The sequence below is a fragment of the Salinivibrio sp. SS2 genome (genome assembly GCF_001722075.1).
GTDB lineage: Bacteria > Pseudomonadota > Gammaproteobacteria > Enterobacterales > Vibrionaceae > Salinivibrio > Salinivibrio proteolyticus.
In genome coordinates, this window is record NZ_MEBP01000058.1 from 1 (window position 1) to 57,671 (window position 57,671).

Annotated in this window: 54 protein-coding genes (1 of these 54 running past the window's edge); 29 read left to right on the forward strand and 25 right to left on the reverse strand. The window is 49.2% G+C overall.

All coding sequences use genetic code 11. From position 1 onward, the window contains the following. Positions 1 to 70: 70 nt before the first annotated feature. The 10 genes from rimJ (at position 71) to betA (ending at position 6,887) form a co-directional block, all read left to right on the forward strand. Positions 71 to 616: a ribosomal protein S5-alanine N-acetyltransferase gene (gene rimJ / locus BGK46_RS03350; protein ID WP_254659650.1), complete on the forward strand. Its 546-nt coding sequence runs from the start codon at positions 71 to 73 to the stop codon at positions 614 to 616. 57 nt (positions 617 to 673) lie between these two features. After that, on the forward strand, positions 674 to 889 hold the full coding sequence (locus BGK46_RS03355; RefSeq protein ID WP_069362674.1) for a DUF4177 domain-containing protein: 216 nt from the start codon (positions 674 to 676) through the stop codon (positions 887 to 889). After that, positions 889 to 1,113 (forward strand): membrane protein insertion efficiency factor YidD, encoded by a 225-nt coding sequence (gene yidD, locus BGK46_RS03360; protein ID WP_069587062.1) that lies wholly within the window; start codon positions 889 to 891, stop codon positions 1,111 to 1,113. Before BGK46_RS03355 ends, yidD begins: the two co-directional genes overlap by 1 nt. Beyond that, positions 1,113 to 1,505, forward strand: a complete 393-nt coding sequence (locus tag BGK46_RS03365; RefSeq protein WP_069587063.1) for a hypothetical protein — start codon at positions 1,113 to 1,115, stop codon at positions 1,503 to 1,505. Before yidD ends, BGK46_RS03365 begins: the two co-directional genes overlap by 1 nt. A gap of 108 nt (positions 1,506 to 1,613) precedes the next feature. Continuing rightward, positions 1,614 to 2,141, forward strand: coding sequence for a nucleotidyltransferase family protein (locus BGK46_RS03370; protein WP_069587123.1), 528 nt, complete (start codon positions 1,614 to 1,616; stop codon positions 2,139 to 2,141). Between the two features lie 88 nt (positions 2,142 to 2,229). After that, complete coding sequence (locus tag BGK46_RS03375) at positions 2,230 to 2,649, forward strand: GNAT family N-acetyltransferase (protein ID WP_069587065.1); 420 nt, start codon at positions 2,230 to 2,232, stop codon at positions 2,647 to 2,649. Positions 2,650 to 2,840: 191 nt separating this feature from the next. After that, positions 2,841 to 3,686, forward strand: coding sequence for a delta-class carbonic anhydrase (locus tag BGK46_RS03380; protein ID WP_069587066.1), 846 nt, complete (start codon positions 2,841 to 2,843; stop codon positions 3,684 to 3,686). Positions 3,687 to 3,698: 12 nt separating this feature from the next. Continuing rightward, on the forward strand, positions 3,699 to 4,151 hold the full coding sequence (locus tag BGK46_RS03385; protein WP_084781230.1) for a GNAT family N-acetyltransferase: 453 nt from the start codon (positions 3,699 to 3,701) through the stop codon (positions 4,149 to 4,151). A 193-nt stretch (positions 4,152 to 4,344) separates the two neighbouring features. Next, a complete protein-coding gene (locus BGK46_RS03390) occupies positions 4,345 to 5,085 on the forward strand; it encodes a FadR/GntR family transcriptional regulator (RefSeq protein ID WP_096628760.1) in 741 nt (246 codons plus the stop codon). Positions 5,086 to 5,189: 104 nt separating this feature from the next. Next, positions 5,190 to 6,887, forward strand: coding sequence for a choline dehydrogenase (gene betA / locus BGK46_RS03395; protein ID WP_069587067.1), 1,698 nt, complete (start codon positions 5,190 to 5,192; stop codon positions 6,885 to 6,887). A 44-nt stretch (positions 6,888 to 6,931) separates the two neighbouring features. On the opposite strand, the gene nrtS is transcribed toward betA, so the two are convergent. From nrtS to BGK46_RS03415, 4 genes are read right to left on the reverse strand one after another with little or no spacing between them, the layout of a single operon-like run. Beyond that, positions 6,932 to 7,180 carry a nitrate/nitrite transporter NrtS gene (nrtS, locus tag BGK46_RS03400; protein ID WP_069587069.1) on the reverse strand — a complete coding sequence of 83 codons (249 nt, stop codon included), beginning with the start codon at positions 7,178 to 7,180 and terminating at the stop codon, positions 6,932 to 6,934. Beyond that, positions 7,180 to 8,109: an HD-GYP domain-containing protein gene (locus BGK46_RS03405; RefSeq protein ID WP_084781231.1), complete on the reverse strand. Its 930-nt coding sequence runs from the start codon at positions 8,107 to 8,109 to the stop codon at positions 7,180 to 7,182. The genes nrtS and BGK46_RS03405 overlap by 1 nt, the downstream gene beginning before the upstream one ends. Positions 8,110 to 8,151: 42 nt before the next feature. After that, on the reverse strand, positions 8,152 to 10,110 hold the full coding sequence (locus BGK46_RS03410; protein ID WP_069587070.1) for a PAS domain-containing sensor histidine kinase: 1,959 nt from the start codon (positions 10,108 to 10,110) through the stop codon (positions 8,152 to 8,154). Continuing rightward, the gene (locus BGK46_RS03415) at positions 10,107 to 12,083 is read right to left on the reverse strand and encodes a sensor histidine kinase (protein WP_069587072.1); all 1,977 of its coding nucleotides are present in this window, start codon (positions 12,081 to 12,083) and stop codon (positions 10,107 to 10,109) included. The genes BGK46_RS03410 and BGK46_RS03415 overlap by 4 nt, the downstream gene beginning before the upstream one ends. 126 nt (positions 12,084 to 12,209) lie before the next feature. Here BGK46_RS03415 and BGK46_RS03420 point away from each other — a divergent pair, with 126 nt between their 5' ends. After that, complete coding sequence (locus BGK46_RS03420; protein ID WP_084781233.1) at positions 12,210 to 13,190, forward strand: ABC transporter substrate-binding protein; 981 nt, start codon at positions 12,210 to 12,212, stop codon at positions 13,188 to 13,190. Positions 13,191 to 13,324: 134 nt separating this feature from the next. On the opposite strand, the gene BGK46_RS03425 is transcribed toward BGK46_RS03420, so the two are convergent. Then, positions 13,325 to 14,869 carry a DUF3369 domain-containing protein gene (locus BGK46_RS03425; RefSeq protein ID WP_069587073.1) on the reverse strand — a complete coding sequence of 515 codons (1,545 nt, stop codon included), beginning with the start codon at positions 14,867 to 14,869 and terminating at the stop codon, positions 13,325 to 13,327. A gap of 399 nt (positions 14,870 to 15,268) precedes the next feature. On the opposite strand from BGK46_RS03425, the gene BGK46_RS03430 reads away from it, so the two are divergent. From BGK46_RS03430 to BGK46_RS03445, 4 genes are all read left to right on the forward strand, one after another. Further along, on the forward strand, positions 15,269 to 17,152 hold the full coding sequence (locus BGK46_RS03430) for a methyl-accepting chemotaxis protein (protein WP_069587074.1): 1,884 nt from the start codon (positions 15,269 to 15,271) through the stop codon (positions 17,150 to 17,152). Positions 17,153 to 17,276: 124 nt separating this feature from the next. After that, a complete protein-coding gene (locus BGK46_RS03435) occupies positions 17,277 to 17,510 on the forward strand; it encodes a DUF3955 domain-containing protein (RefSeq protein WP_069587075.1) in 234 nt (77 codons plus the stop codon). Between the two features lie 23 nt (positions 17,511 to 17,533). Next, positions 17,534 to 17,824 carry a YrhK family protein gene (locus tag BGK46_RS03440; RefSeq protein WP_069587077.1) on the forward strand — a complete coding sequence of 97 codons (291 nt, stop codon included), beginning with the start codon at positions 17,534 to 17,536 and terminating at the stop codon, positions 17,822 to 17,824. Positions 17,825 to 18,129: 305 nt separating this feature from the next. After that, positions 18,130 to 19,299: a methyl-accepting chemotaxis protein gene (locus tag BGK46_RS03445; protein WP_069587078.1), complete on the forward strand. Its 1,170-nt coding sequence runs from the start codon at positions 18,130 to 18,132 to the stop codon at positions 19,297 to 19,299. A gap of 92 nt (positions 19,300 to 19,391) precedes the next feature. On the opposite strand, the gene BGK46_RS03450 is transcribed toward BGK46_RS03445, so the two are convergent. Further along, a complete protein-coding gene (locus BGK46_RS03450; protein ID WP_069587079.1) occupies positions 19,392 to 19,715 on the reverse strand; it encodes an AzlD domain-containing protein in 324 nt (107 codons plus the stop codon). Then, entirely contained in the window at positions 19,712 to 20,434 is a 723-nt protein-coding gene (locus tag BGK46_RS03455) for an AzlC family ABC transporter permease (RefSeq protein ID WP_069587080.1), read from the reverse strand. Before BGK46_RS03455 ends, BGK46_RS03450 begins: the two co-directional genes overlap by 4 nt. Positions 20,435 to 20,703: 269 nt before the next feature. Here BGK46_RS03455 and BGK46_RS17370 point away from each other — a divergent pair, with 269 nt between their 5' ends. Continuing rightward, positions 20,704 to 20,892 carry a hypothetical protein gene (locus BGK46_RS17370; RefSeq protein ID WP_139130724.1) on the forward strand — a complete coding sequence of 63 codons (189 nt, stop codon included), beginning with the start codon at positions 20,704 to 20,706 and terminating at the stop codon, positions 20,890 to 20,892. Here BGK46_RS17370 and BGK46_RS03460 read toward each other — a convergent pair. Beyond that, a complete protein-coding gene (locus BGK46_RS03460; RefSeq protein WP_069587082.1) occupies positions 20,889 to 21,902 on the reverse strand; it encodes a Preprotein translocase subunit SecY in 1,014 nt (337 codons plus the stop codon). The two genes, BGK46_RS17370 and BGK46_RS03460, sit on opposite strands and share 4 nt — an antisense overlap. 306 nt (positions 21,903 to 22,208) lie before the next feature. Here BGK46_RS03460 and BGK46_RS03465 point away from each other — a divergent pair, with 306 nt between their 5' ends. The 3 genes from BGK46_RS03465 to BGK46_RS03475 all read left to right on the forward strand — a co-directional run bounded on the left by BGK46_RS03465 (position 22,209) and on the right by BGK46_RS03475 (position 26,044). Continuing rightward, entirely contained in the window at positions 22,209 to 23,396 is a 1,188-nt protein-coding gene (locus tag BGK46_RS03465) for an MFS transporter (RefSeq protein WP_175418635.1), read from the forward strand. Between the two features lie 273 nt (positions 23,397 to 23,669). Next, entirely contained in the window at positions 23,670 to 25,184 is a 1,515-nt protein-coding gene (locus BGK46_RS03470) for a SulP family inorganic anion transporter (RefSeq protein WP_069587084.1), read from the forward strand. A gap of 11 nt (positions 25,185 to 25,195) precedes the next feature. Next, positions 25,196 to 26,044 (forward strand): universal stress protein, encoded by an 849-nt coding sequence (locus tag BGK46_RS03475; RefSeq protein ID WP_069587086.1) that lies wholly within the window; start codon positions 25,196 to 25,198, stop codon positions 26,042 to 26,044. Between the two features lie 86 nt (positions 26,045 to 26,130). On the opposite strand, the gene BGK46_RS03480 is transcribed toward BGK46_RS03475, so the two are convergent. The 5 genes from BGK46_RS03480 to BGK46_RS03500 all read right to left on the reverse strand — a co-directional run bounded on the left by BGK46_RS03480 (position 26,131) and on the right by BGK46_RS03500 (position 30,617). Next, the gene (locus BGK46_RS03480) at positions 26,131 to 26,679 is read right to left on the reverse strand and encodes a hypothetical protein (RefSeq protein WP_069587087.1); all 549 of its coding nucleotides are present in this window, start codon (positions 26,677 to 26,679) and stop codon (positions 26,131 to 26,133) included. A 134-nt stretch (positions 26,680 to 26,813) separates the two neighbouring features. After that, a complete protein-coding gene (locus BGK46_RS03485) occupies positions 26,814 to 27,314 on the reverse strand; it encodes a response regulator (RefSeq protein ID WP_069587088.1) in 501 nt (166 codons plus the stop codon). Next, positions 27,311 to 29,266: an ATP-binding protein gene (locus BGK46_RS03490; RefSeq protein WP_069587089.1), complete on the reverse strand. Its 1,956-nt coding sequence runs from the start codon at positions 29,264 to 29,266 to the stop codon at positions 27,311 to 27,313. Before BGK46_RS03490 ends, BGK46_RS03485 begins: the two co-directional genes overlap by 4 nt. Positions 29,267 to 29,414: 148 nt before the next feature. Beyond that, entirely contained in the window at positions 29,415 to 30,047 is a 633-nt protein-coding gene (locus tag BGK46_RS03495; RefSeq protein WP_084781241.1) for a DedA family protein, read from the reverse strand. A 114-nt stretch (positions 30,048 to 30,161) separates the two neighbouring features. Next, positions 30,162 to 30,617: a hypothetical protein gene (locus tag BGK46_RS03500; RefSeq protein ID WP_069587092.1), complete on the reverse strand. Its 456-nt coding sequence runs from the start codon at positions 30,615 to 30,617 to the stop codon at positions 30,162 to 30,164. A 394-nt stretch (positions 30,618 to 31,011) separates the two neighbouring features. On the opposite strand from BGK46_RS03500, the gene BGK46_RS03505 reads away from it, so the two are divergent. Together BGK46_RS03505 and BGK46_RS03510 are read left to right on the forward strand one after the other, a co-directional pair. Then, positions 31,012 to 32,301 (forward strand): DUF945 family protein, encoded by a 1,290-nt coding sequence (locus BGK46_RS03505; RefSeq protein WP_084781236.1) that lies wholly within the window; start codon positions 31,012 to 31,014, stop codon positions 32,299 to 32,301. 101 nt (positions 32,302 to 32,402) lie between these two features. Further along, on the forward strand, positions 32,403 to 33,143 hold the full coding sequence (locus tag BGK46_RS03510; protein ID WP_069587094.1) for a PilZ domain-containing protein: 741 nt from the start codon (positions 32,403 to 32,405) through the stop codon (positions 33,141 to 33,143). 79 nt (positions 33,144 to 33,222) lie between these two features. Here BGK46_RS03510 and BGK46_RS03515 read toward each other — a convergent pair whose 3' ends face one another. Next, positions 33,223 to 34,848 (reverse strand): VRR-NUC domain-containing protein, encoded by a 1,626-nt coding sequence (locus tag BGK46_RS03515; RefSeq protein WP_069587095.1) that lies wholly within the window; start codon positions 34,846 to 34,848, stop codon positions 33,223 to 33,225. A 50-nt stretch (positions 34,849 to 34,898) separates the two neighbouring features. On the opposite strand from BGK46_RS03515, the gene BGK46_RS03520 reads away from it, so the two are divergent. The 3 genes from BGK46_RS03520 to BGK46_RS17580 all read left to right on the forward strand — a co-directional run bounded on the left by BGK46_RS03520 (position 34,899) and on the right by BGK46_RS17580 (position 39,840). Further along, positions 34,899 to 36,380, forward strand: coding sequence for a bifunctional NUDIX hydrolase/phosphatase PAP2 family protein (locus BGK46_RS03520; protein WP_069587096.1), 1,482 nt, complete (start codon positions 34,899 to 34,901; stop codon positions 36,378 to 36,380). A 141-nt stretch (positions 36,381 to 36,521) separates the two neighbouring features. Continuing rightward, entirely contained in the window at positions 36,522 to 39,617 is a 3,096-nt protein-coding gene (gene ydiJ, locus BGK46_RS03525; RefSeq protein ID WP_069587098.1) for a D-2-hydroxyglutarate dehydrogenase YdiJ, read from the forward strand. 67 nt (positions 39,618 to 39,684) lie between these two features. Beyond that, positions 39,685 to 39,840: a hypothetical protein gene (locus tag BGK46_RS17580; protein ID WP_158011253.1), complete on the forward strand. Its 156-nt coding sequence runs from the start codon at positions 39,685 to 39,687 to the stop codon at positions 39,838 to 39,840. 77 nt (positions 39,841 to 39,917) lie between these two features. Here BGK46_RS17580 and BGK46_RS03530 read toward each other — a convergent pair whose 3' ends face one another. Both BGK46_RS03530 and BGK46_RS03535 read right to left on the reverse strand, forming a co-directional pair. Continuing rightward, positions 39,918 to 42,083 carry a YgiQ family radical SAM protein gene (locus BGK46_RS03530; RefSeq protein WP_084781239.1) on the reverse strand — a complete coding sequence of 722 codons (2,166 nt, stop codon included), beginning with the start codon at positions 42,081 to 42,083 and terminating at the stop codon, positions 39,918 to 39,920. Positions 42,084 to 42,214: 131 nt separating this feature from the next. Further along, positions 42,215 to 43,093: a LysR family transcriptional regulator gene (locus BGK46_RS03535; protein ID WP_069587099.1), complete on the reverse strand. Its 879-nt coding sequence runs from the start codon at positions 43,091 to 43,093 to the stop codon at positions 42,215 to 42,217. Positions 43,094 to 43,192: 99 nt separating this feature from the next. Between BGK46_RS03535 and BGK46_RS03540 the strand changes: the two genes are divergently transcribed. Beyond that, positions 43,193 to 44,413, forward strand: coding sequence for an MFS transporter (locus tag BGK46_RS03540; protein ID WP_069587100.1), 1,221 nt, complete (start codon positions 43,193 to 43,195; stop codon positions 44,411 to 44,413). Positions 44,414 to 44,418: 5 nt separating this feature from the next. Here BGK46_RS03540 and BGK46_RS03545 read toward each other — a convergent pair whose 3' ends face one another. Further along, positions 44,419 to 45,627: a GGDEF domain-containing protein gene (locus BGK46_RS03545; protein ID WP_254659652.1), complete on the reverse strand. Its 1,209-nt coding sequence runs from the start codon at positions 45,625 to 45,627 to the stop codon at positions 44,419 to 44,421. A 232-nt stretch (positions 45,628 to 45,859) separates the two neighbouring features. Between BGK46_RS03545 and BGK46_RS03550 the strand changes: the two genes are divergently transcribed. The 3 genes from BGK46_RS03550 to BGK46_RS03560 all read left to right on the forward strand — a co-directional run bounded on the left by BGK46_RS03550 (position 45,860) and on the right by BGK46_RS03560 (position 48,634). Further along, positions 45,860 to 46,531: a hypothetical protein gene (locus BGK46_RS03550; RefSeq protein WP_069587102.1), complete on the forward strand. Its 672-nt coding sequence runs from the start codon at positions 45,860 to 45,862 to the stop codon at positions 46,529 to 46,531. A gap of 85 nt (positions 46,532 to 46,616) precedes the next feature. Further along, the gene (locus BGK46_RS03555; RefSeq protein ID WP_069587103.1) at positions 46,617 to 46,811 is read left to right on the forward strand and encodes a DUF4250 domain-containing protein; all 195 of its coding nucleotides are present in this window, start codon (positions 46,617 to 46,619) and stop codon (positions 46,809 to 46,811) included. 266 nt (positions 46,812 to 47,077) lie between these two features. Continuing rightward, positions 47,078 to 48,634, forward strand: a complete 1,557-nt coding sequence (locus tag BGK46_RS03560) for a CHASE domain-containing protein (RefSeq protein ID WP_168174036.1) — start codon at positions 47,078 to 47,080, stop codon at positions 48,632 to 48,634. A gap of 30 nt (positions 48,635 to 48,664) precedes the next feature. Here BGK46_RS03560 and BGK46_RS03565 read toward each other — a convergent pair whose 3' ends face one another. From BGK46_RS03565 to BGK46_RS03585, 5 genes are all read right to left on the reverse strand, one after another. Beyond that, a complete protein-coding gene (locus tag BGK46_RS03565) occupies positions 48,665 to 49,105 on the reverse strand; it encodes an META domain-containing protein (protein WP_069587105.1) in 441 nt (146 codons plus the stop codon). A gap of 238 nt (positions 49,106 to 49,343) precedes the next feature. Then, on the reverse strand, positions 49,344 to 50,099 hold the full coding sequence (gene pstB, locus BGK46_RS17375) for a phosphate ABC transporter ATP-binding protein PstB (RefSeq protein WP_069587106.1): 756 nt from the start codon (positions 50,097 to 50,099) through the stop codon (positions 49,344 to 49,346). 18 nt (positions 50,100 to 50,117) lie between these two features. Further along, the gene (pstA, locus tag BGK46_RS17585; protein WP_069587108.1) at positions 50,118 to 50,963 is read right to left on the reverse strand and encodes a phosphate ABC transporter permease PstA; all 846 of its coding nucleotides are present in this window, start codon (positions 50,961 to 50,963) and stop codon (positions 50,118 to 50,120) included. Positions 50,964 to 50,966: 3 nt separating this feature from the next. Further along, positions 50,967 to 51,878 carry a phosphate ABC transporter permease subunit PstC gene (pstC, locus tag BGK46_RS17590; RefSeq protein WP_069587109.1) on the reverse strand — a complete coding sequence of 304 codons (912 nt, stop codon included), beginning with the start codon at positions 51,876 to 51,878 and terminating at the stop codon, positions 50,967 to 50,969. Between the two features lie 76 nt (positions 51,879 to 51,954). Next, on the reverse strand, positions 51,955 to 52,776 hold the full coding sequence (locus tag BGK46_RS03585; protein ID WP_069587111.1) for a phosphate ABC transporter substrate-binding protein: 822 nt from the start codon (positions 52,774 to 52,776) through the stop codon (positions 51,955 to 51,957). A gap of 360 nt (positions 52,777 to 53,136) precedes the next feature. On the opposite strand from BGK46_RS03585, the gene folE reads away from it, so the two are divergent. Next, the gene (gene folE / locus BGK46_RS03590) at positions 53,137 to 53,793 is read left to right on the forward strand and encodes a GTP cyclohydrolase I FolE (RefSeq protein ID WP_069587112.1); all 657 of its coding nucleotides are present in this window, start codon (positions 53,137 to 53,139) and stop codon (positions 53,791 to 53,793) included. 121 nt (positions 53,794 to 53,914) lie between these two features. Here the strand turns inward: folE and BGK46_RS03595 are convergent, their stop codons facing one another. The 3 genes from BGK46_RS03595 to asnS form a co-directional block, all read right to left on the reverse strand. Further along, a complete protein-coding gene (locus tag BGK46_RS03595) occupies positions 53,915 to 55,468 on the reverse strand; it encodes a methyl-accepting chemotaxis protein (protein ID WP_069587113.1) in 1,554 nt (517 codons plus the stop codon). A 164-nt stretch (positions 55,469 to 55,632) separates the two neighbouring features. After that, on the reverse strand, positions 55,633 to 56,826 hold the full coding sequence (locus BGK46_RS03600; RefSeq protein ID WP_069587115.1) for an amino acid aminotransferase: 1,194 nt from the start codon (positions 56,824 to 56,826) through the stop codon (positions 55,633 to 55,635). Positions 56,827 to 56,983: 157 nt separating this feature from the next. Beyond that, positions 56,984 to 57,671: the final stretch of an asparagine--tRNA ligase gene (gene asnS / locus BGK46_RS03605; RefSeq protein ID WP_069587116.1), read on the reverse strand. The gene runs 713 nt beyond the window's last position; only the last 688 of its 1,401 coding nucleotides appear in the window; its start codon lies beyond the right edge, outside the window; it ends in the stop codon at positions 56,984 to 56,986.

Below are 57,671 nucleotides of genomic sequence, written 5' to 3' on the forward strand. Positions count from 1 at the left end.
CGCCTCACCCTACTCGATGCGATAGATGTTAGTACTGTCTGTCGCGCGAATCGATGCAAGGAGGCTCCAAGTGCTAAGCACGCCAAGGACGAGACTGGTTTTACTTCCCCCAGAAAAAGCCGACATGATGGCGCAGTTTTATCAACGAAATCGTGCTCACCTTTCCCCATGGGAGCCCATACGTCCTGCCGCATTTTATCGCGAAGACTATTGGCATAGCGCGCTGCAAGAAGCGAAAGACTTGTTTCAACAGCAGCAAGCCTTCAAGTTTGTGATTTTGCATCATGAACGGGACGATGTGATAGGGGTGTGCAATTTTACTAATGTCATTCACGGCGCCTTTAAAGCGTGCATGTTAGGTTATGCCGCTGACAAGCATTATCAAGGGCAGGGCTACATGCACGAAGCCATCCAAGCAGGCATCCGTTTTGTATTTGATCAGGTTGGGTTGCACCGTGTGATGGCCAACTATATTCCGGACAACACGCGCAGTGAGCGGCTACTCACCAAGCTAGGGTTTGAGCGCGAGGGCTATGCTCGCCGTTACCTCAAAATCAATGGCCGCTGGCAAGATCATGTCCTCACCGCCAAACTCAATCCAGCCATGGAAGAGTGAGTCGTGGAATCACCAGTCGGACATTCCGTTTTATCCATTTAACTGTCAGGAGAAAAAATGAGTCAGTTTACCGAGTACAAAGTTGTTCATATTGTTGAAGGTGGTTGCGGCACCTTATTGCTGGGCTCAAGTGGCTTGCCGTTGCAACGCCTCGAAGCCGAACTCAATCAATACGCGCAAGATGGCTGGCAGGTTGTTTTTCAAGTCATTGAAAAGAAAAGATACATGCTGTTTTGGCAGCGTGAGGCAGTGATTGTCACCCTAGGTCGCTAATGCTCAAGTATTTGTCGCTTACGTTGATCCATCGTTACCAAGCTAAAGGTGGATCAAAGAAACTGTTCAATATTGAGTGTAATTTCGAGCCGAGCTGCTCGGAGTACACGCGCCAAGCGATCGAAAGATACGGTGCACTCCGAGGCTGGCAACTCGGATTGGCGCGCATTCGCCGCTGTAATAATCCCAATGCGATTGAAAAAATTCACGACGAGGTGCCTTAATGCGTTTTACCCAACCGATCGAAGCGCTGGAGGCGCAAGAAGAAGCACTGAGGAAGCAGGTGAATGGCTTGACCCAAAGCCAGAAAAAACGCTATTTTGCCGAGCAAGCCAGACAGCTCAAAGATCCCGATACCTATGCGGCGCTGAATTGGGCATTCCTTGGTGGCTTTCATCATCTTTACTTGCGAAGGTATGGGTTGTTTGTCGTAGAATGTGCATTATTGGTGATCGCCGTTATCGGCTTAGTGATGAGTCAGCCTTATTTTGCGTTGATTTTGGTTGGCTTAGTGCTATTTGAGTTACCACAGCTGTTTTTTGCCCAGAAAATTGCCAGGCAGTATAACTATCATGTATCACGCGAAATATTCGAACACGTCCGTCGTGGTGACTAATTCATGAAACGTCGTCGGATCCGTAAACGTCACCAGCACCATTTCTTTTTATGCCAGAAGACATATCGTCGCGCCTTAATTGATTTGATTGAGGCAGATCCTGTGAGGATGCGTGCGTTACGATGTGTTCAGTCCCTCAATTTACCCCAGTGCTATATCGCCGCCGGGTTTGTTCGCAACTTGGTCTGGGATGCATGCCATAAGTACCCGCCGAGTGCGCTCAATGATATTGATGTGATCTACTTTGATCCCTCAGACACCAGCATTGAGCGCGAGCAATACCTTGAAGCCTTGTTGCAAAAAACCATGCCTGAGATGACTTGGCAGGTGCGTAACCAAGCAAGAATGCATGAAAAGCATCAAGATCGGCCGTATGCGAGCACACTGGATGCGATGCGTTTTTGGCCCGAAAAGGAAACGGCCATTGCGGTTCGCCTCGATATGAATCAGCGCTGTGAAGTGATTGCCGCATTCGGTGTACAGTCTTTGTTTGAACTGAAACTCAGCCACAATCCCGCTCGCCCTTGGTCGATATTCCAGCAGCGAATTGATCACAAGCAATGGCTAACCCATTGGCCAAAGCTAACGGTAACAACCCAATGTTCGGTGGCAGCTAAGCCAATCAATGCGGAGTAAGAACCGATAAAGTGCGCATGGACACAGATTGTCCATGCCACCCAAGGCATACTCGTTTCTGTGTTAATCAGTATGGATACGTAAACACATGAAATATCGTATGGATGCTAACCCGAGTGATGATGATATTACTGCCATTCGCCAAGGGTTAAAGCAAAGTAATCACCCGTTTCTTGCCGGGATCCCAGAAGGGTCGTTAGCTGGTTATGCCTTTAATGATCATGATGAGCGAGTGGGTGGAATTATAGCCAACACCTGGGGACAATGGCTGTTGATTAAATACCTTTGGGTGGATGACGCCTTTCGTCAACGCCATGTTGGTAGTCATCTATTGAGCAATTTGGAAGAGTACGGCAAAGAGGTAGGTTGTAAGATGGCCTTTGTCGATACCTTTAGTTTTCAAGCTAAACCTTTCTATGAAAAACATGGCTATCAATGTCAGATGACGTTAGATGATTATCCCCTCAACCATTCTCTGCACTTTATGACTAAAAAGCTTGCGGACTGAGTCGAACATTGAGCGGGTTAAATTCTCATTCCGACAAGCAACTGACTGATTTGTCGTGATAAAACAGTGATAAAGATTCCAAAAAACGGGTCGCGTTGTGTGGTTTATCAACGCGCTACGGCTGAGATCAATATACTTGCGAGTAACAGGACTAGACTCGCAAGTTTTTGACTCACAGATAGAAAGGAATCATGAAGACATCACGTTCATTTTTAGCGGCCTCTCTCAGCGTACTGCTTTCCACTTCCGTTTTCGCGACCGTCAGTAATGATGAAACGTTACTGGCTAACCAGCATCAATCCCTTACTGAAGCGACGTTAGGTAAGGGCTTTGGTCCTCAGTCACCCCGCGATATTGATCAACTCTCAGGCACTAACCCACAACGGTTTCAGTATGCACCTGCCGCACCGCAGATGAATTTGTGCAATATTCATTTTCATAAAAACGCAGAGCATAAAGGCGGCGAATTCACGAGATATGCTGGGATCGGGGACGGGCAGGGTTACCAATCCGGTTACCTTTACACGGGACAATTAACCGACGCTGAGCGCATGGCATATCACCAGCCTGTGTGTGCCAGTGAGCATCAAAGTGTGCAGGTTGGCGACACTTTGGAACTTCACTATGTGTATAGCACGGCGTCCGTCGCGCCGGGTCCGACGCTGGGTGCGTGCTTAAGTGATGCGACGGTGAATCCACAGTTGCGGGTTGAGGCACAAGTGCTTGTGGCGGTGAATGATGACAGTGCCGCTGATTTCACGCGCCTAACGGCGGTTGGTCAGCGCAAAGGGCGCTATCAAGCGATTCACCTGCCCGAAGATAGTGGTCAGGCGGTAAGCTATCTCGGCTCAACGACCGGTCCGGCCTACAACGAGAAAGGATCGCCGTACCAAGTAACGTGGCGGGTCCGCCCGAAGGTCAAAAAGGTCAACATCGCAAGTATTCAGCGCTGGTGTCAGGCAAACGTATTTGAAGAGCATCATGCGCACGGTGTGCGTAATTTGGTGGTTCAGCCTGCGTTACTCTCCGAGCAATAAAAAGGGAACAGTATGTCAACGACGGCGTCCAATCGATTAACCATTCGTCGTATGCGGCCGGATGATACGGAGCCGGTTCTAGATATCTGGTTAAATGCCTCACTGCAGGCGCATGATTTCATTGATGAGGCGTTCTGGCATCAGCAACGTGACGCCATGCGTGCCTCTTACTTACCGATGGCTGAGGTGTGGGTAGGAACCCATCAAGAGGTTATCCTTGGCTTTTATGCATTGCATGGTAATACGCTGGCGGCGATTTTTGTCGATCCTGTCCATCAAGGCGCTAGTGTGGGCAGTCAATTGCTCGATCATGCCAAACTGCAAAAGCCCACTATCGACCTCACGGTTTATCAGAAAAATACCGCCAGTTACGCGTTTTATCTACGTCACGGTTTTGTGGTTGATAGAGAGCAAACGGATCCACACACCGGAGAGCGTGAGTGGCGAATGGTTTACCAAAGTTAGTTGTCGTCTGCAGACAGTGAAAAAATCCCGCTTCGGTAAAACCAAGCGGGATTTTTTATTTTTATCATATTTATCAATCCAATAAGTTGATTTTCTATTATGGGTAATGGTCGTACCAAAGCGAGGCTAGCGAGATGAGATTTGACTTTAATGGCAAAGAATTGTTAGTTTGGTCCTACCAAAAGAGAGGGTGATGATGAACATAACCACACAAAGCCTTTTTCATCCGGTGCAAATGGGCCGGGCCAGTGAAGATGTGGCATTACAAATTGAGTCAGCGATTCTGTCCGAGGCGCTAAAGCCGGGTGACAAACTACCCAGTGAGCGTGAGCTTCAGCAACAGTTCGGAACAGGGCGTGGTGTGGTGCGTGAGGCGATTCAGGCACTCAAGCAAAAAGGCTTGATTGAAATCCGCAAGGGTCAGAAAGGCGGTGCTGTCGTACGCCAAGTGGATGTTCATCATATCAGTGAATCACTGGCGCTGTTTCTCAAGCAAAGCCATATCAATGCAGAGAAAGTAGCGGAGTTTCGTGAAACGGTCGACCAAAGCTTGGTATTGCTTGCGATGAGTCGTGCGAGTAAGACGCAGAAAGTCACACTGCAAGAAACCGTCGAAGCTTTAGCGGCTGAAGCGGCGAGTGTGAGCCCAGATCTTGATCGATTAGGGGAGCTAGATCGGGCGCTAAACCTGCTGATTGCTGAAATGTCAGGCAACCCAATCTTTGAGTGGGTGATGCATGCGCTGCAACAAGGCTTTAGCTCGCACGATTATGCCCTTTATCAGGCGGCGGAGTATCGTCGCCAAACGGTGGAAAACTGGCAGCAGACCGTCCACCACATTGTTGCCGCAGAGCCTTTTAAGGCGCAGGCAACGATCAGCCACCACTATCGGTTGCTACAACAATGCATTGATGCACAAGCATCGAGCAAATAATAAAAAACACTTCAAAAAGGAAACCTCTAATTACATTCACCCATAACCGCGCCACCAAGATGGCGAACACGTCACTGTGCGCGGGAAGGAAAACTGGAGGTTTTATGGGACTGCAACAAAACTACGATTACATCATTATTGGCGCGGGTTCAGCAGGCTGTGTGTTGGCGAACCGTTTGAGTGCCAATCCAGATAACAAGGTGCTACTTCTTGAGGCGGGTCGTCCTGATTATCGACTTGATTTTCGCATTCATATGCCCGCCGCACTGACATACTTGCTGACTGATGGTACTTATAACTGGTTATATGAATCCGAGCCAGAGCCGAACATGCATAATCGCCGTATCGCGCAGCCTCGTGGCAAAGTGCTTGGCGGTTGCAGCAGCATTAATGGCATGATTTACATCCGTGGTAACGCCATGGACTATGAGAAGTGGGCCAACGAGCACGGATTGAAAAAGTGGGATTATGCCCATTGCCTGCCGTATTTCCGCAAGTGTGAAACACGTTTGCAGGGCCAAGATGATTACCATGGCAACAATGGTCCACTGGCTATCAGTACAGCAGACTGCGATAACCCTCTGTTTAGTGCCTTCTTTAATGCTACCCAGCAAGCGGGCTATCCATTAACCGACGATGTAAATGGTTATCAGCAAGAAGGCTTTGGCATTTTCGACCAAAATATCTATCGCGGTCGTCGCCACAGCGCTGCGCGAGCGTATCTACACCCGGTGATGAATCGTAAAAACCTTACTGTGATCACCGGTGCGACAACCGATAAAGTGTTGTTTGAAGACAAAACGGCTATCGGTGTGGAATACCGCAAGTGGGGACGGAAGAAAACCGCCTATGGTGCCGAGATTATTAGTTGTGGTGGTGCAATCAACTCACCGAAGCTGTTGCAGCTGTCGGGTATTGGCGATGAGACCATGTTGAAAAACTTAGGGATTAAGCCGGTTCACCATTTGCCGGGTGTGGGTGAAAACTTGCAAGACCACCTTGAGCTTTACGTGCAGTATGAATGTAAAGAGCCAGTCAGCATGTATCCCGCGCTTAAGTTCCATAATCAACCGAAAATCGGCTTTGATTGGCTGTTCCGTCGTAGAGGCGCTGCCGCGACCAACCACTTTGAAGCGGGTGGCTTTGTACGCGGTAATGATGAGGTGGCGTACCCGAACTTGCAGTTCCACTTTTTACCTCTGGCAATTCGCTATGATGGTTCGGCCCCCAACAAAGGACATGGTTTCCAGTTGCATGTGGGACCAATGAATACCGATGTGCGCGGTTACGTTAAAATTCGCAGCACTAACCCAGATGAGAAGCCAGAGATCTTCTTTAACTATCTCTCTACGCCACAAGAGCGTAAAGAGTGGGTGGAAGCGATTCGCGTATCGCGAGATATCATTGCGCAACCTGCGTTTGACCACCTTCGCGGTAAAGAGTTATCACCGGGCAGCGATGCGCAAACCGATGAAGAGATCCTCGACTTCGTGGCACGCGAAGGGGAAAGTGCTTACCACCCCAGCTGTACCTGCAAAATGGGCTTGGCGAGCGATGAAATGGCAGTCGTGGATGAATCTTTGAACGTGCATGGGGTGAAAAATCTACGTGTCGTCGATGCGTCTGTTTTCCCAGCGATTACCAATGGTAACTTGTACGCGCCGACGATCATGGTGGCTGAAAAGGCGGCAGATATGATTATGGGGCATACGCTCGCACCCGCGAAAGACGCTGAGTATTACCGTTATGTGCCAGAAACTGGATCTCAGTCGGTAGAAAAAGCGACGGCTGACGTGGCGTAATCGGCCGCTGTTTTCGGATGAAAGCCAGCAGAATGCTGGCTTTTTTATGAGGCGTTGTCCGTGTTATCTGAAGGGCTTGTTGACTGGTTGAGTTGGTACTTTGCCGCGCTATAGCTTGCCACGCTGTAGGGAACGAGATAGTTGAGTAGGGCATGGCCGATACTAAATGAGCCATCGGCCCACAGCGCATCGCCTTGATTGATAATGTTGAGTATTGTCCCCACCACTAAAGCTATTTTGATCGCGTTAATGACCAAGCTTCGCTCTACGAGTATGCGAATGAGCGGTCGCATCAGGTGTCCAGATCAAGATGACGTTCATTCGCCCGAGCAAGTAGCGCTTGGGTGGGGATTGTATCGATGGTTTCTTGGATCACCCGACGAATTAATGCCGTATCAGGCTTGCGACGCTGTTTAGCCGGTGAAAGTTGAATCCCGGTGGGTGCGAGGGTGTAAGTGCCGTCAGCCTTCACCAGCTTCGCTTGTTGCAAACAAACGGGGCAGTGGAGGAGGTGTCCTGATTTATCAGAGCGATACCGTGTAATGGTCGGGCCGCATGTGGGGCAATGATATAAGGGGATCCCTTCGTCAGTGTGCGCAATGATCGAATCCAGTTTACCGGCCTTGGCTAACGCGACGAAGCGCGCGCCCAGCTTTTCATCGAACTGAGTGCCGAGGTTCTCTTCAATAATGGCAATGGCTTTTTCTTTTGGCATGGCATTGCGGTAGGGGCGTTGACTGGTCATTGCATCAAACGCATCACAAATGGCAATCACCTTGGCATCCGCTGGGATAAGGTGGTCGTGAAGTTGATTGGGGTAACCTTTACCATCAACGCGCTCATGGTGAAGTCCAACGGCATTACTGACGATAGTAGCGAGAGGGTGGCCTTCAAGAATATACAAGCCTTCATTGGGGTGGTTCTGGATCACGGCAAACTCGTCATCGGTGAGTTGAGCTGTCTTGCGCAAGATCTCATCGGGCACACTGACTTTACCTAAGTCGTGTAGAAAGCCTCCGAGTGTAACCGCAGCGCGATCTTCCTCTGACCAGCCTTCCTCCTCCGCCAGTGTGTAAGCAAAACGCGATACTCGCCAAAGGTGCCCACCGGTATACGGGTCTTTTGATTCCACGCTCCACGCCAAAGTGAGCAGACTTTGAAATAAGCGCTGTGCGTGCTTATCGCTCGGTGCGGCGGCCAGCCACTGACGTAACCATTTCATCACGCGTACCTTTATTAAGCAGATGTAAAGATTAGACCTGATTTATCGTGAAACGCTTTCACTTTCCGATGGGGCGGATACTTGTAAGAACTTCGGTAACGTGAGCACCACCGTCACGCCTTGGTTGATATCTGAGTCAAAACTTAGTTTGCCTTGAAGCTTTTGTCTAACCAGATTAAACACTAAGTTGAGGCCAAGCCCCGAACCTCCTTTGCCACGTTTGCTGGTGTAAAAAGGTTCGAAAATTCGCTGATGTAGTTCAGGCGGTACACCTACACCATTATCGGTGTATACGACTTGCACTTCATCGCCTAAATCACTGACTTTAATTTTTATTTCTGGGTTTTCGATATTCTCAAATGCGTGCCGCACGCTATTCATTACCAAGTTTGAGACGACTTGGGTCAATACTCCGGGCAAGCTACTCATTTCTAGATTGGCATCACCTTCGATAATGGGGACGACGGGCACTTTTTTGGTTTCAGGGCGTAAACTCCCCATCAGCGCGTCTAGCGCCTGCACAACACGAAACTGACTGCGGCTTTCTGAGACTTGATCGACGGCCGTTTGTTTGAAATCCCGAATTAAGCGGGCGGCACGATTGAGGTTGTTTTCCAGCATGTTGGAGCCATCGACGATCTGCTTCATCACGGCTTCAAATTGTTGACTGGTGAGGGATTGGTCCGCGAAGGCATGATTGAGTGTGGCTACTGCTTCTTTGATCACCGAGTTAGCGGTGACTGCGATCCCCAGTGGCGTGTTTACTTCATGCGCAACACCGGCGACGAGACTTCCCAAAGCAGCCAGCTTTTCTGATTCTACTAACTGGTTCTGTGCCGCTTTTAGATTCTCCATACTCTGTTCCAAATCTTGAGTCCGTTCATTGACGGTTTTCTCCAAGTTCTGGTTCAGTAATTGCAACTCAAGCTGAGTTTGTTTTAGTTCGGTGATATCAATCGCCGTGCCGCGAAAGCCGACAAACCCTTCATCGCTGAAGTGAGCAATGCCCTGAAAAACAAAGTAATGAGGACGCTTGTTCAATAGTACTTGCTCTTCACACATGGTGAAGTTTTCGTAGTCTGCAAGATGATCAAGTAACGAGTGGCAGTTCGCGAGTAAAGGCAGATCGCGGATTTTGGGCGTATTGTGTATATCAATATCAAGCGCAGTCTGCATGGCATCTGAGCAAAACGTGAGACGCTGTGCGGCATCGGTTTCCCACAACCAATCTGAAGACGCGCTGGTAAAGTCCGCAAGACGCTCCTGCTCCAAAATAATATTTTGGTATAGGTTAGCCATACGAAGGGTAATTTTGTTGGTCTCTTCGGCAAGCCAGTCAAGTTCGTCATCTTTTTCCATGATGAACTTGCGGTGCTTAAGTTCCAGCGGCTGATGAATGGGGGCTAACGGATCAAAATGGCGTAAGTGTTTGGCAATTGAAAAGACCCGCTGGCTGACACTTTGATGAAATACCCACAAAATTAAAGAACACACAATCAGCGTTTTTATGCCGTTGAGTAGTAGCGTGATCACGAACTGACGTAACAAAATATCGTAGATTTTTTGAGCGTCTGACTCGACAAATAGGGTTCCTAACTCAATGCGGCGCCCTGTATCTGGATGAAAGTAAATCAGTTCGGTGCTACTCATCACACTGTTCTGGCTAATAGGCTGACCCGCATCAAGGACGACACCATCGAACTCAATTGACAAATAGTCAATATAAGGCAAGTTCACGAGCCCATCGAGGCGATTCTGTGCACTCACCAAGTCAAAAACCCACAGGGAGGAGGCAATCAAATCGGCATGTACGTTTTCAATTTCGTAGTGGCGACGATCGACGTTATCGAACGCTTCTTCATAGTCCCATGAAAGCTGCAGCAGGGTCGTCATGATGGTAAAAAAGCTACTCAAAAACACCATCAATAAGATGATCCGCCGTCCGACAATGCTGAACAGCGGATGATTAATGCCTTCCTCAAACTTCTGCAGTTGACTCATTGCTTCCCTATCGTATGCTGATCATCTTCGCGTTGTTGTTGCGAAGTGATATTGGCGAGGTTCAACGGAATTAAAAACATAAACTTGGCGCCTTCGCCGGGCGTCGATTCAAACTGTAACTCGCCTTGTAGCTTTTGTTTGACCAAGTTAAAAACCAAATTGAGTCCGAGCCCTGAGCCTCCACGTCCGCGTTTGCTGGTATAAAAGGGCTCAAAAATACGTTGATGCAGCTCTTTGGGAACACCGCAGCCGTTATCTTGGTAGCACAGATAGAGATGCTCATCTTGGCGTTCAAACTCAATCAGAATTTGTGGTGTGTTGGTATCGTCGAATGCATGATTAATACTGTTCATCACCAAATTGGAAATAACTTGAGTGAGCACGCCGGGAAGGCTGTGCATGATGACTTTTTCCTCGCCCTTCACTATCGGCTCGACGGGCACTTTACGCGTTTCAGGATGTAAACTGGCAATAAGTGCATCGATGGTTCTTTTTACATCAAATTCAGTATGTGCTTCTGAAACTTGGTCGACGGCGGTTTGCTTGAAGTCGCGAATCAAATGAGACGCACGATTTAGGTTATGCTCGAGCATGTTGATACTGTCATCTACCTGCTTCATCAGTGACGCAAACTGAGTGCTCGTCAGTGTCTGTTCCTTGAAGGCCTCGTTGAGCGTCGTGGTGATCTCTTTCACCACCGACGAGGCGGTGACTGCAATGCCTAGCGGGGTATTCACTTCGTGCGCAACGCCAGCCACCAAGCTTCCTAGTGCGGCTAACTTCTCGGACTCCACTAATTGATCCTGCGCGGCCTTTAGTCGCTCCATGCTTTCTTGTAGCTCGCGGGTGCGTTCATCGACCGTGACTTCGAGGTTCTGGTTTAACGTTTCGAGCTCAAATTGGGTCTTTTTGAGCTCCGTAATATCGATACCAGTACCGCGGAACCCACGAAATCCATCAACACCATAGTGGGCGAGTGCCTGAAAGACGAAATAGCGGGTGTCTTCATCAATTTGGATGATTTCCTCACACATCGCAAAATCTTGCTGACGCTGCAAATTACCAATGAATTGGTTACAACCAATGGTGGTGAGCACGTCATGCAAATAGGGGAACTGTTTAGCATCGATACCCAAAGCGTGACGCATCGGGTCAGAGCAAAACGTGAGTTTGAGGTCGGCATCGGTCTCCCACAGCCAATCCGAGGACACATGGGTGAAATCAGAAAGGCGCTCTCGCTCTAGCATGATGTTGCGATACAGCGTTGACATGTTGTCGGTGATTTTATTGGTTTCAGCTGCAAGCCAGTCGAGCTCGTCTTCCTTTTCCATGATGTATTTCGTTCTCGGAAGCTCAAGTTTCTTCTGCCCGGGATCTAACGGGTTATAACCGCGCAAGAATTGTGCGACATGAAATACACGCTGACTCACGGTGTGGTGAAAAACCAGTAGAATCAGATAACACACCAGCAAGGTCTTAATCGCGTTGAGCAACAGCGTGAGGAAGAACTGCTGAATCAGGTGGGCATAAATCGTGTTTGTGTCGGATTCGACATAAATCGTCCCGATACGCTGCGTGCGTCCGGTGTCTGGGTCGTCATATTCCAACGGATATTCATTGACAAGTTTGCTTACTTCAACCGGTGAACCCGCTTCGAACAAATAATTCTCTGAACGTACAGAAAGGTAGTTCACATGGGGCAGGTTAACGAGGCCATCTAAACGCTCTTGTACACTACTCAGATCATAAATCCACAGTGAACTCGCCAATAAATCGGCATGAATATTTTCGATTTCGTAATGACGACTTTCGACATTATTGAATGCGTCGTTATAGTCCCAATACGTTTGCAAGAGCGTGGTAAAAACAGTGAAAAAGCCGCTGAGCAAAATCATGATCAGCAAAATTCGACGGCCCACGAGGCTGAAGAAGGGATTGCGGATACTTTCATCGAATTTATGGCTTTTGCTCATACGTCTACGATCATCGATGGTGACAGAATCAAATTTAAGTGTAGATGAAAAAAACTGTTCGCAATGGTAAGGGGGTCAGTCTTGGCTCGCCTACACTAAAAAAGTCAGATTATTGAGGAGAGCATCATGCACTTGTTGATTAAAGCACTCGCTAGCTTGTTGCTGTGCGCCACCGCTCCTGTGTGGGCGTCTAACGTGATGCTGATTGAAAGCTATCACTACGGCTATGATTGGGATAAAAGCTATATCGCCGGTTTAGAAAGGACATTGGGCAGTGATTACACGCTATCGCGGTTTGAAATGGATACCAAGCGACTGCCGCCCAGTGAGTTTGAAAAGCAGGCGGATAAAGCCTTTGCTGCATACCAAGCAACTAAGCCTGAGATCGTGGTGCTTGGTGATGACAATGCGCTGAAATATATGTTGCCACGGCTCTATGACGAGCCTATCTCGATTGTATTTTTAGGGATTAACTCGAACCCTCGTCATTTGCTTGCCGAATATGAGGGGCAGGCAAAAGTCACGGGGGTGCTGGAGTTGCCGTTATTTGTGCGGAATATGCGCGAAATCAGCATGCTATTGGGAAAGAAAAACATCAAAGTAAAAGTGATGTTCGACTCGGGGGTGACTTCCGAAATTGCTGCCGAGTATATATTGCGTCAATACGAGCAAATTCGACGAAGCTTGGGTATTGAAATCAATATTGTTAATGCCGTGACCTTTCAAGGCTGGCAACGAGAAATCGCCGCCGCAAAACCCAGTGGCTTTGATGCGGTGATTGTCGGTTTATATCAAACCTTGGTGGACAGTGAAGGAAACAATGTTGATGCGAATCAGGTGCTCAGTTGGACCAATCAACATGTGGAGGTGCCGACCTTTGGCTTTTGGGACTTTTCCGTCGGTAAAGGGAAGACCGCTGGTGGCGTCGTGCTATTCGGTGAGTCACAAGGCCAACATGCCGCCGAGCTCGTCAAACAAATTAATGCTGGCGCTGATGCAAGCACGATACCGATTCAAATTGGTCGCCAAGGACGTGCGATCTATAGTGCCAGTGAAATGGAACGCTGGTCGTTGACGCCTTTTTCACGGTGGCAAAACATTGATTGATGGTGTGAGGATGAAAGCCTAAGTGCTGACGATGCCGTTCGTCAGCACATTTTAGGATAAGCAATCGCTTTGGATAACACGCACAAAAAACGCGCTCAAACGGCGCGTTTTGATTGTTGGGTAAAAGCACACGATTAGTCTGGGTGCGCTTCGCGGATTGCAATAAAGTCGTCCCAATTATCGATCAGCAAGTCGACCAGTTTGGGCTCAAAATGTTTGCCGCGCTGTGCGATAAGCTCTTTACGAATATCGTCATCAGTCCATGCATCTTTATAAGAGCGTTTTGACCCGAGTGCATCAAACACGTCGGCCAATGCAGAAATCCGTCCACTGACAGGGATGTTTTCCCCTGCCAATTTATTGGGATAACCACTGCCATCCCATTTTTCATGGTGAGTCGCGGCGATTTCTTTGGCAACCAAAATTAAACGGCGTTTGGAATGGCTTAGAATTTCAACACCATATTCCACGTGTTTTTGCATGATCTCCCACTCGTCAGCATCGAGCTTGCCCGGTTTGTGCAAAATGGCATCTGGGATAGCCACTTTGCCCACATCATGCAGAGGTGAGCCGTGTTTAATCATGGTGGCCTCTTGTTCACTTAGGCCGTACAGTTCAGCGAGACGTTCACAGAATAAAGACACCCGCTGCACATGCGCCCCCGTTTCTTTACTCCGCGCCTCCACCGCATTGGCAAGGTTGTAAACCAGTTCTTTGGAGGTTTCACGTAAATCCACCATCAAACTGAGGTTCTCGAACGTGAGCCCAATGTTTTGCATATATATCTTCAGCAAATGTTGGTCGAGCTCGGAGAGTGTTTTCGCGTGATTCACGTACAGAAGAAATTCAACATCCTCCTCATCACGATGGAACAGCACAAAGCCATCATCAAATTGGATGCTTTGTTGTTTGTTCAGGGCTTGTTGGCAACGCTCTGAAACTGTTTTGGGTAGCTTCTCAAAGGCACATTCACTGTAGCAATCGACGTATTCCCCTGTCGCGGCGAGGGTCAGCGCGCGTGACTCTTCTGCACCGGGACGGGGTTGTACCACGCAGTAAAAGGCTGAGTCGTGAATGTGTAGCAATGAGGTAAGTTGTTCCAACACTGCCGTCGCATAGTGTTGGAGGTTAGTGGTGTTTTGGACGTTTGCAGACGCCTCAATCACCCGCTTTAATCCTTGTTTTTGCTCCTCAATCATGCACAAATCGCGATAAGAGCGCAGCATAGAGTAGAGCAAGGTCTTTAGCTTTTGGGTGGTGAGTTCGGTTTTTTCTTTGTAATCGTCAATATCGTATTCGCGGATGACTCTATCTTCGGGGGCTTGCCCCGCTTGGCCAGTCCGTAATACTAACCGGATCACGTGGTCATTTTTCTCATCGCGGATATATCGCACCAGATCTAAGCCCGCGTGCTCGGTTTCCATCACCACATCGACCAGCGCAAGTGCGATCCCTTCCTCTTTTGCGAGGATATCTTTCGCTTCTTGCCCAGAGAGTGCTGATAAAATCTCGAGCGGGCGATCTTGAAACGTAAACCCTGTCAACGCCAAGCGCGTCACCTCGTGCATCAAGTCATCATCATCCACCAACAGAATACGCCAAGGCTCGTGGGTGGAAGCCTGATTCGTTTCTGGTTGGGATGGAGATGCGTTGTCACGCTGATCCGCAAACAAGTCCATGATCTTCGCCTCTATTCGCGTACTTCTTAATTAACTAAAGCGTAGTTGAGCAAAATAAAAGTTGCGAGTTGGGATAACTCACTCAATGAGAATCATATTGCTGCATTAGTGAGTTTGTTTCGATACCTCATTAGAGATCACTGATCTAGCACATAACAGCTCTGTTTGTCTTTGATAGTCTGGAAGACGCACCCGCTTATCGGATGTAGTCGATTGCACAAGTTTGGCGGTTTGGCGGATAAAACAGTGCCGTCATTCAACGTGTTGCGTAACGCATCAGTAAGATTGTTGTGATGCGTATACCATTTGACAATAAGCGGTTTTGCGGGCTTTTGTGATCACTGTTTTACTGACTAGACAACAATCACAATCAGACTTTGATAAACAAACAAGGCAGTTATGTTTAAAAAACTTTCATTAAAAAATAAGCTTGCGCTATCGGCGAGTGTCGCCATCATCATTGGTGGTTTATTAGTTGAGGCACTCTCATTTCGGGCGTCACTATCACGGCTTGATACCGAGGTATCGCAACGTCTCGAAAGCACGACGGCCTCATATAACCAGTATGTGGCTGATTGGATCGTGTCGAAAGAACGTGCGATGACGTCGCTAAGTAGTGAAGCCAACCTTAATAGCATTGTGACGCACTTAAAACAGGTTCGCGATTCGGGTGGGTTTGACAATGTGTTCCTTGCTTACCCCGATGGTAGCCAAGACAACGCGAACGGTGTGGTCCTCCCACCCGGTAATGATGATCCACGCAAATGGGGTTGGTACATCAATGCCAAAGCGGATCCGTCCAGTGTGTTTATGGATAACCCTACGGTAGCCGCAGCGACGGGCGCCAATGTGGTCTCTTTAGGTAAAGCCTTGCAACTGGGTGGCGACATGGTGGTGCTGGGTGCTGACGTTGAAATTGGCGACATCATTGAGGGGCTTGAGAAGGTTATCCTACCTGGGCGCGGTTATATGTTTATTGCCAATGGCGATGGCAACATCTTTACTCATGCCAATACGGATCTTCTTAACCAACCCGTCAGTGATTTAGGGCTCGCGTTAAGTACGCTCAAAAATGCCGCTAGTTCGGGCCAAGATCTCATGGCAGAGGTAAACGGTGAGCAAAGCGTGGTGTATGCCAAGCCGATTGCCGATACAGGGTTAATGACGGTCACAGTGATCAATTATGACTCGCTGGTAGCGCCTTTGTTCGATGCGGTGTGGGGACAAATCGCCGTGACCATCGGGGTGGTGATTGCGTGTACTTTGTTATTTAACCTGTTGGTTAACGTCCTGTTTAAACCACTGACCAATGTGTCGAATGCGCTTGAGCAAATTGCGCATGGTAGCGGTGATTTGACCCAGCGGATTGAAGTAGAGAGTGAAGATGAGGTCGGGCAGTTGGCGCACAATTTCAATACCTTCGTAGGAAGTATGCACCAACTCATCAGCCATATTCGAGAGCAGGCCGGTCAGCTGACATCGCAATCAAAAAGCAGTACCGATCGTGCACAACGCAATGTGGATGATATTAATCAGCAACAACAAGAAATTACCATGGTGGCGACGGCCGTGACAGAACTGGCCTCGGCGACGCAGGAAATTGCCTCGCATGCTGAGCACACCGCAAGCACAGCACAAGATTCGACTGCAAGCACCAATAATGGTCGGGCAGTGGTGGAGAACACCAAGAGGTCAATTACGCGCTTGGCCGATGAGTTGAAGCAGGCCAGTACCATCGTGGCGGAGTTGGATAGTCACTCCCAAGAAATCTCGACCGTATTGTCGACCATTCAAGATATTGCTGAGCAAACCAATTTGTTGGCGCTGAATGCGGCGATTGAGGCGGCGCGTGCAGGCGAACAGGGCCGTGGTTTTGCGGTAGTTGCCGATGAAGTGCGCATCTTGTCTCAGCGCACCCATGCATCGACTGAAGAAATTAAATCCACGATTGAGACATTGCAAACCACCACAGCCAATGCCGTTTCTATTATGGAAAGTAGTTCATCATTGGCCGGTGATTCAGTCGCGGACGCTGATAAAGCCACTGCGGCATTGAGTGAGATTGACGCGGCGGTTAACCAAATTAGCGATATGGCGACTCAAATTGCAACGGCTGCTGAAGAACAAACCCATGTGACTAGCGAGATCACGCAAAATATTACTTCAATTAAAGATGTATCTGAGCACCTTGTTCATAGTGCGAACGATGCGTCTGAAGAGGCGGATGGGTTGCGTATTCAAGCGGCGAACCTTAGCGAAAAAGTGGCAACCTACAAACTTTAAACGCGCATCTGGCTATCCTGACGCCAAGGGGTAGCCAGATTTTTTGAAAAAAATGAAGATAAAACTGAACTTTATTCAGTGAGCTTGGTCACACTAAGCACTGAAGCAACAACAAAAAGGTTTTATGCTAACCCTATTACGAAATTTTCGTACCTCATTTATCTTCTTTCTGCTCGGCATTGGATGCCTCTTAGCGTTCAATTTATCCACTCCGAACATTGCTGCCAACGGCACGTTGCAAGAACCCTTTGCGTTTATCCCACTAGCATGGCTATTCCTCGCGGTGAGCGCGGTGATTTTTGCGTTTAAAATGGTGCAAACGGTATTGATCGTTAAACGCCAACACCTTGATTGCTGATACCAAGGTCCAGAGGAGGCAACATGATTGAACGTCACGGCCGAGAACTGGATATTGATATCGGTAATAAACATTTGGTGATTCAACGTCGTTATGAGGCGTGTGGGGCCTTTAACGACCTTTTAATCGCGATTTGGTTTTTGATTGGCAGTTTTTTCTTCTTAAACGATGCATTGATGGAGAGTGGTACCTGGCTTTTCATTGTTGGGAGCGCGCAGCTGCTGTTAAAACCGAGTATCAAGTTGATGAGTTTGGTCCATGTCTCGCGGGTCCAAAACCGAGCGCTTAGCACTTCATCGCCAGATCAAGAGTAGTCAGATATAGCGGTATCATCGGGCCTACTCTCCCTCATGTTGCAAACTGCAATACGCTAGCCTCACATCATTCGTGGCGAGAGATGCGTCTCTTACCACGGATTTTTATCCTCGTACGCATAATGCAACGATTGTCTATAAATCTAGCTGAATGCTGTCACTGTGTTGCCTTCATTCCTCGTGATTTCTCGCTAAGTGATTGGTGGCGTTATAGTCGACGTACTGTCTTTATTTGTTGGCATTGTTCTTGATATCTCCACGTCGCACCGAGCGCGTCGGTGTTCATTCAAAGGAGGAAGAAGTCTATGCCAAAGGTGTCAATTCGAGCCATATCCATTGCAAGTTATGCGCTTATGGTGAGCTTAAATGCCGCGTTGATATTTCATATGGCTTGGCTAAATGAATATGTGGTGCTCGGATTAAGCTTGATGATTGCAGTAGCTGCGACCCTGTTTATTAATCAACGTTTTACAGCAGGCATTACACGCGTCAGCGCATTTGCCAAGGAGCTCGCTCAGGGCAATCTCGCCGCCCAATTGAGCACCAGTGATGGCGATGAATTTGCCGATGTCGCAGAATCATTGAATCGAGCCGTTGATCGATTGCGTCAAACGATTCGCAACGTAGAAAAGGCAGCCGATACGCTGGATAGCTTTACCGACAGCTCAGAAAAGCGCGCGGAAAAAGGCGCTATCCTGACCGAAGAGCAAAGCGAGAAGATCGACAGCATTGCGACAGCGATTGAAGAAATGACCAGTACGGTGGGCTCACTGTCAGAAGACGTACAAGCCATTTCATCTGAAGCTGAAAAAGTGGATGAAAGCTCACGTCAGTCGCAGAGAGAGCTGTTTGAGATGATGAGCGAGCTGAACGAGCTTGTATCAGCGATCAACGTCTCTGCAGAAATGTTTGATAAAGTTGAGCACAGTGCGGGACAAATTGAACACTTCTTGGAAGTTATCACCGATGTGGCTGAGCAAACCAACTTACTCGCTTTAAATGCCGCCATTGAAGCCGCTCGGGCAGGTGAGCAAGGACGAGGGTTTGCCGTGGTTGCGGATGAAGTCCGAAAGTTGGCTAGCCGCACGCAATCATCGGCCAGTGAAATTAATAATATGACCAATGAATTATTCCGTAGTCTGAAGCAATCGTCAGAGCTCTCTGACCGGACTGAGTCGCTCGCCAACCGTGCATCGAAACAGGCGAGCGAGACATCGCGGTCGATTGACGGGGTGCTGGAGAACTTCTCTATCATTACAGACCGGATTAACTCACTGGCAAGCGCCATTGAGCAGCAACGTACTGTGTCATCGGATATTTCTGCCAATATCAATCGATTGACCGAATCGGGACAACAAGCCGCAGATATTGCGTTGGAAAACAAACAAGATATGGAGAAAATCAGCGAATTAGCCGAGTCACTCAATCAAGATTTGGATGAGCTGAACCTGAGAAAGACGCGAGCGAGAGCTTAAGTTATTACTCTCACGGTAAGTAGCTGGAAGAGAAAAACGGGCCAAGTAGGCCCGTTTTTGTCGCTGTGGTATCCCATCATCACGGAATGGCGTCAGTGTGGAAGTATCCACAGTTGCAGTGACACGAAGGCACCAATAGAAATAAGAACCACCATCAGGGTTGATAAGCGCGTACACGCTAAACCGATCGCTAAAAGTGCACTTAATAAGTAAGGATTGGTTAAGGTGACAGAGAGGTGTCCTTCAGGGAAAAAGACAATCGGTACCCATAGCGCGGTCAGAACCGCCGGTGCAGAGTAGGTCAGGAGTCGTTGTAACCGCGGACCTATGCGTACAGGGATACTCCGTGCAAGCAACAGATAACGTACCGAGAAAGTGATCAGCGCCATCGCGACAATGATAAACCAGTAACTCATGTTGCTGCCCTCCGTGTCGGTAGAGACTCAGCCATTAGCCCCGCGACCATACCTACGCCGGTTGCAATGATTAACGCATTGGGGATGTGGTAATAGGTGAATAGCAGCATACTGACACCGCTTGCCAAGGCACAAAGCAGCACGGGGCGGGTTTTTATACTGGGCACGGTCAGTGCGATAAAGGTGGCCGCAATGGCAAAATCGAGCCCGATGGATTCCAAGGCTTTCAGTTGAGAACCGGCGAGAATCCCCGCCAAGGTGGCAAGATTCCAACCGACATAAAACGCGGCGCCCGTATACAGGGCGTAGTGTTTAGAAAATCTACCCTGCTTGTTGGTGTGTGCGGTTGAAAGCGCATACATCTCATCAGTTAGTAAAAAACCGAGGCCGAGACGCCATTTAAGTGGCAAGGGAGTAATGTACTGCCGAAAGTGGGCACCATAGAGAAGGTGCCGTGCGCTAATTACCAGTGTAGAACCGAGCACCGCCGGTAAGCCTGCCGCATTGCCCACCATCATGGTGCCAGATAATTGCACCGCCCCTGCAAAAACCAGTAATGACATGGCTTGTGTTTGTAGCGCACTGAATCCCATTTGCAGCCCTAATGAACCGCAGAGTACACCCCACGGTAGGACGGCGAGACACAGCGGACTAACATCGCCTAATGCGCGCCATAGTGATGTCTCAGGCGCATGCACCTCTTGTACAGCCTTATGCATAGTTCACCTTTTTGTTGTATTTGCTTGGTTGTAAATTGTTTTTATTGGTAAGGTGCTAAAAGGTCACGTAACGTACTGATTAACAAACTTACAAGATGTTTGTACCACATCACCGCCATGCCGCAAAGAGATGGGACTATCAATAGTTAGGATGAGCGCACTCAGACACAGAAAGGAAACATGATGAAAGCACCACATCGCCTGAAGGGATCTACATCGCCAAGTGTGCATTTTACGTCGGGGGGCTCGTTTGGTCGGCAGCGGGGCTTGTGACGTACAGTCGTTACAAAAGCCGCTATTGGTATCGTGATTCAGTAACACGGCGGGCGCTCACGGCTCAACAACACGCGATGGTGATCGATTCATCGTCACAGCCCGATGACAAGCTCGGACTGTGGCTGTTTTTAAGTGGGCTTCCCGCCATGATACTCAGCGGTATATTGATGTTGGTGGCTTAACCCACCCAGTGATAATGGTGGTTCGGCTTTTTGGCGACCAATCCCTGTTGTTGTAGGTGGGTAAATAGGGTATCGACAGCCTCTTGGCTAAGCGCATACTCCGCCATCACGGCTTTCTTGCTACAACGTAGCGTTTTGGCGGCTAACGCGGCTTTGATATCGGCATAAGGCGCATCCGCATCCTCCTGAGGAGACGCTGAATCCGGCGTGGTGGATTCCGCGTTTTTCTCATTGGCGCGAGGAGACTCCTTGGTGTTCACAGGCGTAGGGGGCGCGGCATGTGGATGACGATACCAATGGCGGAAACGCTGCTCTTCACCAATCACGCCGACAAAGAAAGCGGCGAACAAATCTAGCAACACAGAGAGAAAAATCACCAGCCAAGATTGGGCTTGATCGGCGCTGATGCCTAATGTGTTAGCAAGGTTGCTAATCAATCCCAAGATGGATCCCTGTGCCACCGCGGGCAAACTATCGCGCTCGAACGCGAGTTGCTGTTGCTCTTTACGTAATTGATTGTTTTCTTTTTGTAATCGCGCCACACCAGTCGCAATTCTATCCAATTCGATATAACGCTCAGCGGCTTGATTATTCAATGTGATTTGTTGCTCGATAGCGTCGATTTGCCGATTATAAGCGTCAATCTGCGCTTGGGCTTGGCGCTGCTCACTTTGCGCAGCATTGGTGGCACTATTGATACCGCCAATACTGCCTCCGATCGAGATTAAGGCCAAAATGAGATAAAAAGCCAAGGCTGATAAGGCACCCACATAGTTGCCGTGCGCCCGACGCTCACCAAACTCGTACCATGCGTAAAACTTACCCGCTTCAAAAATCACTGCCAATGCCCCGAACAACCATTGCATTAGCGGGTTGTCGTCAAGGGATAAGAACAGCAGCAGGGAAAAAATGGTAGAAGCCACAATAGCGGCACCGGTAAAGCTGTACACACTCAACATGGCGAATCGCCCTTTGGGGAAGCGTAACGCCATCTTGGTTGGCGCTGACATGACTGGATTCATATTGTTGTTATTGTCTGTGATATTGAGAGGGCGCAAAGCCTAGCGCATCTCAGTCTGTTTGTGTGTCAGTAAGCGGTGAAAACATGAATAAGCGATTGATTCATCGCCAATGTGGATTAAAAGGCATCACAAAACCAATGTAAGCAGGTCGGGTTTCATTTCTTCTTCCGTGCAGGCATGTCATAGTCAGCTTTCATCTCATGCATTAAGTAAACCCTTGAAGGCGTGTTGATATATGACGTTTCAAAATGGAATGACAGGGGACAACGGGAGCATATGCTAGCGCGATCGTATGTGACATTAATTAAGCACCAATGGCCGTTAATTGCCTTTGGCTTTCTATCGATCTTTTTTGGCAACATTGGTCAATCGTTTTTCATCAGTTGGTATGGCAGCAGTATTAAAGATGCGCTGTTGTTGAGCGATGCAACCTACGGCGGGATTTACGCTATTGCGACCATGACCAGTAGTGTGTTGGTGATTAGCTTTGGTGGTGTGGTCGATCGGGTGCGGGTCGACAAATTACTGATCTTTTTTGCCACGTTACTGATGGTCGCGTGTGCGTTGATGTATGCCGTTGATAGTGTGGTAGGGCTGCTGCTGGTTTTTTTCTTACTGCGGTTTTGTGGACAAGGTTTTTTACCTCACATTGCGCAAGCCACTGTGATTAAGCGTGCGCAGCAGGATAAAGGTAAAGCCATTAGCTTAGTCGGCAGTGGTGTCGCCATTGGCGAGGTGGTTTTACCCTCAATCGTCATTGGCTTAATCGCGTTTTTAGGCTGGCGTGAAAGCTGGTTGTTCATTGGTGCCACCCTGTTAGTGGTGTTTTTACCATTAGTGCTATTGCTGATCCGAAAAGCAGACCTTAAACGAACGCGTATTGAGGCAGATAATCAAAACCACGCCAGTGATGCGAGTCGGCGTCAAGTTATTCGCGACTGGCGGTTTTGGATGATCATACCGATAGCCTTGGTGACGCCGTTTTTGGTCACCGGCGTCTTTATCCAACAGGACTTTATCTTAGAAGCGAAACGGTGGACACCTAGCGTGTTAGCGGGCAGTTTCGTATTTTACGGTGCCGTGCATTGGCTAAGTTCAGTGATATCAGGCAGCTTGATTGATAAATACCGTTCGCGAAATGTACTTATCTTAATCCCCATTCCACTGTTACTTGGGTTGATGGTGATTGCCAGCGTCAATCACACCTTAGCGGCGCCGCTTTTTATGTGCCTTTTTGGTTTAGCGATTGGTGCAACCAATCCGGTGATTAATACCTTATGGGCGGAAATGTACGGAGTCTCGCATATTGGTGCCATTCGCTCTTTGGTCACGGGCATGATGATCCTTTCCACCGCATTAGCGCCTTGGGTATTTGGTATCGTGATTGACATTGGATGGACACTCAATCAATTGGTTTATGCGCTTGCTGGGCTTATTCTGGTGTTTACCGTTCTGCTCGTGCCCGTCTATCCGCGCTTGTAAGTCTAATCGTATGGTGATTGATGACCAATCACTGGCCCAGACAATACGGAAAAGCGCGTATCAAGAAAAGATGGCAATAAATCTACGCTAAAAATATCACATCAACCCAATAACGGTTTGATTTATCGGAATAACGTCTTTTATTGATAAAAATGTGACGGTTGACGCTTGGTTAATAACTGACTAGGATCACGCCTTTTGATTTTCTGGGTTGCAGCAGGCCCGAGATCAGAACGCGACATCACTTTTTAATCCCAATTTATAGAGACGTTCATGATAGATAGAATTCAGCGTGATTGGTTCTCCAATGTACGCGGCGATATCCTCGCGGGTATCGTAGTGGCATTGGCTTTGATTCCTGAAGCGATTGCCTTTTCGATTATTGCCGGCGTTGATCCCAAAGTCGGTCTGTATGCCTCGTTCAGTATCGCCGTGATCATTGCCTTTGTAGGCGGTCGTCCGGGGATGATCTCGGCAGCCACCGGTGCGATGGCATTGCTGATGGTCACCTTGGTGAAAGAGCATGGCTTGCAATACTTACTTGCCGCTACCGTGCTTACCGGTATTTTGCAGATCGGTGCGGGTTATCTAAAACTCGGCAACCTGATGCGTTTTGTCTCGCGCTCAGTGGTGACAGGGTTTGTGAACGCCTTGGCGATTTTGATTTTTATGGCGCAACTCCCTGAGCTGTTTGGCCCCGAGATCATGCGCGAGGGCGACATCCTCTGGCATGTATACCCAATGACGTTAGCGGGCCTTGGCATTATCTATTTGTTTCCTTATATCCCGCGTATTGGTAAAGCCATTCCTTCTCCGTTGGTGTGTATTTTGGTCCTTACCGGTATCGCGATGACATACAACCTTGATTTACGTACCGTCGGAGATATGGGTGAGCTGCCGGATACCTTACCTGTATTCTTGTGGCCGGACGTACCGCTAAACTGGGACACGCTGGCGATTATCTTCCCATACTCTGCGGGACTGGCGGTGGTTGGCTTGTTGGAATCGATGATGACCGCCACTATCGTGGACGATTTGACCGATACCAGCAGCGATAAAAACCGTGAATGTAAAGGCCAAGGTGTGGCTAACATTGCGACCGGTTTTCTTGGTGGTATGGCCGGTTGTGCGATGATTGGTCAGTCCGTTATCAACGTGAAATCGGGTGGCCGCGGACGTCTATCGACCTTTATCGCCGGTACTTTGCTGCTAATCATGGTGGTGTTCCTCAGCGATTGGATTAGCCAGATTCCGATGGCTGCGTTGGTCGCGGTCATGATTATGGTTTCGATCGGTACCTTCTCTTGGGAGTCCATCATTAATCTGAAGTCACACCCACTGTCGACCAATATCGTTATGCTGACGACCGTTGCCGTGGTTGTGTTTACCCATAACTTGGCGATTGGTGTGTTTGTCGGTGTGTTACTCGCGGCGCTATTTTTCGCCAACAAGATTGGTCGTTTTATGGTGGTCAAAAGCGACAATACAGACAATGGCGACGAGCGCACGTATCGCGTTGTTGGCCAAGTCTTTTTTGCCTCGTCAGATCAATTTTTATCATCGTTTGACTTCAAAGAAGCGGTGGAGCGTGTCACCATCGATCTCTCTGCAGCGCACTTCTGGGATATTACGTCTGTGTCTGTACTCGACAAGGTGGTGATTAAATTCCGTCGTGAAGGCACTGAAGTCAACATCGTGGGTATGAATGATGCGACTGCGACCATCGTCGATAAGTTCGGCGTGCACGATAAGCCGGAAGAAGTTGAAAAAATGATGGCTGGCCACTAAGGAGACCGACCATGGAACAAATTACCGCGTGCGTAGATGGCCCGCATTATTCAAAGCAAGTCGCAGACTTGAGCATTTGGGCAGCCAAGCGCCTTTCTGTGCCGTTGACGCTATTACACGTGTTGGATAAGTCCTCACACCCAGCGGAACCTGAGCTTTCAGGTAACCTAGGAGTCGGGAGCCGTGAACAACTGTTGCAAGAACTGGTGGAGCTGGATGAGCAGCGTGCCAAGCTAGCCATGAAACACGGCAAAGCGCTGCTGTCTGAGCTGGAAGACGACGCGAAAGCCAAAGGGCTGGACGATGTGCGTAAGCTGCAACGCCACGGCCATTTAGTAGAAACATTACTTGAGCTTGAGCCACAAACTCGTGTTTTGGTATTGGGTAAATCGGGTGAATTGCATCAAAACGATACCAAAGCGATTGGATCGCAGCTGGAAAGTGTGATCCGCTCCATCAAGGCGCATACCTTGGTCGCGAATGGTGAGTTCAGTGCGCCAGAGTCTTACTTATTGGCCTTTGATGGTAGCGACATCAGCGAAAAGTTGGTAGAAAAAGCCTTGAGCACGCCGCTGTTGGCAGACATGACATGTCATTTGGTGATGGTAGAAGACTCACAAGAAAAGCTGGCAGCGTTTAAACGTGCGGCAGAGCGCTTGAAAACGGCGGGTGTCGATGTGGTTGAAGTGCAGTTAACCGGTGAGGTGCACCGCGCTATCCTAGACTATCAAGCGGCCAACCAAGTTGGACTGATTGTGATGGGGGCTTATGGTCACTCGAAACTGCGTCAGTTCTTTTTGGGCAGCAACACCACCAAGCTGCTGGTTGAATCAACGGTGCCTATGCTGTTGATCCGCTAACCGTGCCGGATAGCAAGCAAATAAAAACCCGCATGATGCGGGTTTTTTTGTATCTGTTGACCGTTTGTCTTTAGTACGTTTGGGGATCAGTACTTAAAGCGTGTGGTAAACATAAATTGGTCGCCATACCACTCGTTTACACGATACTCTGCACCCAAAGAAAAGAGTTCGGTGGCGTGGAAACGGCCGTATGCAGAGCCAAAGGTATCTTCTTCGTCATCAACGGTGAGCAAACCAATTTGGCCGCCAACTTCTACCTGTGGACCCAACCACTGACGGATACCTAGGTTCACTTCTAGGCCCACATCACTGTCGTAATCCTTTTTGTTCACGCCACGAGCAAGCAGCTCACCGGTCAGGTCTGCCCAGTTGTTAATCGGGGCATGAAAGCCAATCCCAGCTGATGTATCCCAGTCTGAATCAAACTCGGTGTCTGCCTCAACGCGAATGTGTGCATTAGGATGGATAGACATGCTAAATCCTGCACCATAGGTGAGTGGGCTGACACCAATGCGCCCTTCAACGTAATCGTAACTGAAGTTACTCATGGTGCTCAGGCTGGCGTCGTCTTCATTGGCCGCGGCGCTGAATGAGGCCAGAGCGACAATAGCGCCGGCTAATAGAGATTTACGCATTATCAATTCCACTTGTTATTGGTGTTGAAATCATTCTATAAGACGATTGAACGAATAAACAAGCACATCCGTGTTGCAGACGTGGCTTTTTTACCGATTTCTGACCCAATGGCGGGTATTCAGGCAAAAAGCGCTTATTCGCCGCCCACCTCGAATTTATGCTTGTTGATGGCGTCCACGAGTCTTGGCGTATCAAGTACACTGGTCCATGGCAACAGGTTTGGTTCGTGCTCAATCATAAAGCTGGTTAATTGATCAGTGACTACGCTGGTAAGCGTCGCTTTTTGCCATGGTTTAGCAATGTAGTAATGTAAACTGGCGTGGTTAATCGCCGATACTGTGTCTTCCAGTCCCGCTTGGCCGGTGAGAAGCAGTTTACGCGCCCCTGCGGTTTGCGGTTGTTTCGCCAACTCAATCAAAAAATCGACGCCAAGTTCACCTGGCATAATGTGATCACACAGGATAAGTGCCAATTGCGTGCCTTGCGCCGCCATTTGCTCAATCACATCGCGTGCTTCTGCAACCGACTCTGCGGCTTCTAACTCAAAATGATCAGAAAAGCTTTGTAAGTCATCCATGACGCTATCAAGCACGTCACGTTCGTCATCCACGCATAAAATCATATACTGGCTCATAACTGGGGCTCCTTACGGGTAGCAGGGGAGAGCGAAACGGGCAGTGTCACTGTCATGGTGGTGCCTTGTTGCTGAACAGATGACACACGAATATCACCACCATGTTGCTGGATAATTTGTTGGCACACGGTCAGACCAATGCCCAAGCCAAAGTGGCCCTCGCGTTTGGTGGTGTAGTTTAAGGCAAAGATTTTTTCTTGTTGCTCTGGCGTCATGCCCACGCCGGTATCTGAAATCGCGACTTGGATGTAACTTGCTTCATCGTTATCGACAAGGTCGGTTTGTACCGTGAGTGTGCCGGGCTCTGGCATGGCGTCGAGCGCATTGGCGATTAAGTTGGTCCACACTTGCGCCAGCGCGTAGGGCTGGGCGACAATTTCCGGCAATGGGTGGTAGCGTTTGTCCAACTGATGGGGTTTCAGTCGATGCTCAAATAAGGTCAGGGTGTCTTCAATGCCTTCCAGCAGCTGGGTGCGCTGACGCTGCTCAGTATCTTGGCGCGCATAGGTCCGTAAGCTTTTGACTAAATCGGCAATGCGTTGGGCACAGACATGGTTTGAACGCAGCAAGCGGCCGCAGCGGGCGTATTGTCGCCAGATTTCCACCGTGGGCGAGAAGGCATCGCCCAGTTGCTGTTGCCAGTGCGAGACCTCATCAGCTTGATACAGTCCCATCCCGACTATATCACGGGCAAGATGACGATCGCCGACTTGGTCGGTTAAGTTTTGAGTGTAGGCGCGTGCTTGAGCCGTCGAGAGAGGCGTAGCTTCGCGGTTCGTCTGCAATAATGTGAGTGCTTGCTCAAGGCTATCAGGCGTTAATGGTGCTTGTGCGACCGCTTGTAATGCATCACCGAGGGCGTCGCTATTTCTCAGAATGGCCGACACGGGATTGTTTAGCTCATGGGCGACACCGGCCACGAGTTGCCCAAGCAACGCCATTTTTTCCTTCTCGACCAATTGCTGATTGGCGGCGTCCAATGAGGCGAGGGTTTGTTGCAATTGAATTTCGGTGCCAATACTGCGCTTTAAGCGCTGGTTAAAATGCAGTAGTAGGTGCTGGATAAACAGCGGCAATAGCTCCGAGCGGCTACGCATGATTTTGGCAAACAGTTCGTGGTCAATTTTGATCACTTGGGTGCGAGTCAAAGTGCGGGCCGTTGAGAAAGACACTTCGCCGGTGACAAATGACATGCTGCCGATCAAGCTGCCTGCTTTTAGAGTAGAAACATGATGCTCTTGGCTATCGTCATCGGTTTTGTATAACCCCACTTCGCCTTCGGCAATAAACCAGAGAAATGCATTGGGTTGATTTTCTTTGGTAAGAACATGGTGAGGGCTGTAAGTGCGACACGCTTTGCTTTCATCATTCCCTTCGAAAAAAGCATAGAGACCTTGAATTACTTTGTCGGCAATGGCGCGGGTGTCACTACTTGAGGGGGAGAACAGCTGAGATTGGAACTGGTTAATTTCGCGTTCCACTTGTGCATCAAGCAAGGCGCGGTGATCGAGCGCTTCAGCATAGCGGAGTAAATCATGCTGGCAGTAGCGTAACACATAGGTGGTTAGCTCTTTTTCGGCCACGCGTTGTAGTTCATCCCGACGCCAAGGCTTGTGCATGCAATAGTTTAACCGTCCCTCATTCACCGCCTGCAAAATGGCATCATACTGTGGCGCATCACTGAGCAATAGAGTGCGCGCACCGATGCTAGCTGGGTGATTATCGATGTTGACGAGCATATTGATGCCACTGTCATCACCGGGTTGATTATGACAAATCAACATTGCCACTTGTTGACCTTGATGCTGACATTCATCAAGAAGTGCGTTGGCGTCATCAGGGTTATCGGCACTACACAGATCGAAAACATCCCGAAAAGGGGCTAAATCGTGAGTGAGCTTCTCGATAATGATGGGATCGTGGTCGACGCACAAAATCACATAGGCATTCATAAGGAATCGCTGAATTTCTGCTCAATGCTTTGCATTGTAAGCGGATTTAGCCAGCGATGATGCGAATCGGTCGACAATAACGCACTTTGTCACATCCTTACACAAAATAGGCGCCAACCCACGATGTGCTGACGCCTTGTACTTAGTATTACTCGATCAAGGTTTCCTGTTCGGTGGTGAGTTGGCTGCGGCGTTTACGCGTACGGCGGTGGAACAACCATCCGACCAACAGACTGAGGCTGGCAATCACTAATGTCATCAGTGGCGCAATAATCAAAAGATGATTAACGAGACCAGCCAGTTTGGGCGGCAGGTATGAAATGGCATAGCCTGATAAGACTAACAGACAGATCCAAAAAACCGCGTTGCAGAGCGAACGAATCAAGAAACGGGGCAGTGATAGCCCTTGCCTTAACCCTATCATCATCGGGAGTAGCGACCGTACCACGGGTAAAAAACGTGCGACAAACATGGCATGCAGACCATATCGGCCGATTAACGCGTCGGCTCGCTGCAAATGCTTGGCAGGCACTTTATTCAACCAATGAGATACCCACCGCCACTCTTTTAATCGTTGTCCTTGATAAAAGGCCATTGCGCTGCCTAACCAGCCAGCCATGATTAGAATTAATATGATCACGTAGAGGTGGAAGACGCCAAAAGCCGCCAAACTCCCACAAAGCACAATAACGCTGTCGCAGGGTAAGGGCGCGGCGGGTAAAAAGCCGCTTTCTGCGAATACTAACAAGCCGACACAAACATAAAGCAATGACAGATCCATGTGCTGCAGTGCAGCGAGATCATGATTCCATAATGCAGAAAATACAGATAAAGCGTCCAAGACTATTTCCTCATCAAACCTATTCACGTTTTTCAATAACTTATGGTGAAAAAACTAGGCATGTGCATAGCGTGCGAATAGGTGAGGAAACTGCAGTAATCGAGGCACAACAACCGTTAATGTCTGTTGCTGTCTTTGACACGCCAATACTTGCATGAAGTGTGTTGCGAAGTGCAAAAACGTGCCACACGTGTCCACAAGGTGACTAGTCGGGTTATGTGAGTTTTTGTCATCGCCGGGGCTGTCGCTGTCATTTGTTGCTCGTGACAGTCCAAGGCGACTTACCAAGCATGCCATATCAGGGTGATGGTGGCTGTGGGGTACCACGGTCGAATCAGCAATGAGATAGCCAAAGGGCGAGGTGACGTATGGCGCGGCATGCAAAGGAGGTGGCGACGCGGCGAGGACCAATACAAAAACGGCCAGCGCAGCCATTAAACATGAGAGGCCGACGCTGACGCCGCGCTGTCCGCTATTCCACGCATACCGAAAACGCGCGAATACATACATCGAAATGTGCCTCTGAGAATCAAACGTCGATCGCATTGAACACGTCGGGCATAGTGATGCCCGTATGAATAATTTGAGCCTTCATCTAAGCGGTGAGAGACGCGTCAATGGTAGTGTTTTCCTGCCTCATTATGCCGGGAAGGCTTGCAAGTAGGACGAATCATCATAGCGTGAGGTGGCTGGGAGATCTAATGCTATTTTATAAAATAATTACCGATGTGGATTTGCTTTTTAAGTGATAAAAATCAGTGAGGTATATGGTTTCTCATGTAAAAAGGTTCGGAATGTTGTATCGGCGGTTTTCGCCCGTCACGCAGGATGCCATGTCATTGTTATCGTCATCGTCTATTTTTGGTTACACTAGAGCTTTTCGAGTGCCTTGAGGGCAAAAGATATGTTTCTAGGAAAATACGGCGCCATGGCTGGCGCTGTTGCGGTGGCGGCATGTTGGCCGTTTGCCACCGGTCAAATCGCGCAATCTATGTATGAGCGAGAAGTGGCACAATTTAGTTCGCCAGACATTATGGTAGAACAACGGGAATACCATCGCGGTTACCTTGATTCTCGTGCTGTGACGCGTTTGCACTTTAAAGGTGACGTCAAGCTAGCCTTAGAAGAAGCGGGCCTGCCCAGTGAGTATGATCTTTCCTCAGAGATCACGCACGGTGTGCTCGGCGTATCATCGACTAATACCTTAGTGTTGACCCCCGAGCTACAAACACTCACCCAGCGCCTATGGCCGGGTAACCCGACCCCTATCCGGTTGGACATGGAAACGCTTGTGACAGGAGCGTCGGATTATCAGTTGACCGTCGCGCCTTTCTCATTCACGAATGAGAGCAAGAATCTGACAGCCAGCGAGCTCACCTTGATGGGGAGCTTGGCACGCGATGGTGAAATTACCTTCGATTTTAACTGGCCAGCGGCGGCGCTGAATGCCGATAACGGCGAGCAGATAAAAATCGATACGGCTAAAGGTCAAGGACGGGGTTATTTGCAAGATGACCTTTGGATTGGTGAGCAGGCATTCTCGGTTGAAGGCATGCGTCTGGTTGATACCAGCAACCAAGCTTATCGAGTCGGAAAAAGTCAAATTCAGATCAGTAACCAAATGGTCAATGCAGACGAAAACACACGCGCGCGCATTGATAATGCGAACCGCATTACCGTGTCTTCATTTACGTTGCCGGATAACAGTGAATGGCGCAACATCGCGTTGGTCTTTGATGCGAAAGGACTAGACTATCAGGCGATGGCGACGATCGCCGGCCTATCATCTGATCTTGAGAACCCAGAGCAAGTTGACGCACTGGATCAAGCGATGATGACGCTATTACAGCAAGGACTAGCGTTAGATATTGCACCGGCGAGCATCACCTTACCGGATGGCGATGTAAGCGCTAATGTTGCGCTGAACCTAGCCAAAGCGGACCCACAAGCCGATGCGCAGTTAGACTTAAATGCCTTGGTCAGCCGTTTGTCAGGCAATATCGACATTACCGTGCCAGATGCATTGCTAAGCCAGCCGCAATGGCAGGCGAAAAAACAGCAGTTGATCAAAGCGGGATACGCGACGATGAATGAGGGACAGTTTGAGCTCGCTGCCACCATTGAAGGTAATCAAATTGTGTCTAGCAATGGCGAGTCGATGCCGCTGATGCTATTTGCGATGTTAATGATCTAACACAATCACTGATGGAGCACAGTCTTGGTGTGCTCCATTGTTGACCCCTTATTTCGCTAGCTGTATAAATAGTTGATAACTATAACGCTATAAGATAATTCATGACCCAAGCACTCCCCGATCTTAAAGCCAAAAAGTATAAAACAGTGCGTGAAGAAGCCGTGATTGGCTTACGTGCGGTTGGCTTTCTTAAACATGGCACCGCCACTCACGTACAAATTAAAACCCCGGTTGGGCAAATTTTTAGCTGCCAGAGTACCTTCATTGGCTTTGATGGCGAACAGCGACTGTTCTTTACCATTCCCACCCGCAACGTTAAGCAGTTAAACCAGTTCTTTGTAGAAGGGTATCGCATTGCGGTTGATGGCGTATCGGATGAGGGAGAAGGCACCAAAATTCGTTTTGCCTCACGGATTTCACATATCATGATGTCGCCAGCCGCGATTATGCTGGTGGAATTACCGCAGCAAGCCAAGTTGATTCAACAGCGGAAAGAAAGCCGTTATGAGCTCAACGTCAAAGGTGAAATCCCACTTGAGAAGCGACGTTTGTCGGTCAACCTAACCGATATCTCCGCCGGTGGCTGTGGGTTTAGTTTTGATGCTATCGCTCCCGTGTTTGAAATGAAGCATCAACTCGCGATTCAAGTCCGGCCTTCGCACGGGGATGACTGTTTTGTGCTGAGTGGACAAGTAGAGAATCGTCAACAAAAGTGGGGCATGCAGCGCTACGGCTTGTCTTTTGATCAATCGGGACTTCAGCACTGTCGTGAATTGATTAAACGCTTAGTCTTTGACGGCTCACGCTACATTTTTAATCCCACCGTTGAAAGTGATGAGTGACAGTGTCACTTTAAGCTCCCTCCACTCTCTTTAGGCGAGGCCTTGCATCGCCATGCGCTGTCCAGTAATCGCATCATTATCACTGCGGGCAGCGCTGCACATAGATGACTTTTGCATTGATGGCATGATGATTAAAAAAGTGCAGCCAGCGTTTTTGATGGTGCTGGAGCGTATCGCCGGGTCCTTTTACTTCGACCCACTGATAGTCATCGGCTCGGCACATAAAAAGATCAGGCTGATCGCTGCGATTATGTCGTCGATCAAACAATATTCTTTCGAAACACGCTTTGAGTTGGTGGGTGGAGAGCGCGCGTAACGCTGCATCCAGTAACGGCCATTCGATAACTCCCCAGTGGACCCAATCATTGGTTATGCCGTGCTTTTCTGCATAATGCTGCTTTATCAGCGCACGCGCGTTGTCTATGTCACTGAGGCGATCGTCAATGGCAGGTTGGCGCGCAGTGCAAAACTCCTCGCTGTATAAATCACGTGGCCCGCGTTGAAATGGGTTAAGAAATGCTCCTTGGACGGGCATAAAAAGGATGTCCCAAAAAAATAATCCAAACAGTGCGTTCAATAAGCAATTTTCGCTGTACCAGACTGTCCAACCTTGAGCGCGATAATAATCGGCAACTTCCCACTCAACGCGATCGTGCAAGGGTAAAGCCAGGTGCTCTGTGTGTATTTCGCTGATCGGCGTCGCAGGCAATTCATGGAGCCCAATATGTTGTTGGATCTTTTTTTGTTTGGCGAGGCGACAGGCGATGTCACGTTCATCCTCATCATGAGGAGCGCGCAACATGGTGCCGATCAGTGTGGAGGCCAAGTCGATATCGTCTTGCTTGATGGCTATCCGCGCTTGTCGTTCACGGCTTGGAGGCTGTGTGGTGGTTTGATAGAGCATTTGTGCCGTATCAAGGTTTGCATGGCGTTCGTGTTCACGGGCAATGCGATTCACTAACCGTTGGCGTTTCCGCTCCAGTGGTGGCCATGCGTACCGCGCGGGAAGCTGGTCAGTTAGGGCGAGAATGATGTCGGATTGCTTGGCTTTTTTCGCTTGCCAATAATGCTCATTCAATGCCGACAAGTGCAACCAATGGTTGATATGTTCACGGCATTGAAAGAGGCGCTCTGATTGACGGAGCGCGTAAGATTCAAAGGTTTGAATACCCAGCTCGGCCACCACAAACTGACTCAAGTCTTGACGCGAGTTATCAAAGTAGAGCAGTAAAAATACGGATAACAACTCGGGTTGCAGACACTCAATGAGCATGGTTGGGCTGGTCAACGTGTCGCCATAAGTCGCTTGAATCGCGACTTGCCATTGCGCTTTACTGGCGCTTTTGGGCACGTCAGCCTGCGGATAAGCGTGAGCCATCTGGGGTTTGGTCAGGAGATTCAGCACCACCTCGGTGGCCGCCTGATGGGTGAGGCGAACATAGCCCTGCGTGGCTAATTCGTCGAGTAAAGGAGACAAGTCGCCGAGTTCGTGATACACCAATTTTTCGGCGACAAACCAATCATGACGACGCATCAATAATCGGATCAGCAAACATTGCGCCTTAAAGCTAAGCTGTTGAAAGGTGGTGATCCAATGACGCTCTGCGTGATTGAGCAGATCCCAATCACGTTCAGACACTAAATCCATCAAGCATAGGAAGTTATGATGATAATAATAGGGAGAAAGAGGGTCTGGCTGCGTCATCCTTTGTCCTTTTTTATTTTGTTACGACACATGCATTCAGGAGCTGCCGCATGAAATGGAGTATCGCCTTACTATTGTCAGTTGTTAGCTGGTTGGTGTCGAGTTCTGTGTTAGCCGACGCAGAGAATACGTTTTCACCTGAGCAAGGGATCGCTGGCGTGGCTTGTATGGTGGTTGATCCTGCAGGGCGCTTGCTGCTCGTCAAAGACCGCGTCAGTGGCCGCTATGGATTACCGGGCGGCCGTGTAAGCCTTGCGGAATCCCCGCAAAAAGCATTAGCACGAGAAGTATTTGAAGAGACCGCTATTCGCGTCGATGTTGGTAAGGTGCGTTATCAGGATCATCGCGGCGTCTTGTTTGATTGTCGCAGCTTGGCCCCATTACCGGTTGTCTCCCAAGCGGATGGTACTGGCATTTTGCCTGCGTGGCTGGCGCCGAACTTTGCCTCTGAAATTGACGAAGCCCGACTCGTACCCAAAGCGCACGCTGAAGACTATCAATACCGATTTAATGACAGGGGAGCGCTACTGTGGTCTTTAGTCGATAAAGTGCCAAGCAGCGATGTGACCGCGTTGGCAGACTTTAGCGCACTCGCCCCTGCCTTTTATGTGAGTCAGTACGGGTTAGTCTCGGGTGTCCAGCAAGCCGTTGCCGCAATGGGCGAGACCATGGCTTCGTTCACCACTCAGGTCTTTTGGCTGGTCAATATTTTAGGGGAAACGGCATTCTATCTTGCTTTTGTACCGCTATTTTTGGTTTTCAGAGGCCATAAATCGGCCTTGTCTTTGTTGTTTTTGCTGATCAGTGCTGCCGCGGTATCAACCCTTCTAAAAAGCGGCTTTGCAATGCCTCGGCCTTTCTTTATTTGGCCCGAGTTAAAAATCGGTGATGCGAGAGGTTTTACAGTACCGAGCGGCCACACCTTACTGGCGGCAGCGGTAACAACGGCTTGGTATCTTAAGCGGCGCGCTGAGCATCCGCCCGCCTATGGAGCGTTGGCGCTGACAGTATTAGTGATTGTATTGATGGGCCTGAATCGGATGTACCTCGGTGTACACTTTGCCAGTGATGTCATCATTGGCGGTTTGATTGGTGCCGGCATTGCAAGTGTGACCGTCAAACTTGATGGTCTGACGGTAAAAAATGCGCGGCCACTGCTCAATACCGCACGGATATGGCTGTTGGTATGCATCATATTGGCGCTTGCAGCATTAGCGGTGAAGTTGCCAAATTTGCTGTATCTCGCTGCCCTCGCGGCCGGCGTTTATACCGGTCAAGTTTGGCATAAGCTGTTCCCAACCCGTAAACCCGCACAAACACGAGGCGGAAAAATACTCACTTTTGCCTGGATTATTCTCGGCGCGGGGATCATTCTCGGTGTTGCTTATGGTGTCAGCCAGTTAACTGGGGTCAGTTGGGTGTTGCTGATTTTCACGTGCATGGCAATTTGGAGCATACCGCCTTGGGCATTGATCGCCAGCCCTGAGTTAGCACGTTGGTTAGCCCGAAAAATAGGCATGCAATCGTTATAGCTACGTTTGGCGAACGGTACTTTGTGATGGATTGGTGGTGAATTATGGGTGATCGCTTTGGCTGCGCGTAGAGTTAAGGTAAAGTGACAGCACAACAAAAAGTCACACCAGGCATGGTGGATACTGCGCACAGGAACAGCAATGATACCGGCAATACACCCACAGGCGGGCTTGTCGTCCGCCGTCGTTGATTTTCTAACCGCTTTGCAGCAAGCAGGCTTTGAAGGCGATATTGAGTCAACTTACGCGAGCCGATTGGCCGTGGCGACCGATAACAGCGTCTATCAGGCACTGCCACAAGCAGTGCTTTTCCCGGCGAGTGTGGACGACCTTGCACTCATTGGGCACACCGTACAAGCGCCGCCTTTCAATGCGATTAAATTCTCTCCTCGCGGTGGCGGAACGGGCACTAACGGTCAGTCACTGACGAAACATGTGGTGGTAGATGTTTCTCGCCACATGAATCAGGTATTGGAGGTTAACCCAGAGCAAGGCTGGGTCAGGGTACAAGCTGGCGTGATTAAAGATCAGCTCAATGACATCCTGCGGCCTTACGGTTTCTTCTTCTCGCCCGACCTTTCCACCAGTAATCGCGCCACCATTGGCGGTATGATCAATACGGATGCATCGGGACAAGGCTCGCTTCGTTACGGGAAAACCTCTGACCATGTATTGGGGTTAAAGGCGGTACTCGTCGATGGCAGTGTGTTAGATACGCAGCCTTTAGATAGTGACCAATTAAATCATGCGATGGAGCGAGACGATCTTGCCGGTCGTGCATTAGAGACGGTCTCGTCGGTGTGTCGAGAGCACCGAGATTTGATCACGCGTACCTTTCCGCCTTTAAACCGCTTTCTCACTGGTTACGATCTTAAGCATGTCTATGATGACGCATTGAGTCGGTTTGATATCGGCCGCGTCCTATGTGGCGCGGAAGGCTCGCTGGCCTTTATTGCCGAAGCGACCTTAAACATTACTCCGATCCCGACCGTGCGCACCTTGGTCAACATCAAGTACGACAGCTTTGACTCGGCCTTGCGCAATGCGCCCATGATGGTAGAGGCCAAGGCGTTATCGGTCGAAACTGTTGATGCCAAGGTGTTGGATTTGGCTCGCAACGACATTGTCTGGCACACCGTGAGTGATTTGTTGCAAGATGTGCCGGGTAAAACCATGCATGGCATCAATATGGTGGAATTTGCAGGCAATGATGCTGACGATATTGACCAACAAATTACCGCACTTTGTGACAAGCTGGATGCCTTGATTGAGCACGAGCAACAGGGCGTGATTGGCTACCAAATCTGTCGCGATCTCGCGTCGATCAACAAGATCTATGCGATGAGAAAAAAGGCGGTCGGCCTGCTCGGGGCGACGAAAGGGAAAGCGAAGCCGGTGCCTTTTGCCGAAGATACCTGTGTGCCGCCTGAAAACCTAGCCGACTTTATTAGTGAATTTCGTGCCTTATTAGACAGCCATGATCTGCATTATGGCATGTTTGGTCATGTCGATGCGGGTGTGCTCCACGTTCGCCCCGCACTAGACCTATGCGATCCGGAACAAGAGCGAATCATGAAAACCCTGTCAGACCAAGTCGTTGCGCTGGTTGCGAAATACGGTGGCCTGATGTGGGGGGAGCATGGCAAAGGATATCGTTCAGAATACGGACCGGCGTTTTTTGGTGACACCTTGTTTACCCAATTACGGCGAGTTAAAGCGGCATTTGATCCGCAAAACCGCATGAATCCCGGCAAAATTTGTACGCCTATCAATAGCGAAGATGCGTTGGTTCGTGTTGATGACACCAAGCGTGGTTTTTACGATCGGCAAATCCCCATTGAGGTTCGCGACAGCTTTAAAGGAGCGATGGAGTGTAACGGAAACGGGTTGTGCTTTAACTATGACACCGCGTCACCGATGTGTCCGTCGATGAAAGTCAGCTACGACCGTCGCCATTCTCCCAAAGGACGCGCGGGGATCGTACGGGAATGGTTGCGTCTATTGGCCGAGCAGGGGGTTGATCCGCTCGATGTGGAACAGGCCTTAATGACGCAATCTCCCTCGGTGCGTGAGGTGATGAAAAAATTTGGCCGCTATTTTACGCGACGTAAGCAAGCGGACGATTTTAGCCACGAAGTGATGGAAGCGATGAATGGCTGTTTGGCGTGCAAAGCGTGTGCGAGCCAATGCCCGATTAAAGTCGACGTTCCCAGCTTTCGCTCTCGGTTTATGCAATTGTATTACAGCCGCTACCCGCGCCCGATCAAAGACCACCTCGTGGCGAACATTGAAACGTTATTGCCCCTGATGGCAAAAGCGCCCAAGTTGGTAAACGCCGTCACTCAACCCAGCTGGGCACAAGGGTTGACGGCAAAATTGGTGGGATATACTGATACGCCTGCGTTATCGGTGCCCACCTTAGCAGCGTCTTTGGCTGGCGATCATGCGCTAAAATTTGATCTAACTTGGCTGCAAGCGCTGTCTGCACAAGAGCGTGAAAATTATGTGTTGATTGTCCAAGATCCGTTTACCAGCTTTTATGAAGCACCGCTTGTGCATGATCTTGTTCAGCTTGCGCGCCAACTAGGAAAAGTGCCGATGTTGGTTCCGTTTAAGCCCAACGGCAAGGCCCAGCATGTGAAAGGCTTCTTACGCCGGTTTGGGGCAACGGCACAGAATACCGCGGCGTTTCTTAATCAGCTTGCTGCGCTGAATATTCCCTTGGTGGGCGTCGATCCGGCATTGGTGCTTTGCTATCGTGATGAATACTGCGAAGCGTTGGGCAAAAAGCGAGGCGATTTTAACGTTCAACTCAGTCACGAGTGGTTGATGTCAGTGGTGCCAGCATTGCCGCCAGCGGACACTATAGATGCGGGAACCTGGTACTTGTTTGGCCACTGTACCGAAAAAACACAATTGCCACATGCAGAGCAGCAGTGGGCACAACTGTTCGCTCACTTTGGTGCCGAGCTAAAACCGGTATCGGTTGGATGCTGTGGTATGACGGGTACCTATGGCCACGAAGCCGATAAGCGTGAGACCTCGCAAGCCATCTACGATTTAAGTTGGTCAGGCAAGTTGGCCGAATTGCCGGCAGAGCGGGTCCTCGCGACGGGCTATTCGTGTCGCAGTCAGGTCAAACGGTTTAGTGAGCAACAATTGCGGCATCCATTGCAGGTATTGCTGCGTTTAGCGTGCACCCGCAGTGATCGTGTCCATACTGAACACGTAAAGTAACATTGAGCTTGCACGCAAATGGGTTTCGCGTACAGTGAAATAATGGCTAAAAACGAAGGCAAAACAGATGCTTAAAACGATTGTTATCATCTTGCTGGTTTTGGTTGGTATCACCGCGGCACAGTACCTTGATGAGGGCACGCAAAAGAAAATCGCGTGGGTTGTCGGGGGGATTGCGGGCGTGCTTGCGCTGCTGGTTATTGGCGCTGAGCTATTTCGTTAGTCACCCATTTGCTCGGCAAACGATTAAACGCCCCCATCGCGAGATGTTGGGGCGTTTTTGATCCTGTCGCTAAACGGTTATTTACGCTTGCGAGACGGCTTATTGGTAGTGGCCGACGCACGGTTTTTTCCGCTGGGGCGACGAATGTCGGGTTGATTTGGGTGCTTGGTCGCAAAGCGCTGGGTGCCATGACGTCCAGAGCGGCGCTGACGTCCCACTTTAGCAGGGGCGTCTTCTTTCGGAATCAAACATTTAGGGCCGTTACCGATAAGGTGACTTTTACCCATACGCACCAAAGCGTCACGGATCAGTGGCCAGTTAGCAGGGTCGTGGTAACGTAACAGTGCCTTGTGCAGTCTACGTTGACGCTCGCCTTTGGCGACGGTGAGATCTTCGCGTTTTTTATACTTCACTCGCTTCAGCGGGTTGGTCTCAGAGTGATACATCGCGGTGGCATTACACATCGGTGATGGGTAGAAGTTCTGCACCTGATCACACTCAAAATCGTTCTCTTTCAGCCAGCATGCCAGATGCACCATATCCTCATCCGTACATCCGGGATGTGCGGCAATGAAGTAGGGGATAAGGTATTGTTTTTTTCCTGCTTCTTTGCTGTATTTTTCAAACAGGGCTTTAAAGCGCTCATAGGCGCCCATCCCCGGCTTCATCATTAGATCGAGGGTGTTTTTCTCGGTGTGTTCGGGGGCGATTTTGAGGTAACCCCCAACATGGTGGGTGACCAACTCTTTCACGTATTCGGGCGATTCAATCGCGAGATCGTACCGGACGCCTGACGCGATCAAGACTTTTTTAATCCCTTCGACTTGGCGAGCTTTACGATATAAATCAATCGTATGACGATGATCCGTGTTCAACTTATCGCAAATTTTAGGAAACACGCAAGACGGTCGCCGACAATTTCGCTCGGCCTTGGGGTCCGAACAGCCTAAACGGTACATGTTCGCGGTAGGCCCACCGAGATCAGAAATGGTGCCGGTAAAGCCGGGCACTTTATCACGAATATCGTTGAGCTCTTCAATGATCGAGGCTTGCGAACGGTTTTGAATGATCCGTCCCTCGTGCTCGGTAATTGAGCAAAATGAGCATCCGCCAAAACACCCACGCATAATGTTTACCGAGGTTTTGATCATGTCGTAGGCGGGAATTTTCGCCTTTCCATATTTAGGATGAGGAACACGTGCATAAGGAAGACCAAACACGTAATCCATTTCTTCGGTAGTCAGTGGTACGGGAGGTGGATTGATCCAAAGCAGCTGATCGCCGTGTTGTTGGGCCAGTGCCCGCGCTGAATAGGGGTTGGCTTCTAAGTGCATCACGCGACTGGCATGGGCGTATAAAATACGATCGTTTTTGAGCTTCTCAAATGATGGCAAACGCACATAGGTATTTTTCGCATCGTGGCGAGAAGGACGAATCGTGATCGGTTTTGCCGTGTCAGGTTCTGCTTTCTTATTGGTTTCACATTGCGTTTCGGTGGCATAAGGATTCGGCATCACCATGGCTTTACCCGGCTTATCGATGCGCGTTGAGTCAACTTCGGCCATGCCTTCTGGGGGATGCTTCATCATCACTGCTGTCCCCGCGATCCGTGTCATATCAGCCAGTGCTTCGCCCCGCGAAAGACGGTGAGCCACTTCAATCAAGGCACGTTCCGCATTGCCAAACAGCAGAATGTCCGCTTTCGCATCGCATAGTACTGAGCGACGGACTTTATCGGACCAATAATCATAATGGGCAAGGCGACGCAGACTCGCTTCAATGCCACCCAGTACAATCGGTGTTTGCTTGTACGCTTCTCGACAACGCTGTGAGTATACGAGTACAGCGCGATCGGGGCGCTTTCCACCTTCATTGTTAGGCGTATAGGCATCATCATGACGCAGTTTTCTATCCGCGGTGTAGCGGTTGATCATGGAGTCCATGTTGCCCGCGGTAACACCAAAAAACAGATTTGGTTCCCCCAATGCCATAAAGTCATCTTTGCTGTGCCAATTAGGCTGCGCAATGATCCCGACTCGAAAGCCTTGTGCTTCAAGCGCGCGACCAATCACCGCCATACCAAAGCTGGGGTGATCGACATAGGCATCACCGGTCACAATGATGATGTCACAGCTGTCCCAGCCGAGTATATCCATCTCTTCTCGGGTTGTAGGCAGGAAAGGCGCCGGTCCAAAGCAAGCGGCCCAGTAGGGGGTGTAATCGTAAATAGCAGTTGGTGTCACGTTATCGTCTCTTGGTCAGCCCAGAGGCCTTGAGGATGGGTGATACCCCAAGACGGGCGATAAATTAGCCGGCGATTTTAGCGGTATTCCTGCATGGAGTATAGGGGCAAATGATCCCAGCGGGTACTCTATTACGTGGAGGGGTTGTGGGTTTTTACATAATCAATAAAGGCACGATCAGCCAAAGACAGATAACCATCCTTACGCCATGCCATTGAGATATCGAGGTTAATCGGCTGAGTGAATGGAATCCCCACAATGCCATGCTCGTGCTCGGTTACCATCTCAAGCAATGCGCTAATCGCAACGCCATGACGCACAATGTTTAAAATCATTGCCAGCAAATTCGTTTCCAAAGACAGCTTGGGGCGTATCGCGTATTGATGGCAAATATGATCCAAATAGTCACGATGGAAATAGCCGGGGCGAAACATGATCAGCTCATGATCGAAAAAGGTCTGATAGTCGAGGGTTTGGCACCCGGCAAGTGGGTGTTCCTCACTGACCACTGCAACCATTTGCGAGGAAATGAGGGGCATGGTTTCTAACGATGAGGGCACATCACTGGCGGTAATCACCGCCAGATCCAAGTCACTCTCGAGTAGCATCTTTCTTAATGAATGGGTGCCAGCTTCGATAATGGTTAACTTTAAGTCAGGATAGCGTCGCCGAAACCCCATCAATAAGTCCGGAAAAAAGTAGGAACCCAGCATACCGGGCACACCAATCCGAACCTCGCCCTTTTGCAACCCTTTCAGCTCATCCATTGCGGTAGACGTATCGCGCATCTGTTGCACCACACGATGCGCATGAGTAAGCAGCACTTGGCCTTCTTGCGTTAGCTGAATCCGCTTCTCGCTACGTACGAAAAGGGGCATAGAAAGATGGTGTTCAAGCTTTTTGATAGCGATACTCAACGCAGGTTGTGCAATGTGAAGCTGCTGTGCGGCGTGGGTGAAGCTCCCCGCCTCCGCGACAGCAATAAAGTAACGCAGCTGTTTAATGTCCATGTATAAATAATAGATATGGATAATATAAATTTAATATATTTTATTAATCACATTGCCGTTGCTAGCATGATCACAACTTAATGAGATGATGAGGTTGTCATGATTGAGCTTGGCTCATCGCGTTACCGATTAACGGCCTTTGCTCTGGCATTCGGCTCCTTCCTTATTTTTTGCAACTTATATCTCTTTCAGCCGATGTTGCCAGTATTTGCGAGCAACGATGGGATCAGTGAAACCCGTGCCAACTGGTTGCTGGCTGCCGCGACCTTAGGTCTTGCCTTCTCACTCGTCCCGTGGGCGGTATTGTCCGAACGACTCGGACGCCGTCCGATTATGCTAGTCAGCCTCTGGATGCTCCCTGCGATCGGGCTTCTGATGGCAGCAACCAACAGCTTTTGGTTGATTGTTGGGTTACGGGCGTTGATGGGCGCAGCATTAGGTGGCTTTGCCGCGGTTGCGGTCGCGTATATGGCTGAAGAATTCTCTGCTAAAGCGTTTGCGATCGCGGTAGGCAGCTATATCAGTGCCAACTCTCTTGGCGGGATATCCGGACGTGTTGCGGGGGGAATGATGACCGATTGGTGGGGCTGGCAAGGGGCGGTGCTAGGAATGGCGGTATTGAGTTTGTTGGGCGTTACCTTGGTGACGAAATTATTGCCGCGTCAGCAATACTTTACCCAAGGGAATACCTCGTTATTGACTCACTCGCGAGGCGTGCTATCTCATCTTCGTACCCCAAGGTTGTGGTTAGCTATGTTAATTGGCGGTATCAACTTTGCGTTATTCGTCAATTTGTTTTCGGTAATGGCGTTCCGGCTGGTGGCGCCGCCTTATCAATTGCCAGTGAGTTTGGTTTCGTCGGTCTTTATCTGTTATCTCGCGGGCACCGTTACATCACGATTGAGTGGACGCTGGGTACTTAGGTTCGGTGCGATTCGTGGCATGGCATTTGGCACCATTGTTGCCATGTTGGGCGTATTAGTGACCTTACACCATGACATCACTTGGATGATTGTTGGATTACTGGTGGTTAGTGGCGGGGCATTTTTCACTCACTCTCTCGCTTATGGTTGGGTAAGCCGACAAGCCAATCAGGGTAAAGCGACGGCAACGGCCTTGTATCTGGTGCATTACTACACTGGTGGTAGCTTAGGTGGCTTTTACCTGATTGCCGCTTGGCAACACTATGCTTGGGAAGGTGTGGTGGTCGCTGCGTGCAGCTTGGGTTTTGCTGTGCTGGGACTTGTATTTGCGCTTTACAAGTCAACGGGAAAAAGCAAACCCGCCGCCTCTTCATCAGAAACGGCGTTGAGCCATTAATGGCACTAGCTGGTTTCTAGGGCGCTATTGATATAGCTTGCCGTTTCTCTGGCATCGTTGGGACAGTGCTGGCCGACTTGATATTGACGTGTACAGTTGCGACCTTCTGCTTTCGCTTGATAGAGTGCGCAATCCGCCCGCTCAATTAACGAAGATAGGGTATCACCAGTTTGATAGCTGGAAATGCCAATTGATGCCGTTACTTTCAAAGGCGCGTCTCTTTCGTCAATAAACACATCCATCGCGCGAATTTCATTCAGCAATCGGTCTGCAATCTGTTGTGCGCTGTCGACATTGCATTTGGGAAGAAAAACGATGAACTCTTCACCGCCAAAGCGACCAAAAATATCTGACTTTCGCAGTCGCTCTTGCACGGCACGTGTGAAAGATTGCAAAACCACATCGCCTGCGTAGTGCCCCCATTTATCGTTAATACGCTTAAATTTATCCAAATCCAGCAATAGGACCGAGAAAGGAGAGTGCCTGTCTTCACTGATCGCTAAGGCGTGCATCGCCAGTTGCAGAAGCATTCGGCGGTTATAAATACCGGTCAGCGGATCCAGCGTGGCTTGGCGATACAACCTGAGAATCATATGCAACTGTGAAAGCTGTGACCATAACACCATCATGGCAATCACTGTTTGTAGCCAGTAGGATGAAATATTATCCGGGTTGAGCAATACACCGCTAAACGAGTCCACCCACAAATGACAGGCGAGGGTGACGCTCATCAGCGTTAAGCTCTCTTTCATGGTGAGCGGGAAAATCGTCAGCATCACTATTTGGATAATGGGCAATAGGGTGTAGCTGTATGAAAAAACACTGTTCTCAGAGGGAAAGCCTAATGTATGACTGGCTGAGAAATAAAAAAGGTTGGTGACACAGACCATCGCCATCAAGCCCAGCTTGGCCGCTTTAAGGTTATTCACTTTATTGACTGAAAAGCCAATCGCAATCAGGAACGCGGCAAGAATCAAGCGCTGAACGGAAAGTTGCGCCGCGATCGTTTTGTCTCCAAGAAAAAGAAAGTCTGCGGGAGACCAAGCGATGGTAAGCGCCGCCCACACATAACAAAGCACACACAAGCGACTACGCAAATAGGTACTGCGAGTATTGTTAAAGCTATTGGCATGCTTTTTTGCGCTCCAAAGCTCGAGAAAGGAGATTTGAAGCTTATAGACAACATGACTCATGTTTTCAGTCATTGCGCTCATGTCTGCTCCTGCGTGTACAAAGGTTCCGGTAGCGCGCCTATTTTTGTTATGATCGCGTTGTTGTTTTGATTCGTTTTCAATTGTCATAAGTGTGGTATTCGTGCGCAAACCTTCCAGTTTGTTGTACGTATTTACAGTATTTATTCAATCTAATGTGATCCCGCCAGTTGTTTACCGTAAGAAGTAGTCACAGTTGCGGGTTTTTTATTGATCGCCATAAGGTGTTGTTTCTATGTACGCGTATGTTGCTCCTTCCCTCGTTTCGGCTATTTTGGGTGCGCAACTGGTCTTGTCGTTGGCATTACTCAAAGGTGAAATCTGTCCGGGCCAGCGAGGCCGTTTCCACCGTGCATATTGGGTGCTGGTGTTCGCATGGGTGATATTGGTTCCATCTAGCTTTTTAGCCACTATACCCTTTCTGTTTTTAGGCTTATTTGCGTTTCGATCAAAAACGGGCAAAACGCGTCACTCCGGTCCCATTCCTTTGCTACATGTCGCAAACTTAACGGCATGTGTTGCATGGTTAATCATTACGGCGAGTCAGGGCTGGATGGTCGCTGTATTTGGCTTGCTGCAAGTAGTACTTCTGGGAGCCAGTGCCGGACACGGCCTTTTAGTTAGAGCCAAATCACGCTTACAAGCGTTTGATAACTTATTGCCTCTGGCGAGCGTACTGGCCTTGATGGCCACGGTATTACTGGTTGCTGTGGCAGCATCGCTCACAACATTCACCGCTGTGAATATCAATGCCTTATTTGCAGGGGTTGGATTAGGCTTGTTGGGTATTGCTGCATCCATTTGGCATTTGCTCAAACACACCAAACCTGCATGGTGGCGTTTAATGATTGGGTTTGGTTTTTTATTTGCTGCCAGTGTTAGCCTAAACACCATTGTGATGGGATGATTTGGCGAGTGGCCTCGAGTGTTTCTATACTTTAAACCGAGCTTTGTTGACCCAACGGGTTCAGCTGAGAAAAGGAGCGGCCACTATGGACATCAACAATATTCATCGTTTGGATGGGGCAATATTTTTCAGTATTGCTAATGAACGTTTGCGTTTAGAGTGCGATAGCCTTGAATCATTGATGGCCCATTTCGACCTAGACGATGAGCAAATCCGAGACAAATTTAACGACATTGGTTGTGAGTACGATCCGCTAACCAACCAATTGAAATTGAAATAACCGATTGTTTTAGTGACTCACCGTTTTAGCGAAGGCTCACTCAGACCTGGAGTGGGCCTTTTCTGTCTTCCTTGATTAGCATTCTGTTCAAAGTGCGCTGACCTTATTCGTGACAATTGTTTTGTTTTTGTTAAAAAATTGATCACCCGAGCTGTGAAGCACTACGCTTAATGTGGCGAAATTTTATATAAAAGCGGCCGAATTCTCGGCAACAGGATACAGACAGAAGGACGTTTGGAATGCCGCGACGCGCTTGGAGCATCATTGTGATAACAGTCCTCGTGGGGATAGGTTTCTCTGCGCTGACTGGCCATTTGCTGTTCCAGTCTGAGCAAAATGCGATTCGCAAAGAAGTCCAAAAAGATGTCAATAATGCTGCTATGGCACTGGGCAGGGAAGTCAACCTTGGTCTCGAGCTGCTGTACGCAGTGAAAAATCATTTTGATGCGGGCCATCGCCTCAGTGCACGCAACTTTCAACCGATGACATCAGGCGTATTGGAGCGTCACCTAAGTTTTAAGTCGATTGAGTGGGTGGATATAGTGATGCATCATCAACGACGGCACTATGTTCAAGATGCGATGCAAGAAGGCTCACAACAGAGAACGGATATTGTTGAGTTTGATGAGACAGGAGCATTGATCCCCGCTCAGCGAAGAGACATGTACTTTCCTATCCGTTTTACGTCGAGCGCGAGCAGTAATCAGTCGGTGATTGGATATGATATGGGATCGACTGCTGTGACTCGCCAAGCGCTTAAAACCAGTTTCAACACCGGAGTGCCTGTTGCAACGCCTGCGACGACGGTCAAAAGGGCGTATGGCAGCGTACAGGGCTTTTTGCTGATTATGCCGATTCTCCGTGACCCAGAACAGTTAAGTGGCGAAGAGACGAGTGACCTTCGCGGCTTTTTAGTCGCGGTCATTGATATTGGAGAGCTTGTTAATCTCGCGATTAATACGGTGATTAATGATGGGATTAATTTCTCGCTCAACGACATTACCAATGAGCGAAACCCCCAGCTTTTGCATAGCCAAATAGCCACTCTCAGTTCACCGGTGAACAAGACGTTAACCCAGCAATCACTCCCGGTATTTTTCGCAGGCAGAGAGTGGCAAGTGGAAGGATATCCAACCGCTGAGTATGTAGCAGCACGCCAGTCCTACATGCCCTATTGGGTGTTCGCGGCAGGCACCATCATTTTTATCATCATCAGTTATCTGCTCTATCGACTACAACTGAGAACCTTAACCGTACAGGCACAGGTTGATCAGAAAACCCGTGCATTACGAGACGCAAACACCAAGCTCGAGTCGATGACGAAGTGTGATGGTTTAACCGGACTGTACAATCGCAGCCATTTTGAAGCGGAGTTAGAGCGTGAAATTCAGCGAGCACTGCGAGAAGAAACTCCGCTGAGTTTGATGATTGTGGAAGTTGAGCGTTTATCGGATTACAACCTCAAGTATGGCCGTTTGTCCGGCGATCAAGTGCTTCGCCGCCTGTCAGAAGCGTTAGATAATATGCTGAAGCGCCCTGGTGATTTGTTATGCCGATACAGTGGCAGCCAATTTGTCGCGATATTACCGCGCACAGAAGGCGCCCAGCGACTGGCTGAAGAGTGCTTACTGACGGTAAAACGCTTACAGTTACCGTTTGAACGAGAAGAGGGGGCCATGTTAGTAGACGTTTATGTCGGTGGGGTAACGCTCAGCGATCACGAGCAAATGACGGTGGCGAGAATGTGCTCTTACGGGGAGATAGCCCTCGCTCGGGCAAGAGCGGATGAACCAGAACGCTGGCATTGGATGGAGATAGAATAAAGCGGCGCCCTAAGGCGCCGTTCGGTTTATCTACGGCGTGTTGCTTTGCACGGTTTTAAACGTCAGTGTCGTCTTATGGTTAGCAAGTGTTAGCTGGTTGTCGGTTATGTTGATTTCACTCCAGTCGCTGAGTACGTCACTGACTGTGAATTCCATATCCATCGCTTGAGAGGCACATGCCATACGTGTGCTCGCCATCCGGTCGATACGAAAACGGCTATTTTCGAGCTGGGCATTACCGAAATAGCGGTTGCAACCGCTATAACCACTCGCGACCATATCAGTATTAATGGTAAGGGTTGGTGCCCCTTCCGCATTAATGGCTTGGTCATCGACCATCGCCAACTGCCACTTTTGAGCGATATTCTCAACGGTGATCGCGTTTGGGTTTGATGGATCAGCGGTAAAATCGTTGCTGCAAGCGGTTGCACCGATGCTCGCCAACGTAGCGACTAATAACACTTTTTTCATGATGATTTCCTCCTACACGGGAGAGGTGACCTGATGGGTCTTATTGTGGCAATGAAGTGATGCATCAATGTCAATTTCTTGTCTATTTTTGTTCCGCGCAAAAAAAAGGCCCCGGTAGAGGGGCCAAGATATACCATCGCGTGAATTATTATCGTTATGTTTGGAGTTAGGAACCGATGCAAACAAGTGCCTAGTTAGTTAATCACAACTCTATGACACTTTGTTGGCAGCGACGTATTTAACCGAAATCACCGTTCACATAGCCTCGTGTTCGGTCATCTTGTGGCTGTGCAAAGAGCGTGGCAGTTTCATCATGCTCCACCAGCTCTCCCATCAAAAAGAAGGCAGTGCGGTCGGAAATACGACGGGCTTGCTGCATGGAGTGCGTCACAATGACAATGGTGTAGTCTTGTTTTAATGACTCCATCAAGTCTTCAATTTTTTTCGTCGCGATAGGATCGAGGGCAGAGGTGGGTTCATCCATCAAAATCACTTCTGGCTCCATCGCAATCGTGCGAGCAATACATAGGCGCTGTTGCTGACCGCCAGAAAGCCCAAAAGCATGGGCCTTGAGACGATCTTTCACTTCATCCCACAATGCTGCGCCACGCAGTGATTTTTCAACCACGGCATCTAGGTGCTTTTTATCTTTAATGCCTTGAGCACGTAAGCCATAAGCGACATTGTCGTAAATGCTCATCGGGAAGGGGTTAGGTTTTTGAAACACCATGCCCACTTTAATCCGAAGGCCAGCCACATCGATATTGCCATAGATGTCTTGATCATCCATGGTGAGTCGACCGTCAATTTGGACACCTTCAATTAAATCGTTCATGCGATTCAAGCAGCGCAAAAGTGTTGATTTCCCACAACCTGAAGGGCCAATTAGCGAAGTGACACGCTTAGCAGGAATGGGCAAGTTGATGCTTTTAAGCGCGTGGTTTTCACCGTTACCGTAATAAAGATTTAAATCATTGATTTCAAATTTGTTCATGTCGGGCCTCAGAATGCGTTAATAAGTCGCTTTATTGAATCGGCGTGCAATAAGTTTGGTTAGCATGTTGATAACCAGCACGACAACAATCAGTACGGTGGCAGTGGCGTAGGCTTGGTGCCACTCATGGACGGTGTAAAGCTCTTGCGTGAGCTTGTACAAATGCACCGTAAGCGTGCGTCCTGAATCAAGCAATGTATCAGGGATACGCGCCACCATACCGGCAGTGAGGAAAACAGGTGCAGACTCGCCAATCACGCGGCCCACACTCAGAATGATTGAGGTGATAATCCCTGGCATCGCGCTGGGCAGGATTAACTTCCAAATGGTGTAGACTTTGGACGCCCCGAGTCCGTATGACCCCTCGCGATAGGTTTGAGGAACAGCCATTAAAGCTTCCTCAGTGGTACGGATAATTACCGGAAGGATCAAAATACTGAGCGTCAAGGCACCGGAAAGAATCGAAAAGCCGAGCCCCAATACCGCCACAAAGAATGTGAGGCCAAACAGACCAAAGATAATCGAAGGAATGCCTGCCAGTGACTCGGTACAAAAGCGGATGACTTTGACTAGCTTACTGCCCACTTTCGCATATTCGGTGAGGTAAATGGCGGTCATGATCCCCAGTGGTGCCGCAATGGCAATCGAGGCCAGTACCATATAGATGGTGGAGACAATCATCGGCCAAATCCCGGATGACTCACCAATGCGCGTATAGTCGCTGGAAATGAATGACCAGTCCACATACTGCAGGCCGTTGCCCAGAATGTACCAGATTATCCAGAACAGAAAGCCGACGGTTAAACCTGCTGCTGTCCAAATAAACCCTAAAGCTAATTTATCTTGTAATTGACGTGACAACATAACTTATCTCGCTTTCTCGCGGTTCAGGTAAAGCAGCGCGCCGTTGAGTAACATAATGAAAATCAACAAGACGACACCGGTCGCGTATAGGGCACTGGCATGCACGCCTGTGGCATAAGACATTTCTAATGCGATATTGGCGGTAAGAGTACGCGCGGAATCGAGAATCCCTTCTGGCATCGCTGGGGCATTACCCATCACCATAATGATCGCCATGGTTTCGCCCAACGCACGTGCGATCCCTAAAATCACACCCGTCATGATCCCGGAGCGAGCAGCAGGCACAAGCAGCTTAAAAATCGTAAACATCGATGATGCGCCAAGTGCGAGAGAGCCTTCTTTATAGGCTCGAGGTACGGCGCGTAGCGAGGTTTCAGACACCGTAATAACCGTTGGTAGGATCATGACGGCCAACACGATGACCCCGGCAAGCAGGGTGTTGCCCGCTGGAACATTAAAGATGTCTTGGATCAACGGGACGATGATGACCAGACCAAAGAAGCCATAAACCACCGATGGAATGCCTGCGAGGAGCTCAACCGCCGGGCGGATGATATTGGCGAGCCATTTCGGTGCGACTTCCGCGATAAAGACAGCGGTGAGCACGGCGACAGGCACACCCAAAAGGACAGCCCCTGCGGTGGAGGCTAATGATGCCACAATCATGGGCGCAATGCCGTAGAGCGCGGGCGGAAGCCACTCGCTACCAAAGACGATATCGGTGAAGCCAGCGGCAGAGAGTGCAGGAATACTCTCGCGGAAAATGAAGTAGCCAATGGTGGCGAGTGATAACACGCCTACAATGGCACTGAATAAAAACAAGGCGTGAAAAATCTTTTCTCGCCAGTCAACTCGAGTGCGTTTAGTGAGACTCGAGTCCGAGACATTATTTACCTGTTCGGATGCGATGGTCATGATAACAACTCCATGCCAAAAATGGCTAAGGATGTAACAAAAGAAGGCCCAGCCATTTGCTGGGCCAAAAATCTATTTACTTAACAGCGATATAGCCTTGGTTTGCAACAATCTTCTGGCCATCAGCAGACAGTACCCAGTTGAGGAAGTCATCCGCCGCTGCTGAGGTAGTGCCTTCTTTATGGAGAACTAAGAAAGGACGTGCAACTTTGTAGTCACCTGCTGCCACGGCTTCGGTGGTCGGTGCATGACCGTCTACACTCAGTGCTTTTAGGGAATCATCCACAGAGCCTAGCGAGATATAGCCAATCGCGAGTGGGTTGTTGGCGACAATGGTCTTCACGACGCCGTTACCGTTTGCGACTTGTGCTTTTTGTGAAATCGCTGACACTTTCATGCCGTTCACTTTGCGTTTCAGACCCATGATGCTTTCAAATGCACCACGCGTGCCTGAAGCTGTGTCACGTGTCACCAGAACGATAGGTTTGTTTTCGCCACCGACGTTTGACCAGTTGGTAATTTCGCCACGATAGATTTTAGCGATTTGGTCAGCAGTGAGGTTTTTGACGCCATTGGCGTTATTGACAACAACCGCGATGCCGTCGCGAGCAATCACAGTTTCTTTAAGTGACGATTCTTTTTCAGAGGCTTTCAACTCGCGAGAAGCCATGCCGAAATAGCTGGTGCCGTTTTTAGCGGCTTTGATACCTGCTGACGAACCCGTGCCTTGTACTTCGATGTAGGTGTCTTGGTGTTGCTGATGATAGGTTTCAGCCAACACTTCCATGACTTCGGTTACTGACGTTGAGCCAGAGATTGAAACAGTTTCTTGTGCACTTGCTGAGGCAGAGAACATGGCACCTGCCATCACGATGGCGCCAAAGACCTTAGATTTCATATCGTATCCCTTATTTGCGATGAGTCGCGGTTTGTTGTTTCGAACGAGAGGCACTTTAGGAAAGAAACATGACAAATATGTTTCATTAACTTGAAGCCTTGATGACGGCCAACCGATTTGACGCCACATCGAAAAGAAAAAAACAGACCTTGTGGAATGAATCAGACATGCAAACCTCCCGTGTTCACTTGGCTTGACACTTAAGTGCGCATTTATGGGTCAAGTAGTAAAAGCCATAGTATTCACAAGGTGTATTTTTAAATGATTAACGTTATTCTTCTATTAAATGACAGCACTGATCCGTTCGCGGGCAATGTGTGTACTGAAAAGAACAACTTAGGCCAGACCTAAAAGGAATCCATCATGGCATTGAGCGATGCTGCAAAAAAAGTTCAGGAAGCGCTGGTTGCTCGTGGTATTGAGACACCGATGACAGCAAAGTCAGCGTTGTCTGCGGCAGAACGAAAAGAAAAAATTGAATTTCACATGCGTGAAATCCTGCAATCTATTGATCTTGATTTGACTGACGACAGCTTGGCGGAGACACCAGCAAGAATCGCAAAGATGTATGTGGACGAGATCTTCTCGGGCTTGGATTACACGCAGTTCCCTAAAGTAACCATGATTGAAAACAAGATGGGTTGCGACGAAATGGTACGTGTGAAGGATATTTCAGTCACCAGTACCTGCGAGCACCACTTGGTGACCATTGATGGGCGTGCAACGGTCGCTTATTTACCGGATAAGAAAGTGATTGGGCTATCCAAGATCAATCGCATTGTTCGCTTTTTCGCTCAACGCCCCCAAGTACAAGAGCGCTTAACGCGTCAGGTGTTGGTGGCATTGCAAACCTTACTTGAAACCGACAATGTCGCCGTTCGTATCGAAGCAACACACTATTGTGTGAAATCGCGTGGGGTGATGGATGCGAACAGTGAGACAACCACCACAGCTTTAGGTGGTCAGTTTAAAAAGAATGCTGCGACGCGCGCTGAATTTTTGCACGGTATCAATTAGGAAGCGAGACGCTTAGTAAGCGAAACGATATAAAAACGCCCCCATCGCGAGATGGGGGCGTTTTTTATGACAGTCAGAACCGAGCTTACTCTTGACCAATTATGGCATGGCCAAGGCGTGGCTATTCAAACTGTTTGGCAATATCGTGAAACTGACGAACTTTGTCGCGCAGCTCTGCACTTGCTTGCGAGACATCGTTCACTTCATTGAGATTCTGTTGGGATACAGACTCAATATCATGAATATCGCGGCTGATATCATTAAACGTTTGCAGTTGCGCTTGAGCAGAATGGTGTGTTTCACGTGTACGCGATACCACATCGTCAATTGCTGTCGTCACCGCGTTTAAGCTTGCGATACTATGATCTGTGGTATCGACACATTGTTGGGTTTGCTTGTGACTGACATCGATCTGCGCTTGCCATTGTTTAATGGTATCGTGCATCTCTTGGATTGACTGCTGAATTTGTTCTGTTGCGCCTTGCGTGCGGCTAGAGAGGGCGCGGACTTCCTCAGCGACAACCGCGAAGCCGCGACCTTGTTCACCAGCACGCGCAGCCTCAATCGCGGCATTTAAAGCCAACAAATTGGTTTGTTCAGCAATACCACTGATTTCACTCATCGCATCGGTGACCCGCTCTGCCGTCACAGAAAGCTGCTGTGTGGCAGATAACGAGCTTTCAGACTGTTTTGCCAGAGCCTGAAGCTGCTCGCCGGTTTGGTGAAGCAGTGCTTGTGTCTCTTGGCTTTGTTGTTGTACCGATTGCAGCAGTTCAACACTTTGCTGTGCATTCTCAGATACCTTGTTTGCAGAATCAGACGCATGATCAATATTGTTGGCCACCGAGGAAATTTGATGGCTTTGGGTATTGATCGCCTGAGAAACACGCTGCGAAAGGGCACTCAAGTCATCAGAAAAGTGATTGAGAGACAAGGATGCATCCAACATACGGCCGAGGATGGTCCGAATCCGTGCTTGCAGCATTTTAAGTTTGTAGTCTGCGACGGAGCTTAAACCCGTTCCCGCGTAAACGTAACGGCTAATACTGTCATAGTCGGCTTGATAACCACGAACCAAGGCTGGCAGAGTCAACAGCTCATCACGGAATAGGATGCCCAAGATGGCAGGCATAGTGACAGCGCTAGCGATATCCCACCCATTGATATTTGGATCAAAGGCGAGGGAGAGTGGTGCAACAGCGAGGCCGGCGATAAGCAGTGCAAATTTAGCGGCGCCGGGAATGCTTTCAATGGAGAGCCCCCTCAGTGATTTGCCTCCTTTTTCGGCGGCACATAGTTTTTTGTAGATCTGTGCAGCACGGTGTTTCACTGCGGGATCTGGCTTGACCCGCACCGACTGATAGCCTGTTACCTGACCTTGTTCATAGATGGGAGTCACGTAGGCATCAACCCAGTAATAATCGCCGTTTTTACAGCGGTTTTTAACGATGCCTCGCCACGGTTGATTGGCTTTGAGGTTCCGCCACATGTCCGCAAAGGCAGCTTTGGGCATATCAGCATGACGAATTATATTATGGGGCGCACCCAAAAGTTCGTCACCGCTGTAGCCAGCAATACGAATAAATTCCGGATTACAGTAGGTGATAACGCCGCGTTTATCGGTGGTCGAGACGAGGCGTTCATCGTCATCAAATATAACTTCATTACCACTCATAGTATTTATCTTTCTGGTCACAGTTCATAAGAGCCTTATTAGTTTTAGTCTAGCGGCTATGGGCTTATTAATGATATTTTTGTTAATATAATGTTGCTTCAATTGGCGCATCGACAAAAAAAAGGGCCTGTCGGCCCTTTATGACATTTCGATGACAGTGGCGCTTAGTCTAAAACCTTTGCGATGGCAGTGCAAAGTGGCCCCATATTCATGTGCGTCATACCCGCCACATTGAGGCGGCCTGAGCCGACGATATAGACACCGTGTTCTGCTTTCAGTGCATCTACTTGAGTTTTGTTCAAACCAGAGAAAGAAAACATCCCGTTTTGTTGCTCGATAAAGCTAAAGTCGCGATTAACGCCTTTTTCTTTTAGGGTTGCTACAAACTCGGTGCGCATAGTTTTAATGCGATCGCGCATATCAGCAAGCTCTTGATGCCACTCTGCTTTTAGCGTGGGGTTATTGAGGATCTCTGTCACAATACCTGCGCCGTGGGCTGGTGGGTTAGAGTAGATCACGCGCGCGATAGCTTTCACTTGGCTAAAGGCGGTTGTGGCTTGTTGCTGATCTTGTGCAACCAGAGTAAAGGCACCCACACGCTCGTTATACAAGCCAAAGTTTTTCGAGAAAGAGCTGGCGATCAACAGTTCTGGGCAGGTTTGCGTAAAAATACGTAGACCAGATGCGTCTTCTTCAACACCTTGCGCAAAGCCTTGATAGGCAAAGTCGAACATCGGCAGTAAGCCTTTGCGCTGACATAGCTCAGCCAAGACTTTCCATTCCGCATCGGTCGGATCAATACCGGTTGGGTTGTGACAACAGCCATGTAGCAAGACCACATCACCACTGTTTGCTTTTTCAAGATCCGCGACCATGCCAGCAAAATCTTTGTCATTCTTCGCGGCATCGTAGTAGGTGTATTCAGCTAGAGGTAGGCCTGCGGCAGTAAACACGCCCTTGTGGTTGGCCCACGTTGGGTTACTGATCCACACTGTGACATCACCGAGGTGGCGCTTAATAAATTCCCCAGCAAGGCGTAACGCCCCGGTGCCACCCGGCGCATGTGCAGTTTGAGCGCGTTTATCTTTGATAACTGCAGCCTGTTCACCGAATAGAAGCTGCTGAACGGCAAGGCCGTATTCCGCAGTGCCCGGGATGCTTAGATAGGATTTGGTGCTCTCTTTTTCGAGCAGCAATGCTTCGGCTTTTTTAACGGTTTTAAGCACAGGTGTTTCACCGTGCTCGTTTTTGTATACGCCGACCCCTAAGTTGATCTTCGTTTCACGAGGATCCGCTTTAAATTCTTCAGTCAGTCCTAAAATGGGGTCGGCGGGAGCGGCAGAAATTTTCTCAAACATTGGTGTCGTCCATGGTTAATGATGAATGAAACTCAGGCTGGGATCGTTATACCACTTGTTTTCTTGGATAGAAACCACCAGCCATGCCCAGAGATACCAAGCGTACCAATAGGCAAGAAAAAGGCTGCGTACTCGCAGCCTTTGAATGGTCTTTTACTTAGAAGCTCGCGTTACGTGGCGAACGAGGGAATGGAATCACGTCGCGGATGTTGCTCATACCGGTAACGTAAGATACCAAACGCTCAAATCCGAGGCCGTAGCCGGAGTGAGGCACGGTGCCGTAACGGCGCAAGTCGCGATACCACCAGAAATCTTCTTTCTCGAGGCCCATTTCTTCAAGGCGCTGATCCAGCACGTCAAGACGCTCTTCACGCTGTGAACCACCGATAATCTCACCAATGCCAGGCGCTAATACGTCCATTGCAGCAACGGTTTTGCCATCATCGTTCATACGCATGTAGAAGGCTTTAATATCTTTTGGATAGTTCTTCACCACAACAGGTGCGTTGAAGTGTTCTTCTGCTAGATAGCGCTCATGTTCGGAGGCGAGATCAATACCCCATTCGACAGGGAACTCGAACGTCTTACCGCAGTTTTCCAAGATAGTGATCGCGTCAGTGTAGTTAACTTGGGCAAAATCAGCTTCAACAAATTTCTCAAGGCGCGTGATCACCTCTTTGTTGATGCGTTGCTCGAAGAACTGCATGTCGTCACGGCGCTCTTCCAACACGGCCTTGAAGACGTATTTCAGCATGGCTTCTGCTAGCGCTGCAGCATCATCAAGATCGGCAAAGGCCACTTCAGGCTCTACCATCCAAAACTCGGCCAAGTGACGGCTGGTGTTA

Bases quoted from the DNA above. Each gene is read 5' to 3' on its own strand.
- BGK46_RS03355 (WP_069362674.1), top strand. From the start codon at position 674: ATGAGTCAGTTTACCGAGTACAAAGTTGTTCATATTGTTGAAGGTGGT.
- yidD (WP_069587062.1), top strand. From the start codon at position 889: ATGCTCAAGTATTTGTCGCTTACGTTGATCCATCGTTACCAAGCTAAA.
- BGK46_RS03365 (WP_069587063.1), top strand. From the start codon at position 1,113: ATGCGTTTTACCCAACCGATCGAAGCGCTGGAGGCGCAAGAAGAAGCA.
- BGK46_RS03370 (WP_069587123.1), top strand. From the start codon at position 1,614: ATGCGTGCGTTACGATGTGTTCAGTCCCTCAATTTACCCCAGTGCTAT.
- BGK46_RS03375 (WP_069587065.1), top strand. From the start codon at position 2,230: ATGAAATATCGTATGGATGCTAACCCGAGTGATGATGATATTACTGCC.
- BGK46_RS03380 (WP_069587066.1), top strand. From the start codon at position 2,841: ATGAAGACATCACGTTCATTTTTAGCGGCCTCTCTCAGCGTACTGCTT.
- BGK46_RS03385 (WP_084781230.1), top strand. From the start codon at position 3,699: ATGTCAACGACGGCGTCCAATCGATTAACCATTCGTCGTATGCGGCCG.
- BGK46_RS03390 (WP_096628760.1), top strand. From the start codon at position 4,345: ATGATGAACATAACCACACAAAGCCTTTTTCATCCGGTGCAAATGGGC.
- betA (WP_069587067.1), top strand. From the start codon at position 5,190: ATGGGACTGCAACAAAACTACGATTACATCATTATTGGCGCGGGTTCA.
- nrtS (WP_069587069.1), bottom strand. From the start codon at position 7,180: ATGCGACCGCTCATTCGCATACTCGTAGAGCGAAGCTTGGTCATTAAC.
- BGK46_RS03405 (WP_084781231.1), bottom strand. From the start codon at position 8,109: ATGAAATGGTTACGTCAGTGGCTGGCCGCCGCACCGAGCGATAAGCAC.
- BGK46_RS03410 (WP_069587070.1), bottom strand. From the start codon at position 10,110: ATGAGTCAACTGCAGAAGTTTGAGGAAGGCATTAATCATCCGCTGTTC.
- BGK46_RS03415 (WP_069587072.1), bottom strand. From the start codon at position 12,083: ATGAGCAAAAGCCATAAATTCGATGAAAGTATCCGCAATCCCTTCTTC.
- BGK46_RS03420 (WP_084781233.1), top strand. From the start codon at position 12,210: ATGCACTTGTTGATTAAAGCACTCGCTAGCTTGTTGCTGTGCGCCACC.
- BGK46_RS03425 (WP_069587073.1), bottom strand. From the start codon at position 14,869: ATGGACTTGTTTGCGGATCAGCGTGACAACGCATCTCCATCCCAACCA.
- BGK46_RS03430 (WP_069587074.1), top strand. From the start codon at position 15,269: ATGTTTAAAAAACTTTCATTAAAAAATAAGCTTGCGCTATCGGCGAGT.
- BGK46_RS03435 (WP_069587075.1), top strand. From the start codon at position 17,277: ATGCTAACCCTATTACGAAATTTTCGTACCTCATTTATCTTCTTTCTG.
- BGK46_RS03440 (WP_069587077.1), top strand. From the start codon at position 17,534: ATGATTGAACGTCACGGCCGAGAACTGGATATTGATATCGGTAATAAA.
- BGK46_RS03445 (WP_069587078.1), top strand. From the start codon at position 18,130: ATGCCAAAGGTGTCAATTCGAGCCATATCCATTGCAAGTTATGCGCTT.
- BGK46_RS03450 (WP_069587079.1), bottom strand. From the start codon at position 19,715: ATGAGTTACTGGTTTATCATTGTCGCGATGGCGCTGATCACTTTCTCG.
- BGK46_RS03455 (WP_069587080.1), bottom strand. From the start codon at position 20,434: ATGCATAAGGCTGTACAAGAGGTGCATGCGCCTGAGACATCACTATGG.
- BGK46_RS03460 (WP_069587082.1), bottom strand. From the start codon at position 21,902: ATGTCAGCGCCAACCAAGATGGCGTTACGCTTCCCCAAAGGGCGATTC.
- BGK46_RS03470 (WP_069587084.1), top strand. From the start codon at position 23,670: ATGATAGATAGAATTCAGCGTGATTGGTTCTCCAATGTACGCGGCGAT.
- BGK46_RS03475 (WP_069587086.1), top strand. From the start codon at position 25,196: ATGGAACAAATTACCGCGTGCGTAGATGGCCCGCATTATTCAAAGCAA.
- BGK46_RS03480 (WP_069587087.1), bottom strand. From the start codon at position 26,679: ATGCGTAAATCTCTATTAGCCGGCGCTATTGTCGCTCTGGCCTCATTC.
- BGK46_RS03485 (WP_069587088.1), bottom strand. From the start codon at position 27,314: ATGAGCCAGTATATGATTTTATGCGTGGATGACGAACGTGACGTGCTT.
- BGK46_RS03490 (WP_069587089.1), bottom strand. From the start codon at position 29,266: ATGAATGCCTATGTGATTTTGTGCGTCGACCACGATCCCATCATTATC.
- BGK46_RS03495 (WP_084781241.1), bottom strand. From the start codon at position 30,047: ATGGATCTGTCATTGCTTTATGTTTGTGTCGGCTTGTTAGTATTCGCA.
- BGK46_RS03500 (WP_069587092.1), bottom strand. From the start codon at position 30,617: ATGTATGTATTCGCGCGTTTTCGGTATGCGTGGAATAGCGGACAGCGC.
- BGK46_RS03505 (WP_084781236.1), top strand. From the start codon at position 31,012: ATGTTTCTAGGAAAATACGGCGCCATGGCTGGCGCTGTTGCGGTGGCG.
- BGK46_RS03510 (WP_069587094.1), top strand. From the start codon at position 32,403: ATGACCCAAGCACTCCCCGATCTTAAAGCCAAAAAGTATAAAACAGTG.
- BGK46_RS03515 (WP_069587095.1), bottom strand. From the start codon at position 34,848: ATGACGCAGCCAGACCCTCTTTCTCCCTATTATTATCATCATAACTTC.
- BGK46_RS03520 (WP_069587096.1), top strand. From the start codon at position 34,899: ATGAAATGGAGTATCGCCTTACTATTGTCAGTTGTTAGCTGGTTGGTG.
- ydiJ (WP_069587098.1), top strand. From the start codon at position 36,522: ATGATACCGGCAATACACCCACAGGCGGGCTTGTCGTCCGCCGTCGTT.
- BGK46_RS17580 (WP_158011253.1), top strand. From the start codon at position 39,685: ATGCTTAAAACGATTGTTATCATCTTGCTGGTTTTGGTTGGTATCACC.
- BGK46_RS03535 (WP_069587099.1), bottom strand. From the start codon at position 43,093: ATGGACATTAAACAGCTGCGTTACTTTATTGCTGTCGCGGAGGCGGGG.
- BGK46_RS03540 (WP_069587100.1), top strand. From the start codon at position 43,193: ATGATTGAGCTTGGCTCATCGCGTTACCGATTAACGGCCTTTGCTCTG.
- BGK46_RS03545 (WP_254659652.1), bottom strand. From the start codon at position 45,627: ATGAGCGCAATGACTGAAAACATGAGTCATGTTGTCTATAAGCTTCAA.
- BGK46_RS03550 (WP_069587102.1), top strand. From the start codon at position 45,860: ATGTACGCGTATGTTGCTCCTTCCCTCGTTTCGGCTATTTTGGGTGCG.
- BGK46_RS03555 (WP_069587103.1), top strand. From the start codon at position 46,617: ATGGACATCAACAATATTCATCGTTTGGATGGGGCAATATTTTTCAGT.
- BGK46_RS03565 (WP_069587105.1), bottom strand. From the start codon at position 49,105: ATGAAAAAAGTGTTATTAGTCGCTACGTTGGCGAGCATCGGTGCAACC.
- pstB (WP_069587106.1), bottom strand. From the start codon at position 50,099: ATGAACAAATTTGAAATCAATGATTTAAATCTTTATTACGGTAACGGT.
- pstA (WP_069587108.1), bottom strand. From the start codon at position 50,963: ATGTTGTCACGTCAATTACAAGATAAATTAGCTTTAGGGTTTATTTGG.
- pstC (WP_069587109.1), bottom strand. From the start codon at position 51,878: ATGACCATCGCATCCGAACAGGTAAATAATGTCTCGGACTCGAGTCTC.
- BGK46_RS03585 (WP_069587111.1), bottom strand. From the start codon at position 52,776: ATGAAATCTAAGGTCTTTGGCGCCATCGTGATGGCAGGTGCCATGTTC.
- BGK46_RS03595 (WP_069587113.1), bottom strand. From the start codon at position 55,468: ATGAGTGGTAATGAAGTTATATTTGATGACGATGAACGCCTCGTCTCG.
- BGK46_RS03600 (WP_069587115.1), bottom strand. From the start codon at position 56,826: ATGTTTGAGAAAATTTCTGCCGCTCCCGCCGACCCCATTTTAGGACTG.